The sequence below is a fragment of the Bifidobacterium sp. UTBIF-78 genome (genome assembly GCF_006408945.1).
Lineage (GTDB): Bacteria > Actinomycetota > Actinomycetes > Actinomycetales > Bifidobacteriaceae > Bifidobacterium > Bifidobacterium myosotis.
On the sequence record NZ_JFAO01000007.1, the window covers coordinates 1 to 55,172 of the forward strand.

The 55,172-nt window shown below is 64.7% G+C and carries 39 protein-coding genes, 1 tRNA gene and 4 pseudogenes; 29 read left to right on the forward strand and 15 right to left on the reverse strand.

The annotated features are described in order from the left end of the window. Nucleotides 1-311: 311 nt before the first annotated feature. A complete protein-coding gene (thrC, locus tag BG22_RS02370) occupies nucleotides 312-1,802 on the reverse strand; it encodes a threonine synthase (protein ID WP_140492805.1) in 1,491 nt (496 codons plus the stop codon). A 368-nt stretch (nucleotides 1,803-2,170) separates the two neighbouring features. Here thrC and glyA point away from each other — a divergent pair, with 368 nt between their 5' ends. The 4 genes from glyA (at nucleotide 2,171) to nadD (ending at nucleotide 6,274) form a co-directional block, all read left to right on the forward strand. Beyond that, nucleotides 2,171-3,478 carry a serine hydroxymethyltransferase gene (gene glyA, locus BG22_RS02375; protein ID WP_094667664.1) on the forward strand — a complete coding sequence of 436 codons (1,308 nt, stop codon included), beginning with the start codon at nucleotides 2,171-2,173 and terminating at the stop codon, nucleotides 3,476-3,478. 128 nt (nucleotides 3,479-3,606) lie between these two features. Further along, nucleotides 3,607-4,902 carry a glutamate-5-semialdehyde dehydrogenase gene (locus BG22_RS02380; protein WP_140492807.1) on the forward strand — a complete coding sequence of 432 codons (1,296 nt, stop codon included), beginning with the start codon at nucleotides 3,607-3,609 and terminating at the stop codon, nucleotides 4,900-4,902. Continuing rightward, complete coding sequence (locus BG22_RS02385; protein WP_140492810.1) at nucleotides 4,899-5,426, forward strand: phosphoribosylglycinamide synthetase; 528 nt, start codon at nucleotides 4,899-4,901, stop codon at nucleotides 5,424-5,426. Before BG22_RS02380 ends, BG22_RS02385 begins: the two co-directional genes overlap by 4 nt. A gap of 170 nt (nucleotides 5,427-5,596) precedes the next feature. Beyond that, nucleotides 5,597-6,274 carry a nicotinate-nucleotide adenylyltransferase gene (nadD, locus tag BG22_RS02390; protein ID WP_258186172.1) on the forward strand — a complete coding sequence of 226 codons (678 nt, stop codon included), beginning with the start codon at nucleotides 5,597-5,599 and terminating at the stop codon, nucleotides 6,272-6,274. Between the two features lie 20 nt (nucleotides 6,275-6,294). Here nadD and BG22_RS02395 read toward each other — a convergent pair whose 3' ends face one another. Next, nucleotides 6,295-7,602 (reverse strand): glycoside hydrolase family 3 N-terminal domain-containing protein, encoded by a 1,308-nt coding sequence (locus tag BG22_RS02395; protein WP_375137681.1) that lies wholly within the window; start codon nucleotides 7,600-7,602, stop codon nucleotides 6,295-6,297. Nucleotides 7,603-7,714: 112 nt separating this feature from the next. Between BG22_RS02395 and BG22_RS02400 the strand changes: the two genes are divergently transcribed. The 5 genes and pseudogenes from BG22_RS02400 (at nucleotide 7,715) to mfd (ending at nucleotide 16,738) form a co-directional block, all read left to right on the forward strand. After that, nucleotides 7,715-11,023: a UPF0182 family protein gene (locus tag BG22_RS02400; protein WP_140492813.1), complete on the forward strand. Its 3,309-nt coding sequence runs from the start codon at nucleotides 7,715-7,717 to the stop codon at nucleotides 11,021-11,023. A 334-nt stretch (nucleotides 11,024-11,357) separates the two neighbouring features. Beyond that, a pseudogene (locus BG22_RS11415) lies at nucleotides 11,358-11,537 on the forward strand (GNAT family N-acetyltransferase); the annotation flags it as partial. 201 nt (nucleotides 11,538-11,738) lie between these two features. Then, nucleotides 11,739-12,056: pseudogene (locus tag BG22_RS11420) on the forward strand (GNAT family N-acetyltransferase); the annotation flags it as partial. Nucleotides 12,057-12,384: 328 nt separating this feature from the next. Next, nucleotides 12,385-12,984: an aminoacyl-tRNA hydrolase gene (gene pth / locus BG22_RS02410; protein WP_094667658.1), complete on the forward strand. Its 600-nt coding sequence runs from the start codon at nucleotides 12,385-12,387 to the stop codon at nucleotides 12,982-12,984. Nucleotides 12,985-13,240: 256 nt separating this feature from the next. Continuing rightward, nucleotides 13,241-16,738: a transcription-repair coupling factor gene (gene mfd / locus BG22_RS02415; RefSeq protein WP_375137683.1), complete on the forward strand. Its 3,498-nt coding sequence runs from the start codon at nucleotides 13,241-13,243 to the stop codon at nucleotides 16,736-16,738. A 534-nt stretch (nucleotides 16,739-17,272) separates the two neighbouring features. Here the strand turns inward: mfd and BG22_RS02420 are convergent. After that, the gene (locus BG22_RS02420; protein ID WP_140492816.1) at nucleotides 17,273-18,679 is read right to left on the reverse strand and encodes a hypothetical protein; all 1,407 of its coding nucleotides are present in this window, start codon (nucleotides 18,677-18,679) and stop codon (nucleotides 17,273-17,275) included. An 829-nt stretch (nucleotides 18,680-19,508) separates the two neighbouring features. On the opposite strand from BG22_RS02420, the gene BG22_RS02425 reads away from it, so the two are divergent. From BG22_RS02425 to BG22_RS02465, 9 genes are all read left to right on the forward strand, one after another. Continuing rightward, nucleotides 19,509-20,363, forward strand: coding sequence for an aldo/keto reductase (locus BG22_RS02425; RefSeq protein WP_140492875.1), 855 nt, complete (start codon nucleotides 19,509-19,511; stop codon nucleotides 20,361-20,363). Nucleotides 20,364-20,819: 456 nt separating this feature from the next. After that, nucleotides 20,820-22,118: a phosphopyruvate hydratase gene (eno, locus tag BG22_RS02430; protein ID WP_140492819.1), complete on the forward strand. Its 1,299-nt coding sequence runs from the start codon at nucleotides 20,820-20,822 to the stop codon at nucleotides 22,116-22,118. Nucleotides 22,119-22,238: 120 nt separating this feature from the next. Next, nucleotides 22,239-22,874, forward strand: coding sequence for a septum formation initiator family protein (locus tag BG22_RS02435; protein WP_169834073.1), 636 nt, complete (start codon nucleotides 22,239-22,241; stop codon nucleotides 22,872-22,874). A 117-nt stretch (nucleotides 22,875-22,991) separates the two neighbouring features. Further along, nucleotides 22,992-23,567, forward strand: coding sequence for a DUF501 domain-containing protein (locus tag BG22_RS02440; RefSeq protein ID WP_140492822.1), 576 nt, complete (start codon nucleotides 22,992-22,994; stop codon nucleotides 23,565-23,567). A gap of 193 nt (nucleotides 23,568-23,760) precedes the next feature. After that, nucleotides 23,761-24,762 (forward strand): Ppx/GppA phosphatase family protein, encoded by a 1,002-nt coding sequence (locus BG22_RS02445; RefSeq protein WP_140492825.1) that lies wholly within the window; start codon nucleotides 23,761-23,763, stop codon nucleotides 24,760-24,762. 56 nt (nucleotides 24,763-24,818) lie between these two features. Next, nucleotides 24,819-24,898: transfer RNA gene (locus tag BG22_RS02450), tRNA-Leu, on the forward strand. Between the two features lie 351 nt (nucleotides 24,899-25,249). Continuing rightward, entirely contained in the window at nucleotides 25,250-25,843 is a 594-nt protein-coding gene (locus BG22_RS02455) for a cadmium transporter (protein ID WP_094667651.1), read from the forward strand. 90 nt (nucleotides 25,844-25,933) lie between these two features. Next, entirely contained in the window at nucleotides 25,934-26,341 is a 408-nt protein-coding gene (locus tag BG22_RS02460; protein ID WP_094667650.1) for an FKBP-type peptidyl-prolyl cis-trans isomerase, read from the forward strand. Between the two features lie 114 nt (nucleotides 26,342-26,455). Next, nucleotides 26,456-26,935, forward strand: coding sequence for a transcription elongation factor GreA (locus BG22_RS02465; protein WP_094667649.1), 480 nt, complete (start codon nucleotides 26,456-26,458; stop codon nucleotides 26,933-26,935). Between the two features lie 551 nt (nucleotides 26,936-27,486). Here the strand turns inward: BG22_RS02465 and BG22_RS02470 are convergent. Then, on the reverse strand, nucleotides 27,487-28,467 hold the full coding sequence (locus BG22_RS02470) for a hemolysin III family protein (protein ID WP_181163345.1): 981 nt from the start codon (nucleotides 28,465-28,467) through the stop codon (nucleotides 27,487-27,489). Between the two features lie 166 nt (nucleotides 28,468-28,633). Between BG22_RS02470 and BG22_RS02475 the strand changes: the two genes are divergently transcribed. From BG22_RS02475 to BG22_RS02485, 3 genes are all read left to right on the forward strand, one after another. Beyond that, nucleotides 28,634-29,956, forward strand: a complete 1,323-nt coding sequence (locus BG22_RS02475; protein ID WP_158216958.1) for a zinc-ribbon domain-containing protein — start codon at nucleotides 28,634-28,636, stop codon at nucleotides 29,954-29,956. 6 nt (nucleotides 29,957-29,962) lie between these two features. Beyond that, complete coding sequence (locus BG22_RS02480; RefSeq protein ID WP_233428180.1) at nucleotides 29,963-31,018, forward strand: serine hydrolase; 1,056 nt, start codon at nucleotides 29,963-29,965, stop codon at nucleotides 31,016-31,018. A 66-nt stretch (nucleotides 31,019-31,084) separates the two neighbouring features. Then, nucleotides 31,085-32,572 carry a sensor histidine kinase gene (locus BG22_RS02485; RefSeq protein ID WP_094667647.1) on the forward strand — a complete coding sequence of 496 codons (1,488 nt, stop codon included), beginning with the start codon at nucleotides 31,085-31,087 and terminating at the stop codon, nucleotides 32,570-32,572. A gap of 128 nt (nucleotides 32,573-32,700) precedes the next feature. Here the strand turns inward: BG22_RS02485 and BG22_RS02490 are convergent, their stop codons facing one another. The 3 genes from BG22_RS02490 to BG22_RS11045 all read right to left on the reverse strand — a co-directional run bounded on the left by BG22_RS02490 (nucleotide 32,701) and on the right by BG22_RS11045 (nucleotide 36,525). Beyond that, a complete protein-coding gene (locus BG22_RS02490) occupies nucleotides 32,701-32,979 on the reverse strand; it encodes a WhiB family transcriptional regulator (RefSeq protein ID WP_094667646.1) in 279 nt (92 codons plus the stop codon). Between the two features lie 115 nt (nucleotides 32,980-33,094). After that, nucleotides 33,095-34,846: an FtsK/SpoIIIE domain-containing protein gene (locus BG22_RS02495; RefSeq protein WP_375137682.1), complete on the reverse strand. Its 1,752-nt coding sequence runs from the start codon at nucleotides 34,844-34,846 to the stop codon at nucleotides 33,095-33,097. Between the two features lie 146 nt (nucleotides 34,847-34,992). After that, a complete protein-coding gene (locus BG22_RS11045; protein WP_258186171.1) occupies nucleotides 34,993-36,525 on the reverse strand; it encodes an LCP family protein in 1,533 nt (510 codons plus the stop codon). Nucleotides 36,526-36,802: 277 nt separating this feature from the next. On the opposite strand from BG22_RS11045, the gene BG22_RS02510 reads away from it, so the two are divergent. From BG22_RS02510 to BG22_RS02520, 3 genes are all read left to right on the forward strand, one after another. Next, nucleotides 36,803-37,108 carry a WhiB family transcriptional regulator gene (locus tag BG22_RS02510; protein WP_094667645.1) on the forward strand — a complete coding sequence of 102 codons (306 nt, stop codon included), beginning with the start codon at nucleotides 36,803-36,805 and terminating at the stop codon, nucleotides 37,106-37,108. Nucleotides 37,109-37,444: 336 nt separating this feature from the next. Further along, a complete protein-coding gene (locus BG22_RS02515; protein WP_140492832.1) occupies nucleotides 37,445-40,540 on the forward strand; it encodes a glycosyltransferase family 2 protein in 3,096 nt (1,031 codons plus the stop codon). Further along, nucleotides 40,537-42,078 carry a DUF5719 family protein gene (locus tag BG22_RS02520; RefSeq protein ID WP_140492835.1) on the forward strand — a complete coding sequence of 514 codons (1,542 nt, stop codon included), beginning with the start codon at nucleotides 40,537-40,539 and terminating at the stop codon, nucleotides 42,076-42,078. Before BG22_RS02515 ends, BG22_RS02520 begins: the two co-directional genes overlap by 4 nt. 4 nt (nucleotides 42,079-42,082) lie before the next feature. On the opposite strand, the gene BG22_RS02525 is transcribed toward BG22_RS02520, so the two are convergent. Beyond that, on the reverse strand, nucleotides 42,083-42,445 hold the full coding sequence (locus tag BG22_RS02525) for a metallopeptidase family protein (RefSeq protein ID WP_169834081.1): 363 nt from the start codon (nucleotides 42,443-42,445) through the stop codon (nucleotides 42,083-42,085). Nucleotides 42,446-42,611: 166 nt separating this feature from the next. Here BG22_RS02525 and BG22_RS02530 point away from each other — a divergent pair, with 166 nt between their 5' ends. Then, complete coding sequence (locus BG22_RS02530; protein ID WP_140492841.1) at nucleotides 42,612-43,406, forward strand: HAD-IIB family hydrolase; 795 nt, start codon at nucleotides 42,612-42,614, stop codon at nucleotides 43,404-43,406. 10 nt (nucleotides 43,407-43,416) lie between these two features. Then, nucleotides 43,417-44,268, forward strand: a complete 852-nt coding sequence (locus BG22_RS02535; RefSeq protein WP_140492844.1) for a ComF family protein — start codon at nucleotides 43,417-43,419, stop codon at nucleotides 44,266-44,268. On the opposite strand, the gene BG22_RS02540 is transcribed toward BG22_RS02535, so the two are convergent. The 4 genes and pseudogenes from BG22_RS02540 to glgB form a co-directional block, all read right to left on the reverse strand. Continuing rightward, a complete protein-coding gene (locus tag BG22_RS02540; protein ID WP_140492847.1) occupies nucleotides 44,181-44,558 on the reverse strand; it encodes a LexA family transcriptional regulator in 378 nt (125 codons plus the stop codon). The genes BG22_RS02535 and BG22_RS02540 overlap by 88 nt on opposite strands. Before the next feature lie 100 nt (nucleotides 44,559-44,658). Continuing rightward, nucleotides 44,659-45,727 (reverse strand): annotated as a pseudogene (locus BG22_RS02545) (sensor histidine kinase). An 85-nt stretch (nucleotides 45,728-45,812) separates the two neighbouring features. After that, on the reverse strand, nucleotides 45,813-46,535 hold the full coding sequence (locus BG22_RS02550; RefSeq protein WP_094667638.1) for a response regulator transcription factor: 723 nt from the start codon (nucleotides 46,533-46,535) through the stop codon (nucleotides 45,813-45,815). Nucleotides 46,536-46,574: 39 nt separating this feature from the next. Continuing rightward, a complete protein-coding gene (glgB, locus tag BG22_RS02555) occupies nucleotides 46,575-48,827 on the reverse strand; it encodes a 1,4-alpha-glucan branching protein GlgB (protein ID WP_140492853.1) in 2,253 nt (750 codons plus the stop codon). 179 nt (nucleotides 48,828-49,006) lie between these two features. Here glgB and BG22_RS02560 point away from each other — a divergent pair, with 179 nt between their 5' ends. Continuing rightward, a complete protein-coding gene (locus BG22_RS02560) occupies nucleotides 49,007-49,600 on the forward strand; it encodes a CarD family transcriptional regulator (RefSeq protein ID WP_094667636.1) in 594 nt (197 codons plus the stop codon). A 159-nt stretch (nucleotides 49,601-49,759) separates the two neighbouring features. Then, nucleotides 49,760-50,284, forward strand: coding sequence for a 2-C-methyl-D-erythritol 2,4-cyclodiphosphate synthase (gene ispF, locus BG22_RS02565; RefSeq protein ID WP_140492856.1), 525 nt, complete (start codon nucleotides 49,760-49,762; stop codon nucleotides 50,282-50,284). 74 nt (nucleotides 50,285-50,358) lie between these two features. On the opposite strand, the gene BG22_RS02570 is transcribed toward ispF, so the two are convergent. The 3 genes and pseudogenes from BG22_RS02570 to BG22_RS02580 form a co-directional block, all read right to left on the reverse strand. Continuing rightward, nucleotides 50,359-51,195 carry a metal ABC transporter permease gene (locus tag BG22_RS02570; RefSeq protein WP_140492859.1) on the reverse strand — a complete coding sequence of 279 codons (837 nt, stop codon included), beginning with the start codon at nucleotides 51,193-51,195 and terminating at the stop codon, nucleotides 50,359-50,361. 263 nt (nucleotides 51,196-51,458) lie between these two features. Next, nucleotides 51,459-52,313, reverse strand: a pseudogene (locus tag BG22_RS02575) (ABC transporter ATP-binding protein); the annotation flags it as partial. Between the two features lie 650 nt (nucleotides 52,314-52,963). Beyond that, a complete protein-coding gene (locus BG22_RS02580; RefSeq protein WP_140492862.1) occupies nucleotides 52,964-54,175 on the reverse strand; it encodes a metal ABC transporter solute-binding protein in 1,212 nt (403 codons plus the stop codon). 99 nt (nucleotides 54,176-54,274) lie between these two features. Here BG22_RS02580 and BG22_RS02585 point away from each other — a divergent pair, with 99 nt between their 5' ends. Then, complete coding sequence (locus tag BG22_RS02585; RefSeq protein WP_140492865.1) at nucleotides 54,275-55,150, forward strand: bifunctional methylenetetrahydrofolate dehydrogenase/methenyltetrahydrofolate cyclohydrolase; 876 nt, start codon at nucleotides 54,275-54,277, stop codon at nucleotides 55,148-55,150. The last annotated feature ends 22 nt before the right edge of the window (nucleotides 55,151-55,172 follow it).

Genomic DNA, 55,172 nt, shown 5'->3' on the forward strand with positions numbered 1-55,172 from the left:
GTGCCCAAGTGGGACGAAACGTAACACAGGGTCGTTCCTGACTTACGTTTCGTCCCGTTTTCGTAGTGGAGGGGTATGGGAGGCGTCCGGTATGGGAGGTGTTCCGAGAGTTTCCGAGAGTGGGGAAGCGGGGTGGTCATGGCGGAAAGTGACGGGATCGGGCTCGGAAGGCCATGGTGGTGCCGCCGCAACCGATTCCATCAGCCCGATGCCACGTTGGTCGGACCATCGACGCGACAACGGAAAGGGGTGATGGCTACGTGCCATCACCCCTTCGTCATGGTTCCTTCGAGGACGATTCGCCGGGACGCTTACAGCGCTTCGGCGGCGTTGGCCACGAAACGCTCCATGCCGTCGATCGGCACGACGTTCGTGAACCGCACCTCGGCGGTCTCGAGCCCGCGCAGGGCGGCCGGGGCGGTGGTGCCGGTCTCACGCGAGAGCACGTCCATGCATTCGAAGTCGGTGCCGGTGGCGTCGAAGCCCAGCGCCTCGTTCACCACGCGCGGGAACTTGTACGGGCTCGCGGTGGAGAGCAGCACGCGCGGGGTCAACGGGTCGCGCGGCATCTGCTCGAGCAGGTAGTAGCCGCAGGCGGTGTGCGGGTCGATGACGTAGTGGTTCTCGTCCCAGCAGTGTTTGATGGACTCGCGCACCTGATCCTCGTCGGCCCAGCCGGTGCCGAAGATCTGGCGGATCTTGGCCAGCAGCTCCTCCGGAACCTCATACGTACCCCACTTGTTGAGGTCGTTCATGAGCATGGCGATCAGTCGCGTGTCGCCCTCGGAGAAGTAGTACAGCATGCGCTCGAGGTTCGAGGAGATGAGGATGTCCATCGACGGCGAGATCGTCTGGAAGAACGGACGCTGACGGTTGTACGTGCCGGTGGTGAGGAAGTCGAACAGCACGTTGTTCTTGTCGGAGGCCACCACGAGGTGCTTGACCGGCAGGCCCAGCAGCTTGGCGTAGTAGCCGGCCAGGATGTCGCCGAAATTGCCGGTCGGCACCACGAACTCCACTTCGTCGCCCACATTGATGACCTGACGCTCCAGCAACTGTGCGTAGGCGGAGAAGTAGTAGACGACCTGCGGCACCAGACGGCCCACGTTGATCGAATTCGCGGAGGAGAGCACCACATGCGAGTCGGCGGCGAGCTTCTTGGCCAGCACACGGTCGCCGAAGATGCGCTTGACCGCGGACTGGGCGTCGTCGAAGTTGCCCTCGACGGCGGCGACCGACACGTTCGAGCCGGTCTGCGTGGTCATCTGCAGCTCCTGCACCTGGCTCACCTTGCCTTCCGGGTAGAAGACGGTGATGGCGGTGCCCGGCGCGTCCGCGAAGCCGGCCAGCGCGGCCTTGCCCGTGTCGCCCGAGGTGGCGGTCAGAATCATGATCTTCTCGTCCGCGTCGCCGCCGGCCGGGGTGGTGTGCGCCATGAAGCGAGGCAGAATCTGCAGGGCCACGTCCTTGAACGCGGAGGTCGGGCCGTTGAACAGTTCGAGGACGTAGTCGTCGCCCAGGGGCTTGAGCGGGGTGATGCGTTCATCCGACCACTGGCTGCCGTAGGCGTCGACGATGCACTGGCCCAGCTCCTCGGCGGAGAAATCCGGCAACAGGATGCTGAGTACCTCGGCCGCGATCTGCTGGTAGGACTTGCCGGCAAGGGAGGCGACGTCCACCTTCGTCTTGCCCAGGTCGTCCGAAACGAACAGGCCGCCGTCGTCTGCGATGCCTTTGCGGATCGCCTGCTTGGCGGTCAGCGAGTCGGTGGTGGAACGGGTGGAATGGAAGGTGGTAGCCACGGTTGAAATCCTTAGTCTGTGAATGACGAACAGCCTTATTAAGGGGTGGATCGAATCCTCACCATTTTAGCGTGCGGCATGGGCGTAGGCGGTGCGGCGTCTCGCATGACAGATTCTTCGACGTATCGTTCGACGGATTGCTCGACAGATCGGCATCGAGGACACGTTTCGCGAATCGGGGAGATGCGTGGTCAAGCCCATGCGGTCAAGTCCATATCTCGAGACGGCATGTCCCGTGTTTTTCTGCCAATCATCGGGACAATTCGCCCGATTCGGCGCACGGAGGAAACAGCGCGGCCACAAACACGTCGTACACTCGACGCCCAAACGGCATGCCAGTCGTTGCCCACACTGACAAAGGAGCACAGATGACCGCTTCATCACTCGCCCAGAAAGCCACCGACGCCTTCAACGCGCCCATCAGCGCCGCCGACCCCGAGATCGCCGAGCTGCTCGACTCCGAGCTGCACCGCCAGCAGGACGGCCTCGAGATGATCGCCTCCGAGAACTTCGTGCCGCGCGCGGTCCTCCAGGCGCAGGGCTCCGTGCTCACGAACAAGTACGCTGAGGGCTATCCGGGACGCCGCTACTACGGCGGCTGCGAATACGTCGACCAGATCGAAACCATCGCCCGCGAGCGCGCCAAGGCGCTGTTCGGCGCCGAATACGCCAACGTCCAGCCGCATTCCGGCGCACAGGCCAACGCCGCCGTTTATCAGGCGCTCGTCAAGCCCGGCGACACCGTGCTCGGCCTCGCCCTCGACCACGGCGGCCACCTGACCCACGGCATGAAGATCAACTTCTCCGGCCGTTTCTACCACGCCGAAGCCTACGGCGTGAACCCCGAGACCTTCCGCATCGACCCGGAGATCATCCGTCAGCGCGCGCTCGAGACCCACCCCGCCATGATCATCGGCGGCTGGTCCGCCTACCCGCGCATCGAGGACTTCAAGGCCATGAAGGCGATCGCCGACGAGGTGGGCGCCAAGTTCTGGGTGGACATGGCCCACTTCGCCGGTCTTGTCGCCGCGGGCCTGCACCCGAGCCCGGTGCCGTACGCGGACGTGGTCTCCTCCACGGCCCACAAGACGCTCGGCGGCCCGCGCTCCGGCTTCATCCTGGCCAAGCAGGAGTACGCCAAGAAGCTCAACTCCTCGGTGTTCCCCGGCCAGCAGGGCGGTCCGCTCATGCATGTGGTGGCCGGTAAGGCCGTGAGCTTCAAGGTGGCGGGCACCCCGGAGTTCAAGGACCGCATGCAGCGCACGCTCGACGGCGCGAAGATCCTCGCCGACCGTCTTCTTGCCGACGACGTCAAGGCCAACGGCATCACCGTCCTCACCGGCGGCACCGACGTGCATCTGGTGATGGTCGACCTGCGCAACTCCGAGATGGACGGCAAGCAGGGCGAGGATCTGCTGGCCGCCTGCGGCATCACCATCAACCGCAACACCGTGCCGTTCGACCCGCGCCCGGCCTCGGTCGCCTCGGGCCTGCGCATCGGCACCTCCGCGCTCGCCACGCGCGGCTTCGGACCGAAGGAATACGAGGAGGTGGCCGACATCATCGGCACCGCGCTCGCCGCCGGCCCGTCCGCCGACGTGACCGCGCTCAAGGCCCGCGTGGACAAGCTCGTCGAGGACTTCCCGCTCTATCCGGACCTCGACCAGATCCACTGATTGATGATTGACTGGCTCCCCTCAGTGGCTCTCTTCGCAGAGGGGAGCCAAGTCGTATTTCCTGCCTGCTCAGTGAGAAACGGCCCGAAACAGGCGGCATGCCGCATTGTGCGTTACCCTTGTCTGTTATGAGCGATGAACTGACCACCAAGGTATTCGACGCCGTGTGCGCGCAGGCCGACCGCGCCGCCCAGGCTCAGCGTCGGCTTGCGCAGGCCGACACCGAGGCCAAGAACGAACTGCTGCTCGCCATCGCCGACGCGCTTGACGCCCACGCCGATGACATTGCCGGCGCCAACGAGCTTGACATGATCGCCTCACGGGATGCCGGCATGGATGCCGGCAAGCTCGATCGTCTGCTCTTCGACGCCCCGCGTGTGGCCGCCGCCGTCCAAGGCGTGCGGCATGTGGCCACCCTGCCCGACCCGGTGGGTCAGATCGTGCGCGGCTACAACCTGCCCAACGGTCTGCGCCTGACGCAGACGCGCGTGCCCATGGGCGTCATCGGCATGATCTACGAGGCCCGTCCGAACGTCACCGTGGACGTGGCGAGCCTGTGCCTGAAATCCGGCAACGCAGCGCTGCTCCGTGGCGGTCACGCCGCCGAACGCACCAATGCCGCAACGCTGTCCGTCATCGCCGACGTGCTGGAAAGCCACGGCTTCGACCCGGCGCTGGTGCAGTCCGTGGACCGGTACGGGCGCGAGGGCGCCACCGCCATGATGGAGGCGCGCGGTCATATCGACGTCCTCGTGCCGCGCGGCGGCGCGGGGCTCATCCAGGCCGTGGTGCGCAACTCCAAGGTGCCCGTCATCGAGACCGGGGCCGGCAACGTGCACATCTACGTGGACCGCTCCGGCGACCTCACCAAGGCCATCCCGATCATCCTCAACGCCAAGACCCAGCGCGTGGGCGTGTGCAACGCCGCCGAGAAGCTGCTGGTGCACAAGGATGTGGCCGCCGAGTTCCTGCCCGCCATCGCCACGGCCCTCGCGCAGGCGGACGTGGTGCTGCAGGCGGACACCGTCTCCTACGACATCATCCAAGGTGCCGCCATCGAGGGCGTCGCGCTCAACCACGCCACCGACGAGGATTGGGACACCGAGTATCTCGCGCTCAGGATGGGTGTCAAGGTGGTCGCCGATCTGGACGAGGCCATTGAACACATCAACCGGCATTCCACCGGCCATACCGAATCGATCATCGCCGAGGACTACGAGGCCATCGAGACCTTCACCAAGCGTATAGACTCGGCAGTGGTCATGGTCAACGCCTCCACCCGCTTCACCGACGGCGGCGTGTTCGGCTTCGGCGCCGAACTCGGCATCTCCACGCAGAAGATGCACGCCCGCGGTCCGATGGGATTGCAGGAGATGACCACCACCAAATGGATCGGCTACGGAACAGGACAGGTGCGCGCATGAGCGAGAACATCAAGGATACCGCCGGCGAGACGCAGGACGGCAAGCTCGGACTGAAAATCGCGGCCGAACGGCTGAGCATCGTGCGGTACGTCTTTCTAGTCCAGATCGAGGATGGCATCGCCTCCGCCGCCCAGCGTGCGTCGCTGGAGTATGCGGACGCCGTGCTCATCGGCTGGCCCGAGACCGATTCGCCCGATGTGGTGGATCTGGACGACGATCAGCTGCACACCGTCCGCGAGCACATGGAGCTCATGGAGGGCTACATCGCCAAGTTCTCGCAGATGGAGCGCGACGGCGACATCGACGGCATGACCGACACGCTCATCCGCATCACCGAGCGGGTGGCCGAGATTCGTCGTCTCTACCAGCCGGACTTCCCGTTGCCCACGTTCGCGGAGATCCGCCGCGTGGTCCAGGACGAGTGGAACGAGGATATGGGCAAGATCGACCCGCAGGAGGGCGATCCCACGGCCGACGAGATCGAACAGGAGACGCAGGCGGCCGACAAGGACGGCATCGCATGAGCGGCAGCGAACCGGCCGAACTCGTCGCCGTACAGGACGCGGAGACCGTGGAAGTGGAATCAGGGCGGATGACTGAGCCGGACCGTCCGATGAGCCGGGAATCCGGGGCATCCCGGAATGGGGACGAGCACATCGCAGCGGGCGAACCCGGCGGCGAGGGCGCCCGACGCATGAGCGACCTGTCCGGTCAGGACATGGATCATGCCGGACACGGTCGTGGACGGCTTTCGGCGCGCGGCAACTGGCATAGCCGGCTGCGCATCGGCATCATGGGCGGCACCTTCGACCCGATCCATAACGGCCATTTGGTCGCCGCATCGGAGGTCGCATGGGTCTACGACCTGGACGAGGTGATTTTCGTGCCCACCGGCCGGCCCGTCTTCAAGCTGGACAAGCATGTGACCAATGCCGAGGACCGGTATCTCATGACCGTGATCGCCACCGCCTCCAATCCGAAGTTCACCGTCTCGCGCGTGGATATCGACCGTCCGGGCGTCACCTACACCATCGACACGCTGCGCGACATCCGCGCCCAGCACCCGGACGCGGAGCTGTTCTTCATCACCGGTGCGGACGCCGTGGCCGAGATCATGCAGTGGAAGGACGCCGAACTCATGTGGGATCTCGCCCACTTCGTGGCCGTCACCCGTCCGGGATATTCCAGTCCCGATGGCGTGACCCTGCCCGAAGGCAAGGTGGACACGCTCGAAATCCCCGCCTTGGCCATCTCCTCGACCGATGTGCGTCGTCGTGCCGAGCACAACGAGCCGGTCTGGTACCTCGTGCCGGACGGCGTGGTCCAATACATCGGCAAGCACGGCCTGTACTCGCACGTCCACGCCGAGTAGAGGCCGGCGGCCTCGGCCCGCTACTTCGCCTGTGCCAGACCCATTCTGATCTTCAGCGTCATCACACGTACGGCGGATTCGGTCACCTTCTTGGCGAACGCATCGTCGGCCGAGGCCTGCATGTTGAGCCCGCGCAGAATCGGCTCGACATAGTCCACCTGACCGATGCAGGCCAGATCGCCTCCCGCCTCGATCATCCTCACGCCGAGCTGCGTGGCGTCATAGCCGCTCAGGGCTTCGGCGGACAGCGAATCCGAGGTCACCACGCCGTCATATCCCAGATCGCCGCGCAGATGCTTCTCGATGATCGCCGAGGAGAACACCGCCGGATTCGCGGGGTCGATGGCCTGATAGGTGGCCAGCGACATCATCACCATGGCCGGTGAGGACTGCCTGATGGCCGTATCGAACGCGCCGATCTCATCCCCGTCCAGCGTGGTGGTCGTGTCGAGAATGCCCTCGGCGGTGAAATCCGTGTTGCCGGTCACCGCGCCCAGACCCGGATAATGCTTGACCGAGGTTTCGACGCCGGCGTCCCGCATGCCTTCGACGAACGCCACGCCATGCGCCGCATTGCCTGCGGCGTCCAGCCCGAAGTCGCGGTTCAGCGCGCCGATCGGGGCGTTCGAGGCGCGATCCACCGTGACCGTGCCGAGCACCGGTGCCAGATCGACGTTCACGCCCGCCGCAGTCAGTTGCGATCCCCACGTCTTGGCCGATGCGCGCAATTGATCCGTGCCCATCGCCCCCTGTTCGACGGCCGAGGGCATCACGTCGAATCCCGTGCCGGTCAGGTGCTGCACCTGTCCGCCTTCCTGATCGGTGGCGATGATGAGACGGTTGCCGCTCGGCGCATAGCCCTGCAACTGGTCGGCCGCGGCCTTCACGCTCGCGGTGCCGCCGGTCCAATTGCCGATGATGAGTACCGAGCCCGCGTGGTCGTTCTGGATGGTCGATGCCAAGGCCGACGGGTCGGTCCCGGCGAACAGCGGCACCATGACGAGCTGCCCGACACGCTCCGACAGACTCATCGCCGAGACTAGCCGGCGCGCCTGGGCGGCGGCTGAATCGTCGGGCTTGGGGGAGGAGATGCGGTTGAGCGACTGGTTCCCGCCGCCGTCCGCTGCGTTCTTCGCGCCGGTGCCCGAGCCGGATGCGGCGTTCGCGCCGCGTAGGAAGTCGAACGCGCCCGTGCGCCACCCGTAGGCTACCGTGCCCGCCAAAGCCAGCGCCAGCACGCAGATGACGGCTGCGGCCACCATGCCTACATGGGAGGCCTTGCGGACGGAACGGGAGGCATGCAGATGTTGCGGACGAACTCTTCTCATGATTCCTAAGAGTAGGTCAGGGTGTGCTCCTGCGCGGCGGCCGGGTTCGCTGGAAGTAGCCTGTGCGCTCGCGGCATAATCCCCATTCCCGACCTGTCTGTAGGCTGGGACCATGTCTTTCAACGACCCTTTCTCGATACTGTTCGGCAACGGAGGCGGCGATTCGCGCCGCGGCAAGGCTGATGACGACGATCCGATCATTCTTGATGTCGAGGCCGATGGGGATGGTCCCGACCATGGTGGCGCCGGACGCGCATCCAACGCCGGAGGCCCCCGCCCGCCGCACGGCCCCGGCAATCCGCGACTGACCCGCATGCCGGCAGGCTCGGGCGGCGGGTCGAGCCGTGGCACCAAGGCGCTGATCGGCGTGGTGTTGGCGCTGGTCGTCATCGTGGGCCTGTTCTTCGGCCTGTCCCGTTTCATCACGGATCTCATGTGGTATGGCCAGCTCGGCTTCCAATCCGTGGTGTGGACCCAGCTGGGCGTCAAGGTGGGACTGTGGGTGGCGTACGCGCTGCTCATGGCGTTGACCGGTTTCGTCGCTGCATGGCTGGCGATCCGCGCCCGCCCGGACGCGGCGGATGGCTCGACCATCCGCATCAACGGCGACGTGATCGAAGTGGGCAAGTCCTTCAGCTCGAAGACCGCCCGCCGTGTGGCCGTGGTGGTCTCGCTCATCGTGGGCGTGATCTTCGGCGCGCAGTTCAACGCCAACTGGAGCGAGATCCTGCTCATGTTCAACGCCCAGAGCTTTGGCGTCACCGATCCGCAGTTCGGGCTGGACACCGGCTTCTACGTGTTCGTGCTGCCGGGACTCAAGCTCGTGCTGGCGGCCGTGGCCATGCTGCTCGGCGTCGGACTGGTGTTCTCCCTGATCACCCATGTGCTCATGGGCGGCATCCGCCTGACCATGCCCGTCAAGGGTCGGGGCCTGTTCGCCATCACCAAGCGCGCCCGCCGCCAGATCGCCATCTGGTTCATGCTCAACATGTTCGCCTGGGCCGCGCGTCAGGCCGTGGGCGTGTTCGACCAGCTCACCGTGCAGGGCTCGCGCATCACCGGCGCCTCCTACACTGCCGTGCACGCCAACATCCCGGTCACCTTCATCATGGCCGCGCTCACCGCCATCCTCGGCGTGGTGCTCGGCGTGTGGCTTATGCGCTCCCATGCGCTTGAAGGCCAGGCATCCCTTGGCGTGCGCGCCTCGGCGGCCATCAAGGCATGGCGCGTGCCGGTGGTTTCGGTCGCCGCGTTCGTGGTGGTCTCCCTCGTGCTTACGATGGCATGGCCGCTGCTGCTGCAGCGCTTCCGCGTGAACCCGAACGCCCAGGAGATGGAATCCACCTACATCCAGCGCAACATCGACGCCACCCGCGCCGCCTACGGTCTCGACAAGCTCAAGACCGAGCAGTACACGGTCACCAGCAAGGGCGAGCAGGGCGCACTGGCCAAGGAGGCGGACACCACCGCGCAGATCCGACTGCTCGACCCGCAGGTGGTCAGCCCCACGTTCAAGCAGCTGCAGCAGTCCAAGCAGTACTACACCTTCGCCGACACTCTCGCCGTGGACAAGTACGAGATCGACGGCGTCTCCCAGGACACCGTGATCGCCGCCCGCGAGCTGGACCTTGACGGCAACGACAACCGCAACTGGGTCAACGACCACACCGTCTACACCCACGGATACGGCGTGGTGGCCGCCTACGGCAACAAGGTGACCGCCGACGGCCAGCCCGAGTTCTTCGAGTCGGGCATCCCCACGCAGGGCAAGCTCACCGATGCCGAGAAGTACGAGCCGCGCATCTACTTCTCCCCGAACACCACCGAGTACTCCATCGTGGGTGCCCCCGAAGGTACCCAGCCGTGGGAGTTCGACTACCCGACCGGTTCCGAGGGCGCGCTGACCACATTCAAGGGCGACGGCGGACCGTCCGTGGGCAACCTGTTCTCCCGCATCCTGTATGCGATCCGCTTCGGCTCGGACCAGATCCTCTTCTCCGACCGTGTGACCTCCGACTCGCAGATCCTCTACGACCGCTCGCCGAAGGAGCGCGTGGCCAAGGTCGCGCCGTACCTGACGCTCGACGGCCGCGTGTACCCGGCGGTGGTGGACGGCCGCGTCAAGTGGATCGTCGATGGTTACACCACCTCCGACGCCTACCCGTACTCGCAGATGACGAATCTGGGCACCTCCACGAAGGACTCCACCACGGTGTCCTCCGCGACGGTCTCCTCGCTCGGCTCCCAGCAGGCCAACTACATTCGCAACTCGGTCAAGGCCACCGTGGACGCCTACGACGGTTCCGTGGACCTCTACGTCTGGGACCAGTCCGACCCGGTGATTAAGGCGTGGGAGAAGATCTTCCCCGGCCAGTACCACCAGCTGAGCGAGATCTCCGGCGACCTGATGAGTCACCTGCGCTACCCGGAGGGCCTGTTCAAGGTTCAGCGTGACCTGCTCTCCAAGTACCACGTCACCTCGGCCAACCAGTACTACTCCGGCGAGGACTTCTGGCAGACGCCGGTGGACCCCACCGAGTCCCAGGCCCAGCAGGACCAGGACATCCTGCAGCCGCCGTACTACCTGACGCTGCAGACCGGTGGCACCGAGGAGCCCATCTTCTCCCTGACCTCCACGTACATCCCGGCCGGCCAGTCCACCCGTGAGATCCTGACCGGCTTCCTGTCGGTGGATTCGGACGCGGGCAACGAGAAGGGCGTGATCGGCCCGAACTACGGCACCATCCGACTGCAGGAGCTGCCGAAGGACTCGAACGTGCCCGGCCCCGGACAGGCGCAGAACAACTTCAACGCCAACGCGGATGTGTCCAAGGAACTGAACCTGCTGCAATCCGGCGACACTCAGGTGGTGCGCGGCAACCTGCTCACGCTGCCTCTCGGCGGCGGACTCGTCTACGTGCAGCCCGTATACGTCAAGTCCTCGGGCACCACGTCGTTCCCGTTGCTCAAGAAGACGCTGGTGGCCTTCGGCGATCAGGTCGGTTTCGCGGACACCTTGGACGAGGCGCTCGATCAGGTGTTCGGCGGCGATTCCGGCGCGGCCGCGGGCGATGCGCAGAACGCGGATGGGTCCGACTCGGGCTCGCAGGGTTCGACTGGCTCGTCCGGCTCGTCCGACGAACAGGGCGGTCAGTCCGGCGATGCGAACAACGGCTCGACGGACCAGTCCGATCAGGGCAAGGCCGACGGTTCCGGTTCCGGTGCTTCCGGCGGCACGTCCTCCGGCACATCCGGTTCGGGCGCGGCACGCAGCCCGGAGCTGCAGCAGGCCCTCGAGGATGCCGCCCAGGCCATGAAGGACAGCCAGTCCGCCATGAAGAACGGCGACTGGACCGCCTACGGCAAGGCCCAGCAGCAGCTCGAGGACGCCCTGAACAAGGCCCTCGAACTCGACAAGTAGGCCTAGGGCCGCTGCTCATGGGATTCTGGGCATAATCGGGCCGATTATTGGCCGATCGTCCGGTCGCGGACTGCCCGTGCGTGATGTTCTGGGCATAATCGGACCAGTTAACTGGCCGTGGACTGTCCGTGCATGGGATTCTGGGCATAATCCGACCGGTTATTCTGGGCATATACGGTTCATATACGACGTTCTGGGCATATGCGTGTCAGATACAGGCGATTTTCCGCCGTATCTGACACGCATATGCCCAGAACTGTTATTTGGCGTCGGTTCATGGCCGGTATATGCCCAGAACCGACCTCTCCGCGCGCGGCGATGCTAGGCTGTGCGCATGCCCTATACGTTCACGTTCAGACCGGCCGTCGAATCGGATCTTCAGGCCATCACCGACATCTACAACGCCTCCGTCATCGCCGGCGGGTCCACCGCCGACCTTGTCCCGCGCACCCTCGATCAGCGCCGGGCATGGGTGGAATCGCACCGGCCGCCCTACGGCGTCTTCGTGGTGGAGGCATCGACGGCCGAAGGCGGTGCCGCGGCGGGCGGCGGCGAAGCGGGGAACGGCGTCGGCCCCGAAGGCATCGGTCCGGAACGCGTTGTCGGTTCCGGAGACGATACCGGGGCGACGATGCCGGTGGCCGAAGACCGCGACGGGATAGATGACGATGCCAAGCCTGAGAGCAGCATCGATTCCAAAGATGGCACTGGCACCGCGACGCGGGTCATCGGCTTCGGCGCGCTGTCGGTCTTCTACGACCGTGCCGGCTACGACGGCGTCACCGACCTCGCCTACTACATCGACCCCGCATGGCAGGGCAGGGGAGTGGGCACCTTCCTGCTCGGACGGCTGCTTGATGAGGCCCGTGCCCGTCAGATGCGCAAGGCCTGTGGCATCATCTTCGCGGACAACGCCGGCTCCATCGCCCTGATGCGGCGCTTCGGCTTCACCCGGTTCGGTCTCATGCCCTCCGCCGCCACCGACTCCACCGGCACCATGCGAGACATGTCCTACTGGTATCTCGATCTGTAGTCACCTGTATGGAAGTCTGCCGACTGGATTGCCGGGCCTCCCTTTCGATGAGCCGACTCGATGAGCCGACTCGGCAGCCCCGAGGCGTGCTCGGTGCTCAACGGGTTCCTATCGCGGGATGCCCCGATGAAGAACACGGAGCCAGCTCGACTGTCCGGCCGTTCGTTGCGGCTCACGACGGGTCTCACCCCCGGTGTCGGTGTAGCGGAGGCGTGAAGTCGAGGCGGGCCGAGTACAATCTTGAAGGTTGATTTGCCGCCCCGCCGCATGCCGATTGCATGACGCCGGGCACGGCAATGGAAGTGCATGAGAAGCAACGAGGAGCGACATGGCATCGGATTTCTGGCTGATCGTGGGACTGGGCAATCCCGGCAAGAAGTATGAGGGCACCCGTCACAACATGGGCTTCATGACCGCGGACCTGCTGGCCGAACGCTGGTCGGTGGCCTTCTCCGACCACAAGGGCCTCGCCATGCTCGGCAAAGGCGCGATGAACCTCGAGGGCCGTACCGTCAAGTTCTTCCTGGCCAAGCCGCTCACCTACATGAACGACTCCGGCAACGCCGTGGCCTCCATCTCCGCCTACTACCAGATCGAACCGGACCACATCGTGGTGATCCACGACGACATGGACCTGGAATTCGGCCGCATCAAGGTCAAGGCCGGCGGCTCGGCGGGCGGCCACAACGGCATCAAATCCATCGACCGGTCCTTGGGCACGCCGAAGTACGCCCGCGTGCGCATGGGCGTCGGCCACGCCAAGCGCGGCCCCAATGCACACGACAACACGGTCAACTGGGTGCTCGGCGGATTCGGCCCCGACCAACGCAAGCAGCTGCCCGAATTCCTGGCCGACGGTGCCGACGCCGCCGAGGACATCGTCTTCAAGGGCCTCGCCAAGACCCAGGAGATGTTCAATGGCCGCTGACGCCGCATCCGGCACTCCGGCCACCGGCGTCTCCGGCATCGCATCCGATTCCGTGTCCGGTTCCCGCGCCGCATCAGCCTCCGCCGCATCCTCGCAGACCGTAGCTTCCCCGGCCTCCGTCAATGGTCAGCCGATCGATGGCTCACTGGCCGGCGTGCTGGCCCAGTTGCTCAAGGACCCGAACTTCCGCGCCCTGGCCGCCGGCGACATCACGCCATCCGAGGAATCCGGCGCCGACCCGTCGATTCTGGCCGGCATGCCCGACGGCCTGCGCCCGGCACTTGCTGCGGCCATCGCACAAGGTCTTGCGCAAGACGATGCCGCGCAGGCCACCGCACCGACCACCATGCGGACCGCCCCGCAGAACGCTGACGACGAGTCCGGCCATCGCGCCGGCAAGCCGGTGATCCTCGTCGTCGCCTCCGGCCGTGAGGCTGAGGAGACCGTCGGCGCGCTGCGGTCCTGGTATGACGGCGACCCGAACGACATCGCCCAGCTTGAGGCGTGGGAGACGTTGCCTCATGAACGGCTGAGCCCGCGCGCCGACACCGTGGCCAGCCGCATGGCCGTGTTCCGCCGGCTCAAGCATCCGGACGCGCACGACCCGATGTTCGGTCCCATCCGCATTCTGGTGATGCCGGTGCGTTCCCTTATCCAGCCCGTGGTCAGGAATCTGGGTGACGTGGAACCGCTCGTGTTCACCGTGGGGGAGGACCTGCCGCTCGACGAGGCCGCCAGGCGACTCATCGAGAACGCCTACACGCGCGTCGAACTGGTCATGGACCGCGGCGAATTCGCGGTACGCGGCGGCATCCTCGACGTGTTCCCGCCGACCGCGCCGCATCCGGTGCGCATCGAGTTCTTCGGCGACGAGATCGACACCATCAGGGAATTCCACGCCTCCGACCAACGCACCTACGGCGATGGCCTCAGGACCATCTGGGCCACCGCATGCCGAGAACTGCAGCTCACCGACGCGGTGCGCAAGCGCGCCAAGGCGCTCATCGGTTCAATCCCGAACGCCGAGGACATGCTCGAATCCATCGCCAACGCCATCCCGGTCGAAGGCATGGAATCGCTGATGCCCGCGCTCGTGGACCATCTGGAGCCGGTGCCCTCGCTGCTGCCGAAGGACGCCGTCATCCTGCTCAGCGACCCGGAGAAACTGCGTCGTTCCGCCGAGGATCTGGCCAAAACCGCAAACGAATTCCTGGCCGCCAGCTGGCACGTCGCCGCATCCGGTCACGGCGCCGGCGCGCCCATCAGCTTCGACGAGGCGAGCTTCCTCGATTTCGAGGAGACCATCAGCGCCCTCGAATACTCCGAACATGACGTGGTCCGCCTCACCAGTTTCGGCGTGGACGCCACCCTGCCCGGCCATGTGCAGCTCGACGCGCAGAACCCGGCCGAATTCCGCGGCGACGAGGCCAAGGCCAGCCGTGGCATCGAAGGCCTGATCGACGCCGGATTCGACGTCACCATCACCGCAGCCGCAGCCGGCACGCTCGCCCGACTCAAGCGCGCCATCAACACCACCGGCATCGCCACGTTCGACACGATCCGCTCCCAGGCCATCGACGGCTTCGTGGATGGTGCGGCGAAGATCGCCCTGCTCACCGAGCGCGACCTGACCGGCCGCACGTCCGCAGTGGCCGTCGCCAAGACGCCGAAGCGCCGCCGCAAGGCCATCGATCTGATGGAGCTCAAGAAGGGCGACTACGTGGTTCACGAGCAGCACGGCATCGGCCGGTTCGTGGAGATGCGCCAGCGCACCATCGGCACCGGCGCCAACCGGACCACCCGTGAATACCTCGTCATCGAATACGCGCCCAGCAAACGCGGCGCGCCGGCGGACAAGCTGTTCATCCCCACCGATCAGCTCGATCAGGTCAGCAAGTACATCGGCGCCGAGGTGCCCAAGCTCAACAAGCTGGGCGGCTCCGACTGGGCGGCCACCAAGGCCAAGGCACGCAAGCACGTCCACGAGATCGCCGACGACCTCATCAAGCTGTACTCCGCCCGTCAGCGCGCCCGCGGATTCGCCTTCAGCCCGGACACCCCGTGGCAGAAGGAACTGGAGGACGCCTTCCCCTACCAGGAGACCGCCGACCAGCTCACCACCATCGACGAGGTCAAGGCGGACATGGAGAAGTCCGTGCCGATGGACCGCCTCATCTGCGGCGACGTGGGCTTCGGCAAGACCGAGATCGCCGTGCGCGCCGCGTTCAAGGCCGTGCAGGACTCCAAGCAGGTGGCCGTGCTCGTACCCACCACGTTGCTCGTGCAGCAGCATTACGAGACGTTCAGCGAACGCTTCGAGGGATTCCCGGTGAACGTGGCCGCCATGAGCCGCTTCCAGACCACCAAGGAGATCAACGAGACCATCGCCGGGCTTGAAGAGGGCACGGTGGACGTGGTCATCGGCACGCACAAGCTGCTCAATCCCAAAGTCAAGTTCAAGGACCTGGGCCTCGTGATCATCGACGAGGAGCAGCGTTTCGGCGTCGAGCACAAGGAGACCCTCAAGGCCCTGAGAACCAATGTGGACGTGCTGTCGCTCTCCGCCACGCCTATCCCGCGCACGTTGGAGATGGCCGTGACCGGCATCCGCGAGATGTCCACGCTCGCCACGCCGCCCGAGGACCGACTGCCCGTGCTCACCTATGTGGGCGCCTACGAGGACGCGCAGGTCACCGCGGCAGTGCGCCGCGAGCTGTTGCGCGGCGGCCAGGTGTTCTACGTGCACAACCGCGTGCAGGACATCGCGCATGTGGCTGACAAGCTGCACACGCTGGTTCCCGAGGCCCGCGTCGGCATCGCCCACGGCAAGATGGGGGAGAAGCAGCTCGACCAGATCATCCGCGACTTCTGGCACCGCGACATCGACGTGCTCGTGTGCACCACGATCATCGAGACCGGTCTCGATATCTCGAACGCGAACACGCTCATCGTGGACCACGCCGACCGCTTCGGCCTCTCGCAGCTCCACCAGCTGCGCGGCCGTGTGGGCCGTGGCCGCGAGCGCGCGTACGCCTACTTCCTGTACGACCCTGCCAAGCCGATGACTCAGCAGTCGCACGACCGACTGGCCACCATCGCCCAGAACACGGCGCTCGGCTCCGGCTTCGACGTGGCGATGAAGGATCTGGAGCTGCGCGGCACCGGCAACCTGCTGGGTGACGAGCAGTCCGGCCACATCGAGGGTGTGGGATTCGACCTCTACGTGCGCATGGTGTCCGAGGCGGTGGAGAAGTACAAGGAACCCGAGGAGAACGTGGAGCCGGTGGCCGTGTCCATCGACCTGCCCATCGAGGCCTCCATCCCGGTGGACTACATCGATTCGGACAAGCTGCGTCTCGAGGCGTACCGCAAGCTCGCCTCCGCGCGCAACGAGACCGATCTGAAGGATCTGGCCGAGGAGCTCGCCGACCGTTACGGCAAGCTGCCCGAGGAGTTCGAGACGCTGTTCGACGTGGCGCGGCTGAAGTTCAAGGCCCGCAAGCTGGGCGTCTCCGAGATTCTGGCGCAGTCCAACCGTGTGCGCGTGGGCCGTATCGATCCGCCCGAATCCGTGCAGATGCGCATGGCCCGCATCTACAAGGGCACGCAGTACCGCCCGGTCACCCACCAGCTACTGGTCCCCGCGCCGTTCAACGGTTCGCTCGGCCAAGGCCCGATGAGCTCCGACCAGATCGTGCTGTGGGCCAACCAGCTGTTGGACGATCTGGCTTGGACGCCCAAGCCGCGCAAGTAGCGGCGGCATAGCGGCGGCGGTTTATAGCCTGCGGTCTGGTTGGGGCGGGGCGGAGGCTACGGTCTGCTGCGAGTGGGAGTGGGGCGGAGCCGGGGGACCCCGCGCGACGGCGTCGGATGCCTCAAACACGCCTCAAACGGACTGTATGTACGCGGAGTGACGAAGCTGCCGCGTACATACAGTCCCTCCGAAGCCCCGAACGGACGGTATGTATGCGGGATGACGCAGTACCCGCGTACATACCGTCGCTACAAGGCCCGAAACGGACTGTAAGTACGCGGGGCCTTCGACGGGACGCGTACTTACAGTCCGTCTGACCGCCCGGTCGGTTCGCGGCTGCGTTCACGGGATGATTGTGTTCGGCGTGCCTTCGGACGCGACCATCCGCTCGAACCGGACAGTCTCTTCGATGCGACTGTTTTTGGGTGCGACTCCCTCTCCTGCATTCGGAATCGACGTGATTCCGAATGCAGGGCGGACCGGAGGAATTATCGGGAACGAATCGATTCAGTTGTTTGAACCGTACGGTCCCTGTTACCTAGAATATGCCGTGTAGCATTGGTCGCTTTCGGGGCCGATGAGAACCGGATATTCCCGCCAGCGTTCGAAGCTGTTTTCGTCCCAGTAGGAGGCCAGATCATCGGGAACCGGTGCGGAGGATCCCGTCGGATAGTATGTCCACGTACCGGTATTGCCTGACGATCCTCTTCCTCTCCAACTTGCGGTTCCATCGGCATTGCTATGGAACGTTCCCGGCACATATGAACCTTCCATGGTATAGATAACATTGCTTGGGCTGGGTGCGCTCACCATTTGCACCGTGCAGTCGGCTGAGAGAACCGGATTCCCTCCCATCAATCCTGCGAAGAAATCCCTGGCAATCGACGAGCAGCGGTTGTCGTCCTCTGCGTTCCATTTGGTCACGGCGGCATCGACCGCGGCGCGCGCCTTGTCTAGCGCGCCGGCGGCTTGGTCGAGCTCCTTGACGTTCGTACCGGAATCCAACAGCTTGTTCGCGTTGTCCAACGCTTTGGACAACGCATCGCGCACCGCCTGATCGTCGACCTTGCCGTCGGAGGAGTTCAGCGTCGAGGTCGCGGTGTCGATGACACTCTTGAGCTTCGACTTCGCGTCGGCGAGCGCTTGCTTCTGCTGCTCCGTGGTCGCCCCGGTCAGGGTCTTCCGGATGCTCGCAATCGTCGTGCGCAGCGCGTCAGCCGTGTTGCGCACGGTCTCGGGATCGGAGGCACACGAGTCGACCGCTGTGTCCGCCGCCTTTTGCGCCTTCTTCAGCGTCTCGGAGAGGGTCGAGGAGGCATCCGATGCGCCGGCGGCGTCCGCAGCCTGCTGGGCCTCGCCGATGATTTTGTTGAGGTCCGACTGCGAGTCCTTCAGTTGCAGCACCGATTCCTGACAGCTGGCCACGGCGCGCTCGCGGCTCGTGCGCCACACCACGAATCCGACGATGGCCGCTACGACGATCGCTACGGCGATGACAGCAGTGATGATGACCGTGGTCCTGTTGATGCCGCCGGGATTGCGCACCCTCACGTCCTGTGAGCCATGCGTCTCCTGCGGCTGCTGCCTGGTCTGCTGCTGCGGTGTCGATGTCGGCGTTGCCATCGGCGGCAACGGCACTGGCGGCAACGCGGCGGTTGCCGAAGCCGGGCCGCCCGCGTTCGCGGCGGCATCGGTGTTCATTGCGGCATTGGCATTTGCGGAGATACCAGCGTTCGCGGAAGCATTGGCGTTCGCAGAGGAACCGGCGTCTGCGGGAGCCGTGACGTTTGCTGCATTCGCTGCATCGGAGGCTGACGTCATCTCCGGCATCACCTCATCGGGCAGCTGGCTTCCGCACTTCGCGCAGAACCTGCCGTGTCCGGTCACGGCGGTGCCGCAATACGGGCAGTGCATGGGCGACCCATTCCCGATTCCACTCATCGTCTTCCCTCGTTTCATCCGGTTCCATCCGGCTCTCGTCCCTTGTACGGTCCGTTGTCATCCGGCCGCCGGTGTACCCGACCGTCCATGGAACAGTTCCTTGCTCCCACGATAGTCCCGGGACAGCGATGCCTGGCCGCGTCGGACTGAACTGTGACGGCGTAACGGCGGCGGCTTATGGCCTGCGGTCCGGTCGTGGCGGAGCCGGGACTCTGTGTGCCGCCGTCGAATGCCTCAAACATGCCTCAAGGGGACTGTATGTACGCGGAGTGACGAAGCCGCCGCGTACATACAGCCCTAGAAGCCCCGAACGGACGGTAAGTATGCGGGATGACGCAGTACCCGCATACTTACAGTCGCTACGAGGCCCGAAACGGACTGTAAGTACGCGGGACCTTCTACGGGACGCGTACTTACAGTCGGTCTGACCGCCCCCGGTCGGTCCGCGGCCGCCTTTTCGGGATGATTGTGTTCGGCGTGCCTCCGGACGCGACCATCCGCTCGAACCGGACAGTCTACGGGTATCGTCGGGTATCGGCCGCGATCCGCACTGTCCAGCGGCGGGGATTAAGTGGCGGCTATGACTGATGATTCCGCAACCGTCGATGCCGCCAACGTCGCCAATGTCGCGAATGCCGCCAACGTCGCCAATGTCGTTGCCGATGCCGCCCGCATTGCCGATTCCACCAATACCGCCAACGTTGTCAACACCGCCAACACTGCCGGTTCCACCAATTTCGTCTATTCCGCCAACACTGATGACTCCGCCGCAGCCGTGCCGCCCGCCAACGTCGGCACTCTCGCCGGATTCACCATCCCGCGCCTCGGTATGGGCACAATGGCGCTCGCCATTGAAGGTCGCCCCGCCAGCCGCAATCAGGCCATCGAGACGATTCACGCCGCGCTCGACGCCGGCGTGCGCTACCTCGACACCGCCTGGTCCTACTACCTGCCCAGCCGGCCCGGCACCGGTGAGCCGGAGGACATGGGCTACGGCGAGTATCTGGTCCGCGACGCGCTCGCCACATGGCACGGCCCCAAGGACGAGGTGCTCGTGGCCACTAAAACCGGCTGGTTGCGTACGCTCGACGGGCAGGGCCGGTACGGCTGGCAGGCCGATGCCCGCCCGGAAACCATGATCGCCAACGCCAAGGAGTCCGCCCGCAGGCTCGGCGTGGACGCGCTCGACCTGCTCTATTCCCACTGCAACGACCCGCAGGTGCCCTACGAGGATCAGATGGGCGCCCTGAAACAGCTCGTGGACGAGGGCGTGGCCAAGGCCGTGGGCATCTCGCGCATTGACAACGAGGACATCGAAACGGCCCATCGTATCCTCGGTCCGAGCTTGGTGGCCGTGCAGAACCAGTTCTCGCCGGTCCACCGCGACCCCGAACACACGATGGAGACCTGCGAACGACTCGGCCTTGCGTTTGTCTGCTGGTCGCCGCTCGGCGGGTTCCTCGACCCGTTCAACGAGCACCTGTTCGACCGGTTCCGCGAGGTGGCCGAGCTCCACGGCTGCTCGTACCAGCGGGTGACGCTCGCATGGGAGCTCGCGCAATACGGCCGCCTGTTCACCATCCCCTCGGCCCGTAACCCGCAGGAGATCCGCGACTCGTTCCAGGCGACCGAACTCACGCTCACGAAGGATGAGATCGCCTATCTCGACGGCGCCGCGCGCTAACGGAGAGGGCAGAGGCATTGCGGGCGTGCTTCTGGCTGACGAGGCATGACTCGCGCGGGCCTGTGAATGAACCGGTTACGGGCTGCCTCTACGGGAGCGCTCCTGACGGGAAATGCTCCTGACGGGTGCGCTCCTGACTGACGTGTCTGACGGACTCATGCGGCGGACGTGCACGTGGACTTGCGACAGAGGTGCATAACGCGCGGATGCGCGGTGGCGACATGGTCGAATGACCATGCTCTGATGTGCAACGGTGCCCGGGCGCCCGCCTTCGAGCCCTATTGGTTCATTTGTCGTTCATCCCTTGTTCCATAAGGCTTCCGTTAGTATTCCGTTAGCGTTCGATGGGGAATGTGAGCGCTCACAATGATTTTTGGGCGTGTTGTTCACAACGTCCACAAATCGCACTAGTCTTAGGACTGTCATTAAGATACACAACCGTTTTAAGGAGTAGTTGTGGCAGCAATTGAAAGCGTGTACGCGCGTCAGATTCTCGATTCCCGTGGCAACCCGACCGTCGAGGTCATCCTCGACACCGAGGATGGCGCTGAGGGTCGCGGCCTGGTTCCGTCCGGTGCTTCCACCGGCGAGGCCGAGGCTTGGGAGCGTCGCGATGGCGACAAGTCCGTCTACGGCGGCAAGGGCGTCCTGAACGCGGTCAAGGCCGTGAACGAGGAGATCGCTCCGAAGGTCATCGGTCTGGACGCTTCCGACCAGCGCGCTCTCGACGATCTGATGATCGAGCTCGACGGCACCCCGAACAAGGGCCGTCTGGGCGCCAACGCCATCCTGGGCGTCTCCCTGGCCGCCCTGTACGCCTCCGCTGAGTCCGCCGGCCTGCCGCTGTACCGCTACATCGGCGGCACCAACGGCCACATCCTGCCGGTTCCGAACATGAACATCATGAACGGTGGCGCCCACGCTGACTTCGCCACCGACATTCAGGAGTACATGATCTCCCCGTACGGCTTCGACTCCTTCCACGAGGCTCTGCGCGCCGGCGTTGAGGTCTACCACACCCTGAAGAACGTCCTGAAGAAGGAAGGCCTGAACACCGGCCTCGGCGACGAGGGCGGCTTCGCCCCGAAGCTGAAGTCCAACAAGGACTCCCTGAACTACATCGTCGACGCCATCTCCGCCGCCGGCTACGAGCCCGGCAAGCAGATCGGCATCTGCCTCGACGTGGCCTCCTCCGAGTTCTACAACAAGGAGACCGGCCTGTACCACTTCGAGGGTGGCGAGCGCGACGCCGAGTACATGCTCAACTTCTACGAGCAGCTCATCGACGAGTACCCGATCGTCTCCATCGAGGACCCGTACCAGGAAGAGGGCTGGGAAGACTGGGCCAAGATCACCGCGAAGCTCGGCGATCGTCTGCAGTTCGTCGGCGACGACCTGCTGGTCACCAACCCGAAGCGCCTGCAGAAGGGCATCGACATGGGTGCCGCCAACTCCCTGCTGGTCAAGCTGAACCAGATTGGTTCCGTCACCGAGACCCTCGACGCCATCGAGCTGGCCACCGCCAACGGCTTCACCTCCATGGTCTCCCACCGCTCCGGCGAGACCCCGGACACCACCATCTCCGATCTGGCCGTCGCCAAGAACACCCGTCAGATCAAGACCGGTGCCCCGGCCCGTGGCGAGCGCGTTGCCAAGTACAACCGCCTGCTCGAGATCGAGGAGGAGCTCGGCTCCACCGCTCAGTACGCCGGCTACAGCGCCTTCAAGGCCTGCAAGAAGTACCTGGCCAAGTGAGCACAGGCCCCAGCTTCTGGGGCATACGGGATGGAAACGCCTGTGAAGGCGTGACGTTCCGGTGAACATCGATACCCGTCGCATCCGTTCGGTCGAATGCGACGGGTATTTTCGTATGACATGAGCAAGCAGTCCCGGCCCGGCAAAACCGGCACGTCGAAACCCAGAAGAAAAGGCAGCGCGGGACCAATCGCCTTTTTCGTCTCGCTGTTCATCGTGGCGCTCGGCACCATACAATTGGTCGCCACGTTCCACACCTACGCACTGAACCTCGCCGAACTCAACGGTCTCAAGCGCGAGGAGGCGTCGCTGGTCGCCAAGAAGCAGGATTTGGAAAACGACATCAAACGGTGGAATGACAAGGCCTATGTCACCGCCCAGGCGCGTGAACGTCTGGGATTCGTGTTCCCCGGTGAGCAGGCGGTCCGCGTGCTGCATCCGGAGGCCGTGACCGGTACCGAGGCGAACGACGAGACGTCCGGTTCGTCCGGCGAATCGGACAAGAAGGTGCTGCCGTGGTATAGCGAGCTTGCCTACGCCTTCAAACAGGCCGACGAGCCGGTGACGGACACCAAGTCCGGCTCCACCGCGGATTCGTCCGGCGATACCGGTTCCGGTTCGCAATCCGCTGATTCGTCCAAAGCTGATTCGTCCAAGTCCGATTCGGGACAGGCTGATTCCGGACAGACCGGTTCGTCCGCGTCCGGCGATGCCCAGCAGAATCAGACGAACCAGCCCGCCCAATCAGGCCAGTAGGGCGCGCCCGCCCGATTCCGCACCGGAACGGCTGCCCGCCGACCGACGATACTCATCGTCCATACCCGACCACCCGACCATCACCATAACTTCGACCATCAGGGAGGAACCCCCAACGTGACCACCGACAGCAGCGACATCACCGCCAAGGCCGCGTCTCTCATCGACGCCGTACTCGCCGAGCCGGCGAGCGATCACGACATCGAACTGGTGCAGCGCCAGCTCGGTCGATACCCGCGCGGCATGGTGGCCGTCGGCGCCCGGTGCGTGTGCGGACGACCGCTGGCCGTGATCACCCGTCCGGTGCTCCCCGGCGGCATTCCGTTCCCCACCACCTGCTACCTGACTGGCCCCGAGGCCGTCAAGGCCGCCTCCCATGTCGAGGCCGCCGGCGTGATGCAGCAGTACAACGACATGCTCGCCGCCGACGAGGATCTGCGTGCCGCCTACGGTCGCGCCCACGAACTGTATCTGGCGTTCCGCCACGAGCTGGCCGTGCGTCTCGGCGACAGCGAGGAGCATATCGAAGGTACTTCCGCCGGCGGCATGCCCGTGCGCGTCAAGTGTCTGCACGCCCTGCTCGCGCAGTCTCTGGTGATGGGACCGGGGGCGAACCCGATCGGCGACAGGGTGCTGGCGAAGGTCAAGGACGAGTTCGACCCCGCCGTCTGCCGCTGTACGCTTGAGGACTGAGCCGGACACCGCACCCGAACCGCAGGACAGGAGCGGACACCGTTCGGCGGTGGTCCCGGGCTTTCGGCCGTGTTCCCAGCCGCCCGCGTTTGCCGTGTCACCGGTCGTCCAAGACGTCGGCAAGCCGGCGATAAGCCATCGAAAAACCATCGATAAGTCACTGAAAAGTCACTGAAACCAAAGGGGAGAAGCCATGAGCAAGGACTGCGTCACCGTGGCCGGCATCGACTGCGGCACCAATTCGATCAGATTGAAGATCGTGCGCGTCGACAAGGACGGCATGCACGAGGTGGTGCCGCGCATCCTGCGCGTGATCCGCCTCGGCCAGGACGTGGACAAGACGCACCGTTTCGCCGATGAGGCGCTTGAGCGCGCGTACACGGCCGCGCGCGAATTCGCCGGCGTGCTCGCCGAACATCCGGTGGACGGCCTGCGGTTCGTGGCCACCTCCGCCACACGCGACGCCGAGAACCGCGAGGAGTTCGAGGACGGCATCGAATCCATCCTCGGCGTGCGCCCCGAGGTGATCCCCGGCACCGAGGAGGCCGATCTGAGCTTTCTTGGCGCCACGTCCGTGGTGAGCCGCGACGATCTCAAGCCCCCGTATCTCGTGGTCGATCTGGGCGGCGGTTCCACCGAGCTCGTCATCGGCGGCGACGGCGTGACCGCTCCCACCACACAAGTGCAGGGCGCGTTCTCGATGAACATCGGATCGGTGCGCATGACCGAACGTCATCTGAGGACCGACCCGCCCACGCAGGCCGAGATCGACGAGGCCATCGCCGACATCGACGAGCACATCGACGAGGCGTTCCGGTATGTGGACGCTGGCAAGGCGCGTACGATCATCGGCGTGTCCGGCACGGTGACCACCATGACCGCGTTGGCGATGGGGCTCAAGGAATACGCCCACACGCTGGTGGACGGCCGTCGGATGAGCCTTGAGGACGCCTACGCCGTGGACGACCGGTTCCTGAGGATGACCCGCGCCGAGCGCCGCGAGTACAAGACCATCCATCCTGGCCGTATCGACGTGGTCGGCGGCGGCGCTGTGGTGTGGAGCCGTGTGCTCGCCAAGGTGAGTGCCGCGGCGGCGGCCGATCATGGTGAGCCAATCGACTCCTACGTGGCCAGCGAACACGGCCTGCTCGACGGCATCGTCCTCGACTATGGCCGTCGCCTGCTTGCGCGCTAGCCGCGCGTATGGCGTACAATGATACGGTTGGACTGTGGTTTGCTGCCCGGTCCGACGCCTCCATGGCGAAATCGGTATACGCAGTCGACTTAAAATCGATCGCTTCGGCTTGCGGGTTCGAGTCCCGCTGGAGGCACATACGGCGAATGACGGCATAAGACCGAACGTCTTGCTGGGCAGGGCTTCTGGGCCTTTCCGCCGCCGTTTTCACGGCAATCCATAGCGGATAACCACCGTGAACGATCACGGAACAATATGTGATTTCTCGCAATAATGGGCGCAACGGGCGCAGAATACGCTCAAAGTGTGCCCACATGATGCCCACATGACATCGGATGTGAACATTGGGCCTCAGGACGAAGACGACGAAGACGGTTTGCCGAGGGCGGACTCCGGCTTTTCCCGAAACAAATGCCCGTTACCCTATGGTTCGTCGCATTGAACGAGATCGTCAACATAGATCAGTAATCCGAAACGAGGCATTGTCATGGCGTCACGCTGGACCGAAGTCGAACGAGTCGAACAGGGCGCCCTGCCCACCATGCTCGCGCAGGCCGTCATCATCGGCACTGCGCTGACCGTAGGGGCCATCGCATGTTCCGGGTTCTACCTGTCGATGATCGGCGACCCCGAAACCGGCGCTCCCGTGGTCGCGCTGGTCCCGTGGATGACGGTGACCGTGCTGGTTGCCGTGGCGTTCTCCTACATCGTCGGATTCGCCCTGCTGTGGTGCGCCGAATCATTCACCAACCGCATGGCCGACAAATTCAAGCCGTGGGCCTATGCGGTGGTGGGCCTCATCGGATACGCCATCTGGGGGCTGTTCGTGATGGGCACCACGATGAACTCCCTCGACAGCGCCGTTAACGGTGTGGTGCTCGCCAACTCGGACATGCTGGCGCTGACCGCCAACTACGCCGTGTTCGGTTTCATCGCCTTCCTGCTCGCCCAGGCGTACGCGCCCAAACTTGCCACGCGCAAGGGCGTTGCCATCGCGTTGCTCGTGGTGCAGATAGTGCTGGCGGTGCTCGGCGCGGCGGTGTTGTTCATGATGTTCGGACAGCTGCCCGCGTCGAAGTAGGAGAGAGCGGCGTGTCGCTCACGGCGAAGGGGTCGAGACAATCGTACGGAAGTGCTATTGTAGGGCGCATTGTGTCGTAAAGGAGGACCAATGGCAGATCAGATGCCCAAGGTAAACGCCGAATTCGGTTCCACGCCGGTCATCGAGTTCCCGGCCGAAGAGGCCCCGAAAGGTCTGAAAGCCGTCGAACTGACCGAGGGCGACGGCCCGATGGTGCGTCGCGGCGACACCGTGACCGTGAACTATCACGGCGTGGTGTGGGGCAAGGACAAGGCCTTCGATTCCAGCTTTGAGCGTCACCAGCCGGCCAGCTTCGGCATTGGCGTGGGCCAGGTCATCAAGGGTTGGGACCAGACCGTGCCGGGCCACAACGTGGGCTCCCGTCTCGTGGTCTCCATCCCGCCGGAGTACGGCTATGGCTCCCGCGGCGTTCCGCAGGCCGGCATCGGCGGCGGCGACACGCTGGTGTTCGTCATCGACATCATTTCCACGCGCTGATCGCCGATCAGCGATACAGCAGACGAACGCCGGGGTTGAATCCGGCGTTTTGTCGTATATGCGCTTGCATACGAAGAACAATCCACATACGTAACAGATACGGAAGGGACGATTATGGCAGAGGATAAGGTCTACCTGCTCACGCAGGAAGCGTACAACAAGATGAAGGAGGAGCTGGCCTACCGCGAAGGCGAGCTGCGTGAGGAGATCGCGCATAAGATCGCCGTGGCCCGCGCCGAAGGCGATCTGTCCGAGAACGGCGGCTATCAGGCGGCCCGTGAGGCCCAGAGCAAGAACGAGGGCCGCATCGTCGAGCTCACCGTCAAGCTGCGCGACTCCAAGATCATCGAGAACGCGCCGGAAGGCACTGTGGGCAACGGTTCCGTCGTGACCATCGAGCTCAACGGCAACGAGATGACCTACGTGCTCGGATCCCGCGACATCGTGGCCGGCACCGATTACGACATCATGACCCCGGATTCGCCGATCGGCCAGGCCATTCAGGGCGCCAAGGTGGGTGACGTGGTCTCCTACAAGGCTCCGAACGGCCGTGAGCTGTCCGTGACCGTCAAGGCCGCCAAGCCGCTGGCCTGAGCTGTCTGAGCCGTCGGATTCACTGGATTTGCCCTCCGGGCCGCTGACCTGAGCCTCTGGTCTGGATTGTGGCTTGATTCGGCATCACGTCCGGCATCGCACGGCATGACATGCTGTCCTAACGGGACGAAACGTAAGTTTCAGATGACGCTGACTTACGTTTCGTCCCGTTTTTCATACGTAATGTGGGACGAAACGTAACTGAATGCCGATTGAAACTTACGTTTCGTCCCGTTTTGCTTTCGCTGATATCGCTTCGCACGGTTTCGTGTACGGTTTCGATGGCGACGAGCACGCCATCGAACGCAATGGGTAGCCGGGAGGTTGTGGGGTGCGAGCCCCGACCGTAGGCTTGGCCGAGCGGCCTTGAGCGTGTCGGGTCTCACGCCCCACGACCTCCCGGCGTCATCCTCAAAGGAATACGACGAATCGACTGCTCCTTCAGTTCCGCTTTGCGGATCAGCCGTCCTTGACGGGGGAGTTGCAGCGCAGCGGCCCTTCTGACACAGGGTGTTGGCTCCTTGCGGTCGGTTTTCGCAAGGGAACGCAAATCAGCTCCACAACGCGACGATCACCATGTAGATGGCGACCATATGGCAGGCGTAACCCGCGACGGTGCCACAGTGGAAGATCTCATGGAATCCGAACACTCGCGGCCAGGGGTCCGGCTTGCGCAGCGCGTAGACGATGGCGCCGAGGATGTAGCATGCGCCTCCGGAGCATAGCAGCACCACCACGGCAGGGCCGGCATACGGCGACTTCCAGAACAGCATCATGAACGCCAGTCCGTAGATGCCGAAGACGATGTACACGACGGTGTACAGCCAGCGTGGCGCATTGATCCAGATCACATGGATCACCAGCGCCACCAACGTGCACGCCCACATCGAGATGATGATGAAATTGCGCCAGAATGGTTCCAATGCGAACGAGACCGGCGTGTACGTGCCGGCGATGAGCAGGAAGATGTTCACATGGTCGATGCGCCGCAGCACGTCGGTCACCCGTGGGCTCCAGTCGCCCAGATGGTAGCAGGCCGAATTGGTGAAGAGCACCAGCGATGCGGTCATGAACACCGCGCACGCCCATTTGAGGCCGGCGCCCTGCGCCAGACAGATGAGCACGATGCCGGCCGCCAACGACAGCGGGGCCGCCACCGCGTGAATCCAGCCGCGCATCGCCGGCTTCGGACGTCCATGCACATCGAGACGAATCTTGCGCTCCACTTCGGCCGGGGCGATGCCCTCGACCTTCAGCGCGTGGTTCTCCGACTTCGCCAGCACGCGGCGTGCCTTCTCCTCGGCCTTGGCCCGGATGGCCTCGGCCTTGAACTGGCCTTTGGCGCGGATTGCGTCGGCCTTGGCCTGCAGGGCCTGCTCACGGGCCTTGATGGCCGCCTGTCGTTTGGCCTCCACCTCTGGATTGGGCTTTGCGGCGGCGGGGCGGAACGTGTCGCCATCGCCGGTGCCGTCCCCCTCCCGATTCGACGTGACGGCTTGAGCGTGCTGGCTGTCATCGGTCGCTGATGCCATGATTGCCCCCATTCCAGGACTGATATCCATTCCTTACGCTGCCGTAACCTACGTTAACGTAACTTCGCGACTTGTCAATACGCAAGTCATGTGAACACTATCACCCGGAGATGGCGATACGATGGAATCCGAGAATGAATGCCGAAGAGAATCAAGGGGTCGGGCCATGGTGTATTGCACCGAATGCGGCTTTGCCAACAATGATGACGATGCGTTCTGCACGCAGTGCGGTACGCCGCTGGAACATCCCGCTGCGTCGGCCGGTGCGGGAGCTGACCACACACTGGTGGACCCCGCGCAGACGGCTTCGGGAGCCCCGGGACTCCCGTCGGACGCCGTGGCGGCCGGACAGATGCCGAATGCCGGTCAGACACCCGTCGTGCCAATGCCTCCGTTGGCCGGCGCGGGGCAGCTGCCCGCCATGAACGCGCCCATCACATCGTCCACCGCACCCACCGTGCCGGCGCCTACGGGAGTGATGGCGGTCCAGTCTGGTGTTTCCCCGGCACAAACCTCCTCCAACAAGCGTTCCACGGCCATCATCGTCACGTTGATCGCACTAATCTGCGCGACGGCGCTGGTCATCGGACTGTTCGTGACCCATACCATGGGGTTGTGGGGCGGGCAGCCGGGCGCGTCCACGTCGCAGACCGCCTCCAGCGGCGAGAAAGACGAGAGTGCCTCGGATGACACGGCCGACAAGGACAAGAAGTCCTCGGCGGATGAATCGGACAAGGATACGGACAAGGACAAGGACGAGTCGGACGCCTCGAAGACCGACTCGCAGCCGGAGGAGACCGGCCCGGTCATCACGTCAAGCCAGCTGTCGGCGATCGCCGATCAGTACTCTTCGTCGGACGTGGCCGTCTCCGCGATGGTGATCAACGACGAAAGCGCCAAGGCCAAGTCCTCCTCGGACGCGGTGATCGCCACCACCTCGCAGTCCGGCAAGCAGTTCGTGGCCGCCGGTCTGTATCTGCCGGTGTACCTCGCCGCGATGGACAGCGGCAACGACGACGCCAAGGCGCAGGCAGCCACGATGATGGGCACGATGGACAACGCTTCGGGCAACAATGTGGCCGCGGCGCTCGGCGGCTGGGATGCCGTCAATGCATGGTCCTCCTCCCACGGCTACAGCGGCACCAGCTTCTCGCGTAACTACGGCGACGTGGCCGCCAGCAACAGCGGCTATGAGAACTACAGCTCCTCGAGGGACGCGGCCCTGATGCTCGCCTCGGTGGACGCCAAGGGCGGCGCATCGCTCATGAACGTGGACATCGCTGCCGAAGGCGTCGTGATTCCGGCCGGCATGACCGTCCACGCCCATCGCGGCCAGGGCATTCAGGACACCTGGAACTATTTCGCCATCGTCGAGGCCAACGGGCATAAGGCCGCGGTGTCGGTGGTCACCCAGTATCAGGGCAAGGCCGTGGCCGCCGACCTGATGAGCAAGGTGCTCGCCAGCGTTGACGCGACGTTGAAGCAGTGAGGCGTCATGGCACGTCATCAGCGCCGTCATGCTGTGTCGCGAGCGGGATTCGGCGCGCGGGGAATGATCGTCGTTGCCGTCGCGGCGCTTGTCGCCGTGGCCGTCGTGCTCGCCGGCGTCTTCGTCTGGTGGATGCCGCGTCCCTCGACCTCGACGGGGGAGTCGTCCCGAAATGCCAGCGAGCCGGCATCCGGCCGATCCATCGCATCCGAGGACGTCAGCGGAGCCGCGGATCTCACGACGCCGGGCCATGAGGTCCTGAATCGCAGCGGCGTCCCGCAGCCGAACGCCGGCATCGTCGGTCGCAAGGCCGGCGAAGCGCGCATGGCCGATGTCAAGACGGCCATCGCGACGGCCATGTCCGCCAGTGGCGGCACCTGGTCCGCATACGCCGAGGATCTGACGTCCGGCGCGACCGTCAGCCTCAACGAACAGCCGATGGTCGCCGCTTCGGAGATCAAGCTGTACGTGATGCTGACCATCTATGACCGACTCGCCTCGGGCACGTTGAACACCGGCGGCCGGAACACGGATGCGCTGCTCGGTGAGATGATCACCGTCAGCTCGAACTCGGCCACCAACCAGCTGGTTCTCATGATCGGCGACGGCGACATGGCCGTCGGCATGCAACGGGTCACCGACACCGCGGCACGATACGGATTCGCCTCGTCCAGACAGTTGAGGGCCCTGTCCGATGCGGGAACCGATGGCAGCGGCACCGAGAACTGGACCTCCTCGGCGGACTGCGGCCGTCTGCTCGCTGCGCTCTACCGGGGCCAACTGGTCTCCCCGGAGGCAAGTCAATCCATGCTCACGCTGCTCGAAGGGCAGACCCGACGCAACAAGATTCCGTCCGGAGTGCCGGCCGGAATCCAAGTGGCCAACAAAACCGGAGAGCTCGGCGGCGTGGAAAACGATGCGGCCATCATCTGGGGCAAGGCCGCCGACGGTTCCGCGCGCGATTACGTGCTGGTGATCATGACCTCCGGCGTCGATTCGGCCACCGCGCAGCAGGCCATCGTCGGGGCGTCCTCCGCCGTGTACGCTGCGATGACCGCCTGAGACGGCCGGCGGTTTCGTGCGACATCATGTCCGGCTTCAGGCCGCGTCCTGCGTATCATGGTGCCTATGGCAGATTTCTCACATATCCTCGCAACGCGCCCCGATTTCGACGATGAAGACCGTGAATGGCTCCACCATCTGGTCGCCGACTGGCAGGTGATTGCCGACCTGAGCTTCGCCGATCTGCTGCTGCTGGTGCAGGACGGTTCCGGCAAGTACGTGGTGGCCGAGCAATGCCGCCCCTCCACCGTGATGACGCTGCGCGGCGAGGACGTGGTCGGCGAGGTCATGCCCGACGACATGATGGGCGAGCTGGACGCCGCCATGCAGTCCAGCGTGGTTTTCCGTTCCACCGTGCTCAGGACCGTGGGCAAGGCCACCGTATGCAACGTGTATGCGCCGGTGCGCCACAACGGCAAGACGCTGGGACTGGTCGTGCGCGAGACGAACATGGCCACCCGCGAATCCAACGGCCGGTACGAATCCGAAAGCATCAACGCCGGCAAGCAGCTGTACGAGATGATTCCCCGCGGCCAGTTCCCGTACAAGGACTCGGTCATGAGCCAGCGCCACATCGCCCGCGTGGCGGACGGCTTCATCATCCTCACCATGGACGGCGTGGTGCGCTACGCCGCGCCCAACGCCATCAGTTGCTTCCGCCGCCTGGGTCTGCTCACCACGATGCCCGGCCAGTACCTGAGCGAACTGGGCACCCAGCTCATCAAGGAGAACGACGAGGTGCCCGAGACGCTGCCGCTCGTACTCTCCGGCAAGGCGGCCGTCGATTCCGAGCTCAACGCCAACCGTTCCGCCGTGTCCATGCGCTCGCTGCCGCTGTACGACAACAACGGTCGCGTCGGCGCGATCATCCTGTGCCGTGACGTCACCGAGCTACGCCGTCGCGAACAGGAGCTGCAGACCAAGAACGCCACGATCTCCGAAATCCACCATCGCGTCAAGAACAATCTGCAGGCGGTCTCCGCCCTGCTGAGGCTTCAGGCGCGCAAGACCAAGTCCGAGGAGGTCAAGAAGGAGCTGCAGGAGGCGCAGCGCCGCGTGCAGACCATCGCCATGGTGCACGAGGGCCTGAGCCAGACCGCGGACGAGATCGTGGACTTCGACAAGGTGATCTCCAACCTGCTGCGCATGGCCGTGGATCTGGCGACGATGAAGGACCAGCATATCGAGATCAACTTCATGGGCAAGTTCGGCATGATGCCCGCCCAGGACGCCACGCCACTCTCGCTGGTGCTTACCGAGCTCATCACCAATTCGGTGGAGCACGGATTCGAGGGACGCAAGGAGGGACATATCGTCATCTCCGTGGGACGTTCCGGCTCCAACCTCAACGTGGTGGTGGAGGATGACGGCACCGGCCTTGGCTCCGAGGAGCAGAACGGTCTGGCGCGTTCCTCCGGCTCGGGACTTGGCACGCAGATCATCAACACGTTCGTGACCAACGACTTCGGCGGTTCCGTGCATTGGGAGCCGCGTCGCGAGGGCGGCACCCGTGTGGTGCTCGACATGAAGCTGCGCGCCGCCCAGGAGGAGTAGCATCGGCGTCCCGCGTCGGAGATTCGTGACTTGATACGAGAAAACCCTCCCAATTCGGGAGGGTTTTCCATTACGCACCGACGGCTTGTGCGCCGGCGCTCGTCGGACGAATCGGAGACTGGCCGGAATCAGATCTGCATCTGCATGGCCTGGGAGCGGCGGGCGCGCATGGCGCGACGCTTCAGCGCGCGACGCTCGTCCTCGCTCAGGCCACCCCACACGCCGTAGTCCTGATTGGTATCCAGCGCGCACTTGAGGCACGCGTCAATCACCTTGCAGGTGCGGCAAACGGCCTTGGCCTCCTCGATCTGCTGGTATGCGGCACCGGTGTTGCCCACCGGGAAGAAAAGTTCCGGGTCCTTGTCACGACATGCCGCCTTGGCTCGCCAATCATAAGCGCTGCTCAATGCTTGCCTCCCTAATTTCTAAACCCCTGGCTGGTGTTGTTCCTTACGCTCCTATCAAGGTAACCACGAACCATGGCGTTTTTCAAGAGGTTATGCCTAGAAAGTAGCGAAGTAGTCAAACGGCACATTGGACGAGGCACGCGGCCGCGCCGGTAATCAGCACCGCGCGTCCGGGCGTGTCCAGATCGCGTTGCCCGAGCATGCTCAACAGGTTCGATGGGACGCCCGCCATCAGATCGGCGGAACGCTCGCCGCAGGGGAACACGATGCGCGTGACGCAATGCTCCGGCACACGCACATGCCGCGCGGAGGACACCGCGAATACCACGGTGACGGCGGGGTTGGCCAGCGCGTCGCGGAACGAGGCGGCCTCGTCGTCGGCGTTGAACGGGTCGAGCAGCTCGTCCGCGTCGTCGAAGAGCCGCACGGAGGCATCCGATCCGCCGTGGCCGTCCACTGCCAGTTCCCGCGCCAACGTGGCGAGCAGCGTGGTCTTGCCGCGGCCGTGCGCGCCGATGACCCCGACGTTGCCTCCGGTGACGGGCAAGGTCGCATCCATGAGGGTGATGCCGTTGTCCGCAAGCCCGAACCACAGCCGGTCGGGGAGTCGGTTCGATTCCGCTCGGGGTAGAGGACGCCGTGCGACACGGCTTGGCAGCGGGGCGGTGAACAGCTGCGGGATGGGGACCGATTCCATGAACCGGTCGGCGAGGACGATCTGACGGCAGCAGCGCGCCACGTCATCCACCGAGGCGCAGCGGAAGGCGCTGACCTGTTCGCCGTCATTGCAATACGCCGATCCGGGCAACGCGGGTGGGATCGAGGCTGCGCGGCCGTCGCCGAGCAGCTCCGTCGACTGCATCGCGTCACGCACGCGCAGACAGATGTTGATGGCCATGTTCGCCTTCATATCGGCGTTGACCTGACCGAGCGGATTCTGCGTGCAGGCGATGAGATGCATGCCCAGGGAACGCCCGAGCGAGGCGATGCGCACCAGACGCCCGATGTAATCCGGCAGTTGGTCCTTCAGCGCGTGGAACTCGTCGATGACCACCATCAGGCGCGGCGGCGGCAGTGGAAGATCTTCGATGTGCGCGGCATGGAACGATGCGGCTAGTCGTTCACGACGGGTCAGTTCGGCCTCCAGCGCGCGCAGGGCGCGTGCCGCGTGGTCCAGATCAAGGTCGCAGACGTTGCCCACGGTGTGGGGCAGCCGCTCCAGCGTGCGGAACGCGGAGCCGCCCTTGAAATCAAGGAAGACGAAATTCAGCCGGTCCGGACCGTTGCGGGAGGCAAGCGCCAGACACCAGCTCTGCAGCAATACCGATTTGCCGGAACCGGTGGTTCCCGCCACCAGCGCATGCGGTCCCTGACGGACCAGATCGAGGTCGAAACGACCTGTGCCGGTCGAGCCGAGCGGCACGGCGAGACTGGCGGGCCTCAGCCATTGCGCCACGATGCTGCGCCAAGGCATCCGGTCGAAACCCAGCAGCGTCTCGATGGTGTCCGAGGCCATGGCATCGAATCCGATCGTACCTCCCGTGTCGTCGTTGACGATGGCGCCGGATGGCCCTGCAGCGGCCGCAGCGGGAGTGGTTTCGATTTGGCCGGGGGAGCGCCAGGGGATGGCGATGAGCACCGAGGCGAGGCATCCGATGGCGCCGGGGACCACCATCATCGCGAACATCCATTGCCCTTGCGCGATCATCACTGCGATCATCATGACTTGGGCGAACAGGGGAGCGGCCATGGCGAAGACCATGAGCTTGGCGCGCGGGTCGCTGGCGGCGCCGCCCTTTCCTGCCTGATGGGGCTGCGAGGCGCGTGAGGGGTGTGGACGGCGACGGTGCTGTGCATGTCTGGACATGCCTCCCAGCGTGGACGATGCCGGGGCGCCAGGCAAGCCGTATCGACCCATGTGGTTCCAGCTTGCCGAGTTATCCACATTGGTATCCGAATCGGCATCCGGACATCGGCGCGCCCCGTGCGGGTCAGGACCCAAGCCGCGCGGGATCAGCCTTCGGCAAGGGTGCCCACGGTGCCGGAGGCATGCGTGCCGGCGGCCAGTTCGCTGAACAGTTCGGTGTTCCTCGCGTCATCCAGCAGCACCGACGAACCCACGCCATCCACGTAGTAATCGGGGTCAGTCCAGTAGACGCTGCCCGAGATGCCTTCGGAGCCGGTGGCGTCCTTGAAGGCCATCGCCATCGACACCAAGGTGAGCGGCGAGGTCCGCTCGTCCACGGTGAGCGAGCTCAGACCGGCGTCCGCCACGGCGGTCACCTTGGCCGGATTCGTCAGTGTCTGGGCGCTGGATGCCTTCTTGACGATTGCCGCGATGACCTGACGCTGCCGCTCGTTACGCCCGAAATCGCCCTGCGCATCCGCGTAGCGCATGCGGGAGAAGGACAGGGCCGTGGCACCGTCCGCGGTATGGCATCCGGCCTGCCAGTTGAGGCCGGAATAGGCGTCCTGGACGTCCTGGTCGTAGCAGAGCTGGACGCCGCCGAGTGCGTTCACCACGTTCTGCAGGCCACCGAACTTGATCTGCGCCACATGATCGATCTTCTGCCCGGTGAGCTGCTCGACCTCGCCCACCAGCGCCTTCGAGCCGGCGAACTGCGCCACCGAGTTGATCTTCATGTACTGGCCGTCCACGTTCATCAGCGAATCGCGGGGGATGGAGATCAGGGAGCTCGCGCCGGTCTTGGGCTTGGTGAGCACCAGAATCGTGTCGGTGCGATAGCCGGTGATGTCGTCCACGCCGCCGTAATCGGTCGAACCGTCGCGTTCGTCCGAACCGAGGATCAGCCAGGTGGAGGGCGGGGTGTCCGCGGTGTCGGTCAGCCAGTCGGCCTTGTTGAGTTTGCCGTTGACCCAGACCCAGGCGCCGAAGACGGAGGCGGCCAGTGCGGCCAGCAGGACGGCCAGCGCGACGACGGTGATGTGCGCGGCGCGGTGCCGGCGCGGACGCGCGCCGACAGCGGCCATGGCGCCTTCAACCGGGGCTTGGGCCGCCCGCGAGGAGGGCATGGCCGGACGCGTCGCATTGGCCGGGAAGGACGTCGCCGAGGACACGCCTGCGGGGCGGACCGTGGTGCGCGGGGAACCCGAGGAACGGCGGGTGCGCGTCGGGGTGATGCTCTGCGGCGTCGCGTCGCCTCCTGTGGGGATGAGGCGACGGGTCGTGCGCCGCGCGTTGGGGGAGAAGCTGGGGGGCGGTGCGACGGGTCGATCGGCGGGCACCGATGATGCAGACTGCCCGGAGGCGTCGGCGGCGGCGTCATGTGGGGCGGAAGCGCCGAAAGCGGGCGCCGCGCTTCTTCGTGAACGGGCGCCGGCCGGACGGATGGCCGGTGGGACGGCGGAGTCGGAATCCGCGGCACGTCGCGGACCGCCTGTCGCGCGGGACGACCAGGTCGGTGCCGGCTGGGCTGTGGAACCGGCGTTGCCCGACGCCGCCGATGTGCGCGGACGGCGGTCGGCGGAGGGAACGAAGCTCGGCGGATTGATCTGCTGTTCCGCTCCACCGGTTTCCTGCGCCATGCAATTCCTCCATGTGCCGTAGATCATGTGCCGTCGATAGTCTGAAAGCCACTTTGTCACAGTGGCGGTCGGACGCGGCAGGCCCGCCATGTTCCTCCGCAGGAACAGCACAATACCGTTCACGCGCCGTGCGCATCGCGCCAATCCGGGCAAGTGGCCCCGTATAGCACAGTTTTCAGCTGAACAGCGTAATGACACGAGATACCATTTGACAAAAATATGAGGGTATGAGTGTAATGTAAACCGTCAATTGAATGCTTGGGGCAAGGAGAGTCGCATGTGGGGGGTAGTCGACGAATCCGCCGAAGAGCAGGAGCAGTGGAACACGCTATGGGGGCTGTTCAAGCCGGACGGCGACGTGTCCTGGCAGCACAAGGCGTTGTGCGCCCAGACCGACCCGGAGGCGTTCTTCCCGGAAAAAGGCGGATCGACGCGTGACGCCAAGCGTGTGTGCGCCAAGTGCGAGGTCCGTGAGCAGTGCCTCAAATGGGCCATCGACCATGACGAGCGGTTCGGCATCTGGGGTGGCATGAGCGAGCGCGAACGCCGCCGCTACAAGAAAAGCCATCGCGAACAGGCCTGACGCGTGCGCGTATGGTCGGTCGGCGGCGTCGCAATCGCCTCCGCGCAATTGCCTTTGCGCAATCGATTCTGCGGCATGACGCCGTCTGCGTCGTTGCGGATCGGTGAGTGGTGAGTCCGAGTGGTGGGTCAAGACGTCTCCCACGGCTCCTTTACGTCGGCGCGGCATACGGATGCGCCCGGACCGTCCGGGCACGGCGGGTCTCGCGGATGACAAGCCTTGGGCCATCGGTGGAATCGTGGCGCCATCGGTGGAATCGGATGAAATCAGTGGTTATGTGGTGGTTTGCCGCCGTACACGCCGACCCGGCGGTGGCGTCTACTAGTGTGGGGGTCTATGAGTCCGACAGGTAACAGTGATATTCAGCAGGCGTTGGCCGAAGCGATGGCATCCAGGCCGTATACCCACCGACAGGATGTCGATGCCGGCATCGCCGCGGTGATCACCGTCGAAGAGGATGTCCGTTTCCTGACGGCCACATTGCGTTCCGTACTTACACAGAATGTGCTGCCGGGCACCATCGTCATCGCCGACGCCACCGGTGCCACCGGCCAGCCCGTCACCAGCTCGTTCGAGGTGATTCCCTCGCCGTCGGGCCCGGTCATGGAGATGCCGCAGTCCAAACGCGTCGACGTGCGCATCGTCAGGGCCAAGGGCGCGCGTTCCTTCGGCGATGCCGTGAACAAGGCCCTCGACTATGCCGAACTCAATCCCGAGACCCGCGCGTTGTGGCTTCTGCACGACGACTCCCGGCCTGCGGACGCATACTGTCTGGAGCGGCTGTTGGAGGCGTGGCGCAACACGCCCGGCGCCAGCGTTCTCGGCTGCAAGCAGTGCGATTGGGACGGCACCCAACTGCATAACGTGGGTCTGTACGCCGGCCGTCACACCGTGCACTCGCTGGTGGTGGACGGTGAGCCCGACCAGGAACAATACGACGGCCGGCAGGATGTGTTCGCCGTGTCCCTGGCCGGCGCACTGGTCTCCCTGAACCAGTTCCAACGGATCAAAGGCATCAATCCCTGGTTCACCACCTATGGCGAATCGATGGATTTCTGCCGTCGCGTATGCTTGAGCGGAGGCCGTGTGGTGGTCGTGCCGCGCGCCGAGATCGCCCATCGTCGCGCCCGTTACGAGGGCGTGCGCACGCGCGGTGGCGAGGCGCTGACCTCGGACCACGCCGTACGCCATGGTGTGGCCGTGGCCCGCGCCGCCCAGCGCTACCGGTACACGGACATGGCCATGTCCTCCTGGATCGTCGTGTGGCTGTGGCGGCTCATCCGCAGCTTCGGCGTGGCCATCGCCATGCTGTTCGGTAAGAAACCGTTCGAGGCGTGGGCCGAGTTGTGCCTGCCGTGGTTGGCGCTGACCTCCATTCCCGGAGCCATGCGCTCGCGTCGCCTGGTGGCGAAGCAGGCCAAGGTGCCCATGTCCTCGTTGCAGGTGCTCACCGCCGACCGTCGGCAGATCACCCAGTTCCATGACCGGCGCGACGCCTTCGAAGCCCAGCAGGGCGTGGTGCTGCTCAGCCCGCTGGAACGGGCGCATCTCAAGGCGCGTATCCGTCGGCGCTGGACATGGGCGCTGATAATGGCGTTCGTGTCATTCGCGGGCATCGTGGGCCTGCACTGGCCGGTGTTCCGGGCCGTGTTCTCGGACGGCTCGCTGTACTCGCATGCGCTGCTGCCCACCGGGGCCAGCTTCCACCAGCTCGCGCAAGCCGCCACCACGCCGTGGGTGTTCGGGGCCGGCACCGGCATACCCGCGCCGCCGACGCCGTGGCTGCTCGTGCTGATGGTCTCCTCGCTCGTCACGCTGGGCCATGTGGGCGGCGCCCTCGCCCTGATGCTGTTCGCCGCGGCTCCTCTTGCCGCATTGTCGTTCTGGGCGCTCGCTGGCATCTTCACCCGTTCGGATGTGGTCCGCGTGCTGGGAGGACTGCTGTGGGCCTCCACGGGAATCATGTTCGGCTGGTATGCGCAGGCGAACCTGCCGATGCTCACCGTGCTCGTGTTCCTGCCCGCCGCCTTCGCATTCGTGTTCCGGGCCGTGGGCATGTACCACACCGAGGACCCGCTCAGACCGCGCCCATCCGTGCAGGCCGCCGCGCTGTCCGCCCTGTGCTTCATCCCCGCGGTGGCCGCCGAGCCGCAGCTGTTGCTGGCTTTGATCGTGGCATTCCCGGCGTTCCTGTTGTTCGTCCGGCGCAAGCGGGCCACACTGCTGCTCATCCCCGTGCCCGCCGCCTTCGCCGTGGCCCCCACGCTGGTCAATGCGGTCCGTTACGCCCATCTGGGCTCGTGGCGCCAATTGTTCGGCGACATCACGACCCCGTCGTCCGACGTCAACGGTTCGCCGGCTGCGTTGAGTCTGCTTGAGGCCGCGGGCCGTGCGTTGGATTGGCGGCCGCTGTCGGCCGATCCGCTCGATCTGGCGGTCACCGTGCTGTTCCTTGTCATGACCGTGCTCGCCATCGCCTCGCTGGTGCTGCCGTTTGCGCTCAGGGCCTCGCGTCTGATGTGGGTGGTCATCCTCTGCGGCGCGGCGCTGGCCTTGGTCTCCAGCCGGGTGGCCATCGCGGTGGATGCCGACGGCGTGGTGGCCGGTTCGGCCTCGCCCGGCATCCTGCTGATGATCCTCGGCCTCCTGTCCTGCGTGTCGCTGGTGGCCGGCGGTGCGGTCAAGCGCTTCCACCCGTTGCATGCCGTCGGTGAGATCGAGACGACGCGCCGTGACGGTCTGCGTCCGGTCATCGTCTCCGGTCGTGCCCTGCTGTCGATTCTGCTGGTGTGCTGCGTGGCCGTGCAATGCTGGTACGGGATCGAACGACACCGCGATGGCGGGCTTGCCATGTCCCGCGCGGGCCTGCCCATGGTCACCACGGATTACCTGTCCTCGGGCGCCGATCACCGGGTGCTGGCCATCAGCGCGCAGACCCGTAACGCCGTCGATTACGCCGTGATGCGCACTTCACGCGGCGATCTCATCGACAGTTCACCCGCCCAGCGTGCGCGACTCGTGAACGGCGAACACGACGCCATCGACAGCGCGCTCGCCCAGGCGTGCGCCACGCTGCTGTCGAACCCGGACGAGCAGGCCATCGCCACCATCTCCGGTCTGGGCTTCGGCGGCATCTACGTGGTCTCGGACGGCGAATCCGCAGCCACGGCCACGCCCTATGAGCAATTGAATGCCAACATCGCCGCATCGGACGGCACGCAGGCGCTGGTGAGCACCGATGACGGCGTCTACTACCGCCTCACGCTCCGGTCCGCCGAATCCCAGAACGTGGACACCTCTTGGCAGCGCCGCACGCAGAGCAGCGGCTGGCGCGTGGCCTGGCTGGTGTGCCTGTCGGTCGTGCTCGCACTGTACTGTCTGGTCGCCCTGCCCCGTAGGCGACTGGTGAACGGATTGGAGGAGGAAGCATGAGCGCAAACGCATCCACGCCCAGACGCGTCGCCCACGTGATCATCGGGCTGATCACCATGATCGTCCTCGTAGCCCTGTTCGCCGCGCTGATGGTGCTGCCCGGCCCCGCGACATGGGTGGACAAGGTCGCGGCGGGCAACAACGCCATTGACCGGACCGTCAGCCCCACGCAGTCGGATGCCTACTGCCCGGCGCCCATGGCGCTCGCCGACTCCGGAACCTACGGCGACAGCGCCTTCCAGGCCACGGTCGGCGACCTAACCACGCAGGCCCGCTACGCCTCGTTCGGTTCGGTCTACAGTGCCTCCGCAGCCGTGTTCGGCGGCAAGTCCTCCTCGGATTCCGTCGCGCTCAAGGATGCGGACGCCACCGACGAGGACGACGTGAAGACCGCATCCGAGGCGATCGATCAGGGCTCTCGCCTCCTCGACACCCGCATGCTCACGGCGCAGACCGGCACGGGCACGGCCGGGGCCATCGCATCGTGGGCGTCGGAAGGCGATCTCAAGGGCGTCTCCGCTGCATCCTGCGTCACCACGGCGTTGCGCGAGTCGTTCCTGCTGCCCTCCACGGCCACCGGAACCACGCAGCAGCTCATCGTCGCCAACCCCTCCACCAAACCGACCACGGTCGATATCGCCGTATGGGGAACCACGGCGGCCAGCAGACTCACCCTGTCCACGCAATCCTCGCTGGTCGTACCGGCCTCGGGTGAGGGGATGCTGGAGCTGTCCGCGGCGGCCAGCAACCAGAATGGTCTGTACGTGACGGTCTCCAGCAAGGAGACGCCGGTCTCCGCCGTGGTCCGTGTGGTGTCCATGGACGGTCTGACATCCAAGGGCTCCGACTTCGCCACGCCGCTCGGCACCGCCTCCAATGCCTCGGTGGTTCCCTCGATCCGCGAGGGCGATGCCGTCACAGCCTATCTGTTCGCCGATGCCGATACCAAAACCACCCTGTCATGGATTACGGGGCACGGTCTCGTCGAGGCCAAGGACCTCACCGTGAACGCCGGCAAGGTGTCGGTCGTGGATCTCGGCGATGCGCCGAAAGATGCGCTCGGCCTCGTCTCCAGCGCCGAAGACAAGCTGTTCCTGACCGCCAAGACGACCCGTTCGGGTGATGACGGTCAGGCCGACTTCGCGCTCATCAACGCCGGTGCCGCCGTGGAATTCTCCGGACTGACCCTGCCGGACGGCGTCACCGGCACCGTCACGCTGGCCAATCTCGCCAATACGGAGACCAGCGCCACCGTGCATGCGTACGATGCCAAGGGCAACGCGCTCAAGAGCCGCGAGGTCAAGCTTGGGGCCAACGCCGGCACGTCCATTCCGGCCTCGGAGCTGGGCTCCGACGATGCTGACGCAGCCGTGATCCTCGTCGAGGACCAGTCCAAGCACGTTGGATGGGGCGTGCGGTTCACCCGTGACAAGCTGGGCGACGGGAAAGTGGCCGGTCTGGCCGCCATCGGGGCGACGCCGCTGATGCCGGCGACCGCCCATATCTGGGCCCGCAACGATTCCTCCATCGTGCGATAAACCCTCACAGCCCCCAGTCGGGGTCGATCTCCTCCGGACGACGCCCGTACAGTTCAGCGATCCGTGACACCAGTTCGTCGCGAATCGCCAGCTGGAGCTCCATCTTGGTGGGGGCCTCGGTCTGCAACGGCATGCGGTAGAGCACGACGCGCGCCGGAATCCCATGGCTCGCCGGGAAGCACTGCGAGGTCAGATTCGGCTCGGTCTGCCACGGCGTGGGATCGGAGGGTGGCACATCCTCCACGGCGAACTGCAGCGGACGCACCAGCTGAGGCCACGCCTCGCCGAGCCTGCGCACCTGCGCGGCCACCATGTCGTCGAACATGCCGGTACGGGTGCGGTAGCGGGGCAGACGGGTGCCGAACATCGGGGTGCGGGTGCCGCGTCCATGCCGATTCCGGTACACGCGGGCGTTCCAAGGCGGTTGAAGCATGGTTCCCACCATAGGACAAGGCGACGGACATGCGCCGCCAGCGACGATTTGCGTTACCATTGGTGCACGGGGAAACTTTGCCTAAGGAGGACACGGACGGATGAAGGTGCGCTCGTGGACCGCATGCGATATGGATGAACTATGCCGTACGGCCAAGGTGTACGGCTTTGATCTGGACAACACGCTGGCCAGCTCCAAACAGCCGATGAAACCCGCCATGATCGAACGGTTCAGCGCATTGACCGCACGGGCCGAAGTGGCCCTGATCTCCGGCGGCAGCATGGACGTCGTCACGTCGCAGGTGCTGGATGTGCTCGACGGGACCGCCGACCGCACCCATCTGCACGTCATGCCCACATCCGGCTCGCGATACTACCGTTGGAACGGTTCGGCATGGGCGTTGGTCTACTCCCATGATCTGGACCCGGACACCGTCGCCACGGTCGAATCCAGTCTGGAACGCCACGCCAAGGAACTGGGGCTGTGGGAGGAGCGCGTATGGGGGCCGCGCATCGAGAACCGCGGCAGCCAGATCACCTTCTCCGCCCACGGCCAGTACGCGCCGGTGGAGGTCAAACGCCAATGGGACCCGGACAACCGGAAGAAGCAGGCGCTCGCCGAAGCCGTGCGGGCCGACCTGCCCGACCTCAAGGTGCGCTCCGGAGGGTATTCCAGCGTGGACGTGAGCCTCAACGGCATGGACAAGGCCTATGCCGTCCGGCAGCTCGCCTCCGCACTCGGCATCGAGGCGTGGGACATCCTCTTCACCGGCGATCGCATGACGCCCGGAGGCAATGACTATCCGGCGGTCGAGGCGGGGGCGAGGGGCGTGAGCGTCACCGATCCCGAGGATGCGCTTGGCCTGATGGATGCGCTGTTGGCGCGTCTGCCATAGGCGCGCGGACATGGATGCCGCACGGGCCGACGGTCGGCGTGCCGGAGCCGGATGGCGGGGGAGTGATGGCGCTCTGGTGGCGTTGTGCCGTTCGGTGCGCGATGTAGTGCTGCCGCGGGGCTGCGCCGGCTGCGACGCCCCGGACGCCGTACTCTGCGACGATTGCCGTGCGCTGTTCGACCGGTGTTATGGGCGCGAACTACAGGGCAGTCTGTCGGGCATGGCCTATGCGGCCGCCATATATCAAGGCGTGGTGCGGCGTTGCATTCTCGACTGGAAGGACCATGACGATGTCGAGCTTGACGGCCCGTTCGCACGGATTCTGGTCGCCACGTTGGCCCGGTCGGGGCTGATGGCGACTATGGCGGCGATGCCGGAGATAACGGCGATGCCTGTTTGCGGTCCGGACCCGCGGCGACCGGTGCTGGTGGTTCCGGCGCCTTCGTCGCCGGCCTCCATGCGGCGTCGTGGCAGACGCCATCTGATGCCGCTGGTCCGTGCGTTGTCCGAGGCGCTGTGTGAGGCCGGGATTCCGTCCCGCACGTCCCTGGCGCTGGTGAGCACCGCGGGAGGCGGTCGTTCGGTGCAGCAGATTTCTGCGGCCCAGCGCGCCCAGCGTATCGGCGGTCATATCGCTGTGGCGCCCGGCGCATCACTGCAAGGTGCCCCGGTGCTGCTGGTGGACGACATCATCACCACCGGCTCCACGCTGAGGCAGTGCACGGACGTGCTGCGACACGCCGGCGCACTGCCGGTCGGCGCGTTGGCGCTGGCTCAGGCGGTGGCCTCCCATCGCGGGGACGGCGAAGGCGGCGAAGAGGAGGCCGGCGGGGATGGGTATTCGCCGTCACGCAACGCATGAATCACACTCACGACCACGCCCCAGATAGGCGGCGGCGCACAGTCGTCCGGGATGTAATCCGGATACGCGGGATTCTCGGCATGCAGCACCAGATGCGCGCCTGCCGCAACCAGCCGTTTGACCGCCAGCTCGCCGTCCAGCACAGCCACCACCACGTCGCCGGGTGCGGGCGCCTTCGACCGGTCCACGATGAGCAGGTCGCCATTCGCGATGCCGGCGTCCCGCATGGCATGACCGGCCATCTGTACGACGAACAACGTCGGTGACACCACCCATGGCTGCTGATTCATACGGTCCCACTTCTCTCGAACGTATGTTCGATTATAGTATGTGAGGTGCATATCCCGCGACTATCCGCGCCTACTTGCGACTATTCGTGGTTATTCATGGTTATTCGGCGATGTGGTACTTGGGGCAGCGTGATTTCGAAGTCCGCGCCGCGCTCGTCATCCACCACCTTGACGGTGCCGCCGTGCAGCTGCGCCGCCCACAACGCGATGGACAGGCCCAGCCCGGTGCCGCCCGATTCGGTGCCGGGGCCGGTCTTGCCCTTGACGAATCGGCGGAAAATGCTGGAACGATCCGAAGGGGCGATTTGCGAGCCGTAATTGACCACATTGGTCACCACGGTGCCCATGTCGCGGTCCTCGCGCGCCTCGACCAGCACGGTGGTGCCATCGGCCGAATGCTTGAGCGCGTTGGCGATGATGTTGGTGAACAGCTGGCGCAGACGGTCCTGATCACCTTCCATCGAGATATCGGCGGGCACATGGACCAGAATGTCGTGGGCATGTCCGCCGTCGGCGATCTCCAGCGGTTCGATGGTCTCGTCAAGGAAGTCGGCGAAATTGAACTTCTCGATGTTCAGGCTGGCGGCGCCGGCCTCCATGCGGCTCAGGTCGAGCAGGAATGCGATGAGATCGGACAGACGTTTGGTCTGGGTCAGGATGCCTTCGAGGTTGGCCGGGGTGGGCTCGGTGACGCCGTCGGCCATGTTCTCCACCATGGCCTGCAGCGCGGAGACGGGAGTGCGCAGCTCGTGGCTCACATTGGCGATCAGGTCGCGGCGCATCTTGTCCGCGTGCTCGAGCTCGCCCGCCATCTCATTGAAGGAGCGCGCAAGCTGTCCCACTTCGTCGTGGCGGTCCTGATCGATGTCCACGCGCACGGTGTAGTCGCCCTCGGCCATCGCCTCGGCCACGTCGCGCATCTGGCGCAGGGGAGCGGTGATGCCGCGGGAGAACACGTAGGTGATGCCGAGGGCCACCACCAGGGTCAGCGGCATGGCGATCCATCCCGACCAGCCGTATTTGAGCAGAAACCAGCACATCGCGAACGCGATGGCGGTGGCGATCACGATCAGGGAGCTCAGCTCGAGTTTGAGCGAGGAGAAAAAATCAACCGACTTGGTGTACTTGCGCAGCACACCAAGTCGGCGCTTGGGTTGTTGTTTCGGCATACGTCCGAATATATCCGAACCGTATGCCGAGGATGATTGGGAGCCTGTCGGGTCTGGGCTACCTGTCTGGAACTACTTGCCTAGACTACTTGGCCGGCGGCTCGAAGGCGTAGCCCACACCGTGCACGGTGCGGATGGTGTCCGCGCCGAGCTTGTGACGCAGCGCCTTGACGTGGCTGTCCACCGTGCGGGTGCCGGAGGCATCCACCCAGTCCCAGACCTCCTCGAGCAGCTTCTCGCGGGTGAGCACGGACTTCGGTCGGCGGGCCAGCGTGGCCAGCAGGTCGAATTCCGTCGGGGTCAGATGCACCTGCTGGCCATCGACCGTCACGATGCGCTGGGCCGGGTCGATCACCATCGAACCGAAATCGAGGATCTTCTCGTTCTCGGAGTTCTTGGCGATCACCTTGGCCCGCTCCACGCGGCGCAGCAGCGCCTTGCAGCGGGCGATGAGCTCGCGCATCGAGAACGGCTTGGTCATGTAGTCATCGGCTCCGGCGCCAAGGCCGATCACCTTGTCCGCCTCGTCGTCACGGGCGGTCAGAATCAACACCGGCACGGGACGTTCGGCCACGATGCGCTTGGTGGCCTCGAGACCGTCCATCACCGGAAGCATGATGTCCATGATCACCAGATCGGGGCGGAGCTGCGTGGCCGCCTGCACGGCGGAGGCGCCGTCGCCGGCCACACGGGCGGTCCATCCCTCAGCGGTGATGCGCTGGGCGATGGCCGTGGCGAGCGTGGGCTCGTCCTCGACCACCAGCACCGTGTGCGGTGTCGTATTCTGACGCGCTGTGGTATTGAGCATAAAACCGGTTCCTTTGTCCTTTTCGGTGGTTGCCCTCTATCAGTCCTCTTCCGGCTTCAAGAATACAACCCCGAGGGCGGGAACGGTGATGTTCGCGGAGTACGGGCGGGAATGGTACTCACCCTCGACCGCCTCCACCGTGCCGTTGTGGATGTCGGAACCACCGTACTTGGCGTCGTCGGTGGTGAACACCTCGGTCCACTTGCCGCCGGTGGGCAGCGCCACCTGATAGTCGGACCAGGCCTCGCCCGAGAAGTTGACCACCACGGCCAACGTCTCGCCCTTGGAACCGATGCGCAGGAAGCTCAACGTGTTGTGGTCGCCGTCGTCGCTGGTGAGCCACTGGAAGCCCGCCGGGTCGAAGTCCTGGCTCCACAGCGCCGGATTGGCCTTGTAGAAGGCGTTGAGGTCGGCGACGAAGCGCTGGATACGGCGGTGCTCCTCCCAGTTGAGGCAGTCCCAGTCGATGGATGCGTTGTGATCCCACTCGCCCCACTGGGCCAGCTCGTTGCCCATGAAGGAGAGCTTCTTGCCCGGGTGCGCCCACTGGTAGGCGAACAGGGAACGCACGCCGGCCAGCTTCTGCCAGCCGTCGCCCGGCATCTTGCCGTAGAGCGAGCCCTTGCCGTACACGACCTCGTCGTGGCTGATGGGCAGCACGTAGTGCTCGGAGTAGGCATACACCATCGAGAAGGTGATCTCGTTGTGGTGCCACTTGCGGTTGATGGGCTCCTCGTGCAGGTACTCAAGCGTATCGTGCATCCAGCCCATGTTCCACTTGAGGCCGAAGCCGATGCCGCCGGCGCTCGTGGGCGCGGTGATGCCCGGCCATGCGGTGGACTCCTCGGCGATCATCATGATGCCCGGGTTGTTCTTGTATGCCGTGGCCGTGGCCTCCTTGAGGAAGTCGATGGCCTCCAGGTTCTCGCGGCCGCCGTAGATGTTCGGCCTCCACTGGCCGGGCTCGCGGCTGTAGTCGAGGTAGAGCATGGAGCTGACGGCATCCACGCGCAGGGCGTCGATATGCAGGTCCTCAAGCCAGAACAGGGCGTTGGCCACGAGGAAGTTGCGCACCTCGTGACGCCCGAAGTTGAACACGTAGGTGCCCCAGTCCGGGTGCTCGCCGCGCAGCGGGTCCGGGTCCTCGTACAGCGGGGTGCCGTCGAAACGTCCGAGCGCGAACGCGTCCTTCGGGAAGTGGGCGGGCACCCAGTCCATGATCACACCGATGCCGGCCTGATGCAGGCTGTCCACCAGGAAGCGGAAGTCATCGGGGGAGCCCAGACGGGAGTCCACGGCGTAGTAACCGGTCACCTGATAGCCCCAGGAGCCGGAGAACGGGTGCTGGGCCAGCGGCATGAACTCCACATGGGTGAAGCCCTCCTGCTTGACGTATTCCACGAGCTGCTTGGCCAGTTCGCGGTAGGTCAGGCCATGGCGCCAGCTGGAGGCGTGCACCTCGTAGATGGAGACCGGGCCGGCGGTCGGCTCGGTGGTGCGGCGGTGCTCCATCCAGGCGTCGTCCTGCCATTCGTAGTGCGACTCGGTCACGATGGAGGCCGTGTTCGGCGGCACCTCGTGCTGGCGCTCCATCGGGTCGGCCTTCATCACCCACTGATGGTTGGCGTTGAGAATCTGGAACTTGTAGTGTTCGCCTGCGGCCACGCCGGGGATGAAGATCTCCCACACGCCGGAGGAGCCGAGCGATCGCATGGCATGGCGATGGCCGTCCCAATCGTTGAAATCGCCCACCACGCGCACGGCGTGGGCATTCGGCGCCCACACGGAGAACGAGGTGCCCACCACCTGGCCCGGGCGTCCATCGGCGCCGCCCATCGGGTCGTCGTAGCGCAGCACATGCGCGCCGAGCACTTCCCACAGCCTCTCGTGGCGGCCCTCGCCGAACAGGTAGGTGTCCATGTCGCCGAGCGTGGGCAGGTAGCGGTACGGGTCGTCCTCGATGATGAGTTCGCCCGTCTCCCACTCGGTGCGGATGCGATAGTCGGGGATTTCGGGCTTGTCGGGGGTGCCCGCTGCGGGCAGGGTCGCGACGAACACTCCGTTGTGCTCGTGGCGCATCGGGTAGTTGCCGTCCTGGGTCAGGACGGTCACCGCCTTGGCGAGCGGGCGCAGCGTGCGGATGGTGACGGTATCGGCGTGCTTGCCGGTGCCGAGATGACCTCCCAGAACAGCATGGGGGTTGTAGAATTCAGCGTTGCTTACCGCATCGAGGTCGCCGGTGGCGACTGGTACGGTGGCGGTATCTTCCTTGATGTGCGTTTCTGTAGCCATGCCCCAAAGTGTATATGCGCCTACAGGGGAAACGCGACATTGGCGCGTCGGAAAATGGCGAATTCACGCGCTTTTTATCTATTCCCACCCACTGTGAGCGCTCTCAGGGGCAAGGTCCGGGGTATCTGGCATAATTATTCGAGTTTTTGTGTGTAAGCCGATCGGTTCTCGGAGGGTACATGTCTTACAAAGTCGGCGATATGGTCGTCTATCCGCGTCATGGTGCAGCCAAGGTGGAGGCCATCACCGAGCGGACCGTCAAAGGGGTGACCCGGCAGTATCTGCAGCTGTCTGTGCTGTCCTCCGATGGTTTGGTGATCAACGTTCCGGTCGAGAACGCCAAGAAGGTGGGCGTCCGTGACATCGTCTCCGCATCCGAGGTGGCCAAGGTCTTCGAGATCCTGCGCACGCCGATTGTCGAGAAGGAGATGAACTGGTCCCGTCGATACAAGCTGAACGTCGAGAAGATCGCCACCGGCGACGTGAACAAGATCGCCGAAGTGGTGCGCGACCTCGCCCAGCGCGATGTGGACGAGCACGGCCTGTCCGCCGGTGAGAAGCGCATGCTCACCAAGGCCCGTTCCATCCTCACCTCCGAGATAGCGCTGTCCGAGAAGATCGACGAGACCGATGCCCAGCGCCTGCTTGACGTGAATCTCGGCTACGAGCCCGCCCAGCCCGGCGATGAGAAGCACCACACCGAGGAGCCCGAGGAGGCCGCCGCCGATACGCTGGCCCGCATCGAGTCCCAGAAGAAATCCAAGAAGAAGTGATTGTCACCCCGGTTCCGCCTGAGACGGACCGGGGTTTTGTTTTGGCCTGTCCGACCGGTATCGGCATGCTGAGTCGGGTTAGCATAGTCTTTGTTGTTATCCCGTCGCCGGACATTCCGGTGTGATGCGGAAGGACAATGCAATCGGAGGGAGGCACGCATGGCCAACGACAATCTGTTGATCGGGCAAGGATTCGACGCGCACCGGTTCGCCGAGCCGGGGTCCAGTCGACCCTTGTGGCTGGCCGGACTGCACTGGTCCGTGCCGGAAGACGCGGATGCCGTTCAGGCCGCCCGGTACGAGGGCATCGAAGGGGATTCCGACGGCGATGTGGCCGCCCATGCCCTGATTGATGCGGTGCTCTCCGCTGCGGGGCTAGGCGATATCGGTTCCCTGTTCGGCGTGGGCGCAGGGGCGCACGGTGCCGGCATGCACGGCTGCGAGATGCTGCGGGAGACCGTCGCGTTCGTGCGCAACCACGGCTATGAGCCATCCTCGGCTTCCGTGGCCATCATCGGCAATCGTCCCAAGATCGGCACTCGCCGTGCCGAGTCGGAGGCCGCGTTGTCCGAGGCGATGGGATGTCGGGTCTCCGTGACCGCGACCACCACCGACCATATGGGCTTCACTGGCCGTGGTGAGGGCATCGCCGCCATCGCCACGGCCTTGGTACGGCCGGTGTGATAGCGGCGATTATCAGATTGCGGTTTTTCGAATTGCAGCTGTCGGATCGTAATAATCAGGAACGAAACCGGCTGTCACCGTGATTTCAGCGATGCAACGGCTTTGGCGATGGCCCAGAACAACGTCGAAATCGTGACGATGATGAAGCTCGGGGGAGCGGGGAACATCGCGGACAACACCAGCCCGAGCCAGATTGAGACCAGACACAGCACGCTGGCGATGACCATCGCCTTGAACGGCGAACCCACAAGGATGTTGGCGGTCGCGGCCGGGGTGATGACCAATGCGAAGATGAGCAACGTGCCCACGGCCGGTACGGCGATGGTGATCACGCCGGCCATGATGGCCATGAACGCCACGTTCATCAGCCCGATCGGCACGCCCTTGGCCTGTGCCACCTGCTCATCCAGCGAGCTGAACAGCAGCGGACGGTAGATCACGGCCAACAGCACCAGCAGGAGTGCGTCGAATATGGCGAAACCGATGATCTGATCGGTGGTGATGGTCAGAATCGACCCGAACAGAATCGACTGCATCTGCTGGGATGCGGAGCTGGAAAGTCTTGCGAAGAACAGACCCAGGCCGGTCGCGAACGCCAGCACCGTGCCGGTGGCGATCTCACGTTCGGAGACGCGCTTGCCCAATGCGCCGATGACCAGTGCGCCGCCCAAGGCGAACACGCCCATGCCCAGCGAGACCGGAAGACCCAGCAACACGGCGCCCGTCGCTCCTGGCAGTCCGATATGGGCCAGTGCATGCGCGGCGAAGGTCGAATGACGCGCGATGGTGAAGTATCCCATCACGCCGGCGGCCAGCGCGATGAACAGTCCGGCCGCGAAGGCGTTGGTCATGAATGGAGCGGTGAGGGTGCCCATCCATTCGGGATCGAAGGAGAAATCGATGGTGCTCATCACCTGCCGTCCTTTCCGGCGTCGCGGTCGTCGTGGCTGTTGTGGCCGTCGAGTTGAGGATTGGTGTTGCTGTTTGGCCGGGGTCGGCCGGTGCCGCCAGCTCGACCGCTTCCGTCAGTGCCACTGGCGTCGTCGGTGACGGTGTTGTCCGGGCCGTCGCCGTGATTGACGTGGACATGATCATGCGCGGGATTCTGCGAAACACCAGTAGCGCGTTGCAGGCCGTCATCGGCATTGCCGGGGACGACGGTGGGCTGTGCATCATGCCGCTCTCCGGATACATGGTGGTGCATCTGGGCCACCTCCGCGACCGTGTGCATGTCCTGCACCTGATCGCGCGGCTCGTCCGGCGTGGGAGTCACGAACATGTCGCCCTGCGGCGTGGTGACCACCTGCACCTGCGTGCCGTACAGATGGGTGAGCAATGTGGAATCGAGCACCTTGCCCATATCCGCGTAGTGGGGGTGCCCGTCCAAAAGGTATACGGCGCCGGTCAGAATCGGCAGCAGCATATTCAGATCGTGTGCGACCACCTGGATGGTCATGCCGAGTTCGCGGTTGAGCTTGGCGAGCACATGCACGGTGGCGCGCTGGCTTGCCAGATCGAGATTGGCGAGCGGCTCGTCCAGCATCAGCAGCTTCGGATCGCATACAAGCGCCTGGGCGATGGCCACACGCTGGCGCAGGCCGCCGGATAGCTCGGAAAGGCGGTACTTGGCCTTGTCCGCGATGCCGATGAACTCCATCGCCTCACGCACCTTGGCTCGCTGCGCCTTGGTGACCGGGTGGATGCCGAACCGCGTGCCGGTCAGTCCCAACAGCACCGACTGTTCGGCGGTGAGGTTGGAGTCGATGTCCGAGGCGTAGCTTTGCGGTACGTAGCCGATCTGTGCGTTGCGCTCGCCGGCGGGGCGTCCAAGAACGGTCAGTGTGCCGGCGGCCAGCGGAAGGAGGCCGAGTTCGGCCTTCATCATGGTGGTTTTGCCGGTGCCGTTGGTGCCGACTATGGCGGTGACCGAGCCGGAGGGGATGGCGAAGGTGCCATGCTGCCAGATGACGCGATCGCCGCGGCGTACGGCGGCGTCTTTGAAGACGATGCAATCGGATGATTCACTCACGTCGCACGATTATCACAAACGATGCTGACAATCGTTCTCAATATCGAGGGTGGTGGAGATTGGCGCAACGGGAATGTGCGGTCGTTCGTTACGGTGCGTCGTCGTGGAGTCTCGCTACGGAATCGCGTGGTATTCCACGATGGTGCGTAACGACAACGTCCTCGACGGTGTTCCAGTGGAATACCACGATGGTGTTCCGCGATGGTGAGCCGCTCCAATTGAGGGTGCCGGGCCGCACTGTCAGACTGCACTGTGGATGCGCGAAGCGTATGTGTATTGCCCCCGTAGCGTCCATTGCATCGTTTTTGGGCTTGTGTGGCACGAAACCGTGCCCCCGCAGCTGATTTGGACCACGAATCGGTCTTCGGGGGCACAGCCATTGCCCCGGTAGCTGTTTTTCATACGCTTTTGAGCTGCGGGGGCACACGGTCATAATCGAAAAACCGCATGATTCCGCCATTCTTGGCCAAGGTGGTAATTCGACCCGTAATAGGGGTGTGCCCCCGCAGCCCAAATCAACGTGAATTTGAGTTCCGGGGGCACACCTTGGCCCGTAACCGACGGCAAAACGCTCCAGGCGTCGCCCCAATGAGGGGTTTCGGGTTTTTCCGGCTGTTGCAAGCCTGAAGGCTGATAGCTACTGGCGATGCCTACTTGCCGGGGTCGGGCTGTCCGGCGTTGGACGGCACCTGTGTGTCGGACGATGTGCCGGAGTCGTCGGTACTGTCCGCGTCCGAGCCGTTGCCTGTGGAAGTGCCGGAGGATGCCTTGCACAGGCGGATGTACTTCTGCGATGCGGGATCGTCGTTTGTGTTGTCGTCGGACGTGCCGTCCTTGGAATCCGTACTGTTGCCGTCGCTTGGCTCGGCGGTGTCGTCGGATTCATCCGCGGACGTGTCGTCATCGGTGCCGGCCTCGCAACCATAGCTGGGGTCGACCGCGTCAATGATGGTGTTGATGAGCTGGTTGATCCATGCATCCAGTGTCTGGACGTCGGACGGCATCTGCTCGGTGACGCCGACCACCGGCACGTCGGAGCGGCCGGCCGTACCCGTGATCATATTGGTCGCATCACTGGCTTCCTGCGTGTTGTTGATGAGCACGTCCACCTTGCGTCCCTCGATGATCTTCTGGAACGATTGCAGATCGGCCGGTGCGGCCTCGCCGCCGGAGGCCTGCGACTGTGTGTAGCCCTTGGGTGTGGCGTCCTCGAAGCCAAGATCGGCCATGAGGTAGTAGGCGACGGGTTCGGTCGCCGCATAGGTGAGGTTTTCGTGGGACTTGGTGAAGTCCGCGGTCCAGGAATCCAGCTGCTTCTCGCCGTCCTGCCAATCCTTGAGCCGCTGCTGGAAGTCCGCCTTCTTGCTCGGCAGCTCCTTGACGTAAGCTTCGGTGATTGCGGTGGCCATGCCGGAACGGGCGTCCTTGGAGAACCATAGGTGTGGATTGTCTCCCTCCACCGCACCCACCACGGATGCGGCGGAAACGAGGGTTGTGGACTTGGAAAGCGACTTGGTGGCCCATGAGTCGTATCCGGCGCCGTTGGCCACCACGACCTGGGCCTTGGAAAGTTTGGCCACATCCGAGGTCTTCGGCTCGAAATCGTGGGCGTCCACGTTGGTGGAGCTCACGATGGAGGTGACTTCGACGTCGTCGCCGCCCAGCTCGGCGGCCAGGGAGCCCCACTGGTTGATGGAAGCCACGACGGTGATCGGCCCGGTGGCCTCGGTGGTGGTGTCCGGCTCGGTTTCCGTCTCGGCCGGCGCGGAATTGTCGGCACCGCAGGCGGCGGTGGCGCACAGCAGAACAACGCTCACGGTCGCTGCCGCGAACCGTGCGAATCGAGTGAAGCGAATCCCCATGGCATGCCTTCTTCATTGAGCCGTCGAAACAAAACTGACTTGTTTCAACAGTAGCCTATCGTTGCGAATAATCACCGAATCCTGACAGGAAGGATAACGATGTCCACAAAAATCGACGGCAAGAAGGTGGCGGCCGAGATCAAGGCCAACCTTGCCGAACGTGTGGCGAAACTCAAGGCCCAAGGAGTGGTGCCGGGTCTGGGCACGCTGCTGGTGGGCGAGGACCTCGGCTCGCTCAGATACGTGGCCGGCAAGCACGCCGATTGCGCCGAGGTGGGCATCAATTCGGTGAGGAAGGACCTACCCGCCACAGCCTCGTTCGACGAGATCGCGGACGCGGTGCGCGAACTCAACGAGGACCCCGCCTGCACCGGATTCATCGTGCAATTGCCGTTGCCTCGCGGCATCGACCAGAACGCCATCATCGACCTTATCGACCCGGCCAAGGATGCCGACGGCATGCATCCGTACAATCTCGGCGAATTGGTGCTGCATGTGCGTGGAGACATCACCACGCCGCTGCCGTGCACTCCTCGCGGCGTGATCGAGCTGCTGGACGCCTACGACATCGATCTGAACGGCAAGGAGGTGTGCGTGCTCGGCCGGGGCATCACGATCGGGCGTACCATCGGCCTGTTGCTCACGCGCAACGCCGTCAACGCCACGGTGACGCTGTGCCACACCGGCACACGCGACGTGACGGACCATATGCGCCGGGCCGACGTCATTGTGGCCGCGATGGGTTCGGCCGGATTCGTGACGCCGGACAAGATCAAGGAGGGTGCCGTGCTGGTCGACGTCGGCGTCAGCCGCGTCTTCGATGAGGAGGCCGGACGCTACCGCATCAAGGGCGACGTGGACAAGGCCTGCTACGACAAGGCCTCCGCCTACACGCCCAACCCCGGCGGCGTGGGCCCCATGACCCGTGCCATGCTCCTCGCCAACGTAGTCGAAATGGCCGAGCGCTCGCTGTAAGCGTTCCTTGGAATTGACCGCT

Coding starts and splice junctions, on each gene's coding strand:
- BG22_RS02480 (WP_233428180.1), top strand. CDS start 29,963: ATGGCACGTCATCAGCGCCGTCATGCTGTGTCGCGAGCGGGATTCGGC.
- BG22_RS02530 (WP_140492841.1), top strand. CDS start 42,612: ATGAAGGTGCGCTCGTGGACCGCATGCGATATGGATGAACTATGCCGT.
- BG22_RS02540 (WP_140492847.1), bottom strand. CDS start 44,558: ATGAATCAGCAGCCATGGGTGGTGTCACCGACGTTGTTCGTCGTACAG.
- nadD (WP_258186172.1), top strand. CDS start 5,597: ATGAGCGACCTGTCCGGTCAGGACATGGATCATGCCGGACACGGTCGT.
- BG22_RS02550 (WP_094667638.1), bottom strand. CDS start 46,535: ATGCTCAATACCACAGCGCGTCAGAATACGACACCGCACACGGTGCTG.
- BG22_RS02385 (WP_140492810.1), top strand. CDS start 4,899: ATGAGCGAGAACATCAAGGATACCGCCGGCGAGACGCAGGACGGCAAG.
- BG22_RS02580 (WP_140492862.1), bottom strand. CDS start 54,175: ATGGGGATTCGCTTCACTCGATTCGCACGGTTCGCGGCAGCGACCGTG.
- BG22_RS02560 (WP_094667636.1), top strand. CDS start 49,007: ATGTCTTACAAAGTCGGCGATATGGTCGTCTATCCGCGTCATGGTGCA.
- BG22_RS02380 (WP_140492807.1), top strand. CDS start 3,607: ATGAGCGATGAACTGACCACCAAGGTATTCGACGCCGTGTGCGCGCAG.
- glgB (WP_140492853.1), bottom strand. CDS start 48,827: ATGGCTACAGAAACGCACATCAAGGAAGATACCGCCACCGTACCAGTC.
- pth (WP_094667658.1), top strand. CDS start 12,385: ATGGCATCGGATTTCTGGCTGATCGTGGGACTGGGCAATCCCGGCAAG.
- BG22_RS02465 (WP_094667649.1), top strand. CDS start 26,456: ATGGCAGAGGATAAGGTCTACCTGCTCACGCAGGAAGCGTACAACAAG.
- BG22_RS02510 (WP_094667645.1), top strand. CDS start 36,803: ATGTGGGGGGTAGTCGACGAATCCGCCGAAGAGCAGGAGCAGTGGAAC.
- BG22_RS02495 (WP_375137682.1), bottom strand. CDS start 34,846: ATGTCCAGACATGCACAGCACCGTCGCCGTCCACACCCCTCACGCGCC.
- BG22_RS02570 (WP_140492859.1), bottom strand. CDS start 51,195: ATGAGCACCATCGATTTCTCCTTCGATCCCGAATGGATGGGCACCCTC.
- BG22_RS02470 (WP_181163345.1), bottom strand. CDS start 28,467: ATGGCATCAGCGACCGATGACAGCCAGCACGCTCAAGCCGTCACGTCG.
- glyA (WP_094667664.1), top strand. CDS start 2,171: ATGACCGCTTCATCACTCGCCCAGAAAGCCACCGACGCCTTCAACGCG.
- BG22_RS02455 (WP_094667651.1), top strand. CDS start 25,250: ATGGCGTCACGCTGGACCGAAGTCGAACGAGTCGAACAGGGCGCCCTG.
- BG22_RS02445 (WP_140492825.1), top strand. CDS start 23,761: ATGAGCAAGGACTGCGTCACCGTGGCCGGCATCGACTGCGGCACCAAT.
- mfd (WP_375137683.1), top strand. CDS start 13,241: ATGCCCGACGGCCTGCGCCCGGCACTTGCTGCGGCCATCGCACAAGGT.
- BG22_RS02485 (WP_094667647.1), top strand. CDS start 31,085: ATGGCAGATTTCTCACATATCCTCGCAACGCGCCCCGATTTCGACGAT.
- BG22_RS02460 (WP_094667650.1), top strand. CDS start 25,934: ATGGCAGATCAGATGCCCAAGGTAAACGCCGAATTCGGTTCCACGCCG.
- BG22_RS02515 (WP_140492832.1), top strand. CDS start 37,445: ATGAGTCCGACAGGTAACAGTGATATTCAGCAGGCGTTGGCCGAAGCG.
- BG22_RS02425 (WP_140492875.1), top strand. CDS start 19,509: ATGGGCACAATGGCGCTCGCCATTGAAGGTCGCCCCGCCAGCCGCAAT.
- BG22_RS02400 (WP_140492813.1), top strand. CDS start 7,715: ATGTCTTTCAACGACCCTTTCTCGATACTGTTCGGCAACGGAGGCGGC.
- BG22_RS02525 (WP_169834081.1), bottom strand. CDS start 42,445: ATGTTCGGCACCCGTCTGCCCCGCTACCGCACCCGTACCGGCATGTTC.
- BG22_RS02420 (WP_140492816.1), bottom strand. CDS start 18,679: ATGAGTGGAATCGGGAATGGGTCGCCCATGCACTGCCCGTATTGCGGC.
- BG22_RS02395 (WP_375137681.1), bottom strand. CDS start 7,602: ATGAGAAGAGTTCGTCCGCAACATCTGCATGCCTCCCGTTCCGTCCGC.
- BG22_RS02475 (WP_158216958.1), top strand. CDS start 28,634: ATGGTGTATTGCACCGAATGCGGCTTTGCCAACAATGATGACGATGCG.
- BG22_RS02435 (WP_169834073.1), top strand. CDS start 22,239: ATGAGCAAGCAGTCCCGGCCCGGCAAAACCGGCACGTCGAAACCCAGA.
- BG22_RS02585 (WP_140492865.1), top strand. CDS start 54,275: ATGTCCACAAAAATCGACGGCAAGAAGGTGGCGGCCGAGATCAAGGCC.
- ispF (WP_140492856.1), top strand. CDS start 49,760: ATGGCCAACGACAATCTGTTGATCGGGCAAGGATTCGACGCGCACCGG.
- BG22_RS02520 (WP_140492835.1), top strand. CDS start 40,537: ATGAGCGCAAACGCATCCACGCCCAGACGCGTCGCCCACGTGATCATC.
- BG22_RS11045 (WP_258186171.1), bottom strand. CDS start 36,525: ATGGCGCAGGAAACCGGTGGAGCGGAACAGCAGATCAATCCGCCGAGC.
- BG22_RS02535 (WP_140492844.1), top strand. CDS start 43,417: ATGGATGCCGCACGGGCCGACGGTCGGCGTGCCGGAGCCGGATGGCGG.